This window comes from Rahnella woolbedingensis (assembly GCF_003602095.1).
GTDB classification, from domain to species: domain Bacteria; phylum Pseudomonadota; class Gammaproteobacteria; order Enterobacterales; family Enterobacteriaceae; genus Rahnella; species Rahnella woolbedingensis.
The window spans coordinates 1-57671 of record NZ_RAHH01000012.1 but is presented as its reverse complement, the minus strand read 5'-3'; the positions used below and the strand labels follow the sequence as shown (position 1 = coordinate 57671).

Below are 57671 nucleotides of genomic sequence, written 5' to 3'. Positions count from 1 at the left end.
TTTCATTGGCGATGGTGCATGCGGCGCCTGCATACCAAAGAACTTCACACCGACCGGTATGTGAGTAATGCCCGGACTCGGGATATCACGCAGGCCGGAAATCTGCATCTTGTCGCCCACCAGCGCTGCGCCATGTTCAGGCACCACCACCAGCATCACTTTACGACCGGATTTATCCAGCTGATCCATAAAGGTGTTCAGCTGATTCAGCAGCGTCTGGGCGCGGTTATGGTAGTCCGCTCCTTTATTACTGCCGACGTAACGGTTGCCGTCATGCAATGGGATCAGGTTGAAGAAGGTTGCGGTGCGCGCAGTACCGGCTTTTTCCTGATTTTCCAGCCAGCGGGAGAACAGCTGACCGTCGTTGAAAATCGGCGACCCGTCGAAAGAGGTCAGTTCATAACCCAGACCCGCCTGCGACATCAGCGGGGCTTTCATGTCAGCATCATCCCGCAGATTGCCGATGTAATTACCGAACTCACCGGTGTGATCCATCGCCAGCTGCGAGGTGAATCCAAGACGCGCCAGATCGTCAAACAGATAACATTGCTGACCGGCAGGCTGATACAAATCGTGGTGCGACGGCTGACCGCAGCTGGCGCGCAGCAGACGAATCGACGCCGGACCGCTGTAAGCGGTAGCTGAGTTGAAATTGCTGAACACATAGTCAAAGCGCGACCACAACGGGGAAGTCGACAGATTTACGGCGTCCAGATCTGACCAGGCCAGTGAACAGATGTTAATGACCAGCAGATCGAAAGGCTGAGCATCGGCAGGCAGGGCATCAGGAAACTTCGTCGCCTTGCGGCGTTCGTTTTGATAGAACTTGTCCAGATAAGCATTCAGATTGGCATTGGTCGGTGGCCCGCTGACAGTATTATCGGTCCCGGAAGGTGTCACTTCTGCCGGAGCGGCAGCCGTGTTTTGCGCCACAACTGGTGCCGGCGAGTGCGTTAACAGTGGCGTGATCAGGCCGCTGAAATTCACCCACAGCAGGGCAATCACCGTGAACGTGGTCAGACGCAGCCATTGTGAAATAAACAGATAGCCGACCAGCAGGGCGAAACCCACGGCGATCCACTGCCAGTTAATAAAGCGGTCGGCCAGTTCCAGCAGGTAGCTGACGCTGAAACCTGCAACGTCCGCCCCCTGATTCACAATAGAATGCCAGCCCGGCAGCCAGGTATCGTGATAAAGCAGCGCCAGCCCGAATGGCAGGGCAACCCATTGCCGCCAGCGATGCAGACGCAGGGAGCGCAGCGGGAATAACAGCACCGCCGCAAAAACCAGATTGCTCAGTGCGTCAAAATTCAGATAACCCTGTGAAAGCAGAACGAATTTCAGTAAGAAATAGTAGTTCCAGGCGCCGAGACCACGCCAGGATTGCCAGATCCGCAAACGCGGTGAAGAGGAGTGCGATTCGTTCATAATGAAGTTTTGGATTTCCCTGTAGCCGCTGAATTATCAGGCAAAGTAGCGGATCGTTTCCGGCTTTTATTGATGGTGCTCATCGTCATCGGTGTTAAATAACGCGGCGAAAGAAAACGCGTCGCAAAACGGTTTATCCAGCGCGGCAAACGGCTGCGCAGGGCATATCCCAGCGGGATAAAAATCACCGCCGCCAGAATAAAAATTTCGATAATGTCCTGAATGTCCATTTCTCTTACTCCTGCGTGTAAATAACGGGGGTATCGCTCACGGCAAGCGTCACAGGAACGGGCTGATGAACCGGTGCCCGTTTCAGCGGTTCAGTTTTATGCGGCACAAATGACTGCGCGGCTGACACCGGATTTGCCACCGGCGGTTTGGCGGCCAGGCGGCGGACTTCGGTCTGAATATCCAGCTCGTGACTCCAGAAGGTCTGACTGGTAAAGACTTCTTTGACCGGCAGATTAAACAGGAATGCCAGCACGTTTTCGACATCGCTGACCTGACAGTTTGACAGGAACAGATACAGATGACGCTCGGTCACGGTGAGAATATCGCCGTCACGGCGCAGCGAACAGAGTGACATCGCCTGCTGCGGACTGATCCCGGCGGCAGGGCGCAACGAGATTAAAATCCCGCGTGATTCTGTCGCCAGCGCGGCATGATTCCAGATATCGCGCATCACCTCGCAGAATACCGGCAGTGGCAGGTAACCCTTATGATGCGTTGGCAGGCGGCTGTCGAGCAACACGTCGATATCCTGTGGCACATGGCGGGTAAACGTCAGGTTTTGCAGATCGTCCAGCAAGGTCAGGAAATTGGAAAGACGCGCAGCGTGTGGCACGACCAGATTAGCACCACAAGCTTGCAGCAAACGCTGATCGACATAACGCAGGGAAGAATTCATTTCACGTACGACAATTTTCAGACCATTGCCGCGCTGAATACGTAAAAGATGGATCTGACGCGCCAGCACTTCCACTTCGTCATTCCCGCCCAGCGCAAAAATCACCGTGGCGGAACGGGCGTGCGTGCCTCTTTCAGTCAGCGCTTCATTACCATCGAACAGGAACCAGCGTTCGGAAAGTGCAGGCGCACCTTCAAGGACTGAACGCTCAGCCAGCAACATCCACTGGTCATCACCGGTTTGGGCAGATACCTGAGAAGGGGCGTCTTTCTGGATTTCCCAACCGTTCTCGCGAGGGGTGATGGGATAAAGCGTATTTGCCTCGGCACCCAGACTGTCATGCCACCATGAAATGCCCCACTGATTCGGTTCCACATCAGTTTTTAAATCGGCAAGGCCGTATATATTGCGATGATATAAATGTAAACGGGATTTAACCGCATTAATGCCAGCGCCGTAACAGATAATAAGGAGCGTGGCTCCTTTGCTATTTGCGCCTGTCCGGATTTCACTCAGCCAGCGGGAAAGTTGTTTATCATTTACTTCCTGACAACGTGTTGCAGGAAGTAATAAAATCATTAAGGAGGCAGCATAACCAGGCAAACGATTAATATCGGCGGGCAACCCAAGAAACGCGTTTTTCCCCTCGGCAAGCTGGTAATAAAACGTGTGCTTCGGGTGATTGCGCAAATGCGTCAGAAGAATATTGTCGTCGGCTAGTCTATTTTCATCTTCAGCGCAAATTAAATTGTGCTGCGGGAAAAACAAGCTAACAGGGACTTCTCCCCGCTGAGCTTCAAGGACTTGTCCGCTCAGACGATATGCCGCTTCCTGGCTGTCAGTGTTGACCCAGTAAAGTCCCTGAGCCTGCATCTGGGCTAAACCATTCCAGAATTGCTTCATGCCCAATGAAAAGGAGAGTGCCATATAGTTAATCTGCTTCTGTTCAGTTTTGATTAAAAGACGGTTTTGATTAAAAGTCTGCTGGGACACACTGGTAAATGTGAGTATAATAAATTCTATCATTGCTACATTAAATAATCATAATTCTTCACAATATTGTTTGATACTAAAATACCTAAGAGTGCAGGGCAATTTGTCAGCGAAAAAGTATCAACATTTGGATTGAAGCAGGGAGATAAAGGGTGAAAGCCGATATTTTAAACCTGGAAGGATCCGAACCCAGCGAAGATGATGACTTCTTTGCGTTAAGTCACCTTTTTTCTTTGTCAGAATTAAATTACGTTGATGTTGCACGTCGAGAAAAAATTCCGCAACTAATGTCCCGCTGGCCATTATTGGCCGAGTTGGCACAATACGGTGAACGCGGCGCGGAGAAAAAATAATATGGCTGTCATCACGTTACAAGGTTTTCGTGGCGGTACCGGCACCACCTCGGTGACTGCGGCGCTGGCCTGGGGGCTCGCGCAACTGAATGAAAAAGTTCTGGTGATCGACTTTTCACCGGAAAACATACTGCGGTTGCATTTTGGCATGCCTTTCGCTCAGACGCGTGGCTGGTGCTCAGCGCACAAAGCCGGAGAAGCCTGGCAAAAAACAGCAATGCGTTACCACTCCCATCTTGATTTTCTGCCTTACGGCCACGTTACTGGCGAAGATGTCAGTCAGGCTGACTTCGACTGGCCAAAAGCCATCACGCAGCTCAAAAATACCGGTGTTTATGACTGGATCCTGATTGATTCACCGGCGGCTGATCCTCTGCCTGCGCAGGCGTTAGCCGACAGCACGGTGGTGCTTTTGCACGCCGATACCCAGTCTCACATTCGTTTGCACCAGCACGCACTGGCGGCGAACGGTCGTTATCTGCTCAATCAGTTCATTCCCTCCAGCCAGTTACAGCAAGACATTCTGCTGTTGTGGCAAGAAACTTTGCCAGCCCTGATCCCGGTGATTTTACACCGTGATGAAGCGATGGCGGAATCGCTGGCGGCGAAGCAACCGGTCGGAGAATGGAAAGATAACAGCAAGATAGCCCGTGAAATGAATACGCTGGCGAACTGGTTCCTGCTTAATCTTCGCCAGCCTCACGCGGTGCGGAGTCCTGCAAAATGAACGGCCTGCTGAACGTGTTTCTTGTGCCTCCGGTGATGCAGGAATTGCAGCACCGTTACCGCCGGTACCGCCAGGCAAACTCCTCGCGTATTGCTTCCGGCATGATGATTTTTTGTGTCGCGGTGTGCTGGCTGGTGTTGCGGTTTGAATCACCCTCCTGGCAGCGTGTCGGGGCGCAGCGCACCCGCTGGTATCCGCAAATTTCACCCTCCCGTGCGCGTCTGGCGGATCCGCTGCGATACCTGGTTCAAAGCTTGTGGTTGCTGATTATTATCCCGGCCGGGAAAGCCCGCGGGGGCATCGTTTATACCCAGTGGCCGCAAAAGATGCGGGAAAAAGTCCACAACTGGCTGGGATCTCTGCCAAAACAGGTTAAGCAAAATTCGCTGGAAAATCGTATCACGCGTCGTATCGGCAAAATGAATCGCATAGGCAGACGCGTTCTGATGCTGATGGCGGGGCTGGTCGCGTTTACGCTGGCCATGTTCTGTATTTCTCAACCTTTTGGTTATCTCGCTCAGTTTATTTTCGTCGTACTGCTGTGGAGCATTGCGATGATTATCCGCCGTATTCCGGGGCGTTTCCCGGCGCTGATGATGATCGTTTTGTCGCTGACCATTTCCTGCCGCTATTTATGGTGGCGCTACACCTCAACGCTGAACTGGGAAGATCCGCTGAGCCTGATTTGCGGTTTATTATTGCTGGGGGCGGAAACCTATTCCTGGACCGTGCTGGTGCTGGGTTATATCCAGACTATCTGGCCGCTTAACCGTAAACCGGTGCCGATGCCTGAGGATATCTCGACCTGGCCGACGGTTGACCTGATGATCCCCACCTATAATGAAGATCTCAGCGTGGTGAAACCGACGTTGTACGCGGCGCTCGGGCTGGACTGGCCTCGTGAAAAACTCACCATTTACCTGCTCGATGACGGCAACCGTCAGGAATTCGCCGATTTTGCCCATGAAATTGGTATCAAATATATTGCGCGTGAAACGCATGAGAATGCTAAAGCCGGTAACATCAATAACGCGCTGAAACAGGCGAAAAGTGAGCTGGTAGCGATTTTTGACTGCGACCATGTGCCGACCCGTTCTTTCCTGCAACTGACCGTCGGCTGGTTCTTCAAAGATAAAAAACTCAGCATGATGCAGACCCCGCACCACTTTTTCTCACCGGATCCGTTCGAGCGTAATCTGGGACGTATGCGGCGCACGCCAAACGAAGGCGAATTGTTCTACGGTCTGGTGCAGGACGGTAACGACCTGTGGGATGCCAGCTTTTTCTGCGGGTCCTGCGCGGTGTTACGCCGTGATGTGCTCGATGAAATTGGCGGTATTGCGGTGGAAACCGTGACCGAAGATGCTCACACTTCGCTGCGTATGCACCGCCACGGCTACAGTTCAGCGTATATCCGTATTCCGCAGGCGGCGGGGCTGGCGACAGAAAGTCTTTCAGCTCACGTCAGCCAGCGTGTCCGCTGGGCGCGCGGAATGGTGCAGATATTCCGCCTTGATAATCCGCTGTTTGGTAAAGGATTAAAACTGGCGCAACGGTTATGTTACGCCAACGCCATGTTGCACTTTCTGGCGGGGATCCCGCGGCTTATCTTCCTGACCGCGCCGCTGGCGTTTTTGTTATTACACGCTTACATCATTTATGCCCCGGCGATTGCCATTGCGCTGTATGTTCTGCCGCACATGATCCACGCCAGCCTGACCAACTCCCGCGTGCAGGGGAAATACCGTCACTCCTTCTGGAACGAAATCTACGAAACCGTGCTGGCCTGGTATATCGCCAGGCCAACTACCGTGGCTTTATTTAATCCGCACGCGGGTAAATTCAATGTCACGGCGAAAGGTGGCCTGAACAAACACGCCTACGTCGACTGGAAAATCAGCCGCCCGTATCAGATCCTGATGCTGCTCAATCTGGCCGGTCTGTTCTTCGGGATTTACCGTATTATTTATGATAGTTCGGATGAAATCCTGACCGTACTGGTGAGTATGGCGTGGGTGATTTACAACATGATTATTCTCGGCGGAGCGATTGCGGTGGCGTTTGAATCGAAACAGGTGCGTCAGGCGCACCGCGTAGAAGCCAGAATGCCCGCATCGCTGTTAAAACCGGATGGTCACATTTATGTCTGTACAGTGCAGGACTACTCTGACAACGGCGTCGGGCTGGAAACCGAAAGTGCCAGCCAGTTTAAGGCTGGTGACAACGTCACGTTACTGTTGCACCGTGGGCAACAGGAATACACCTTCCCGATGCAAATCAGCCGTGTTTTTGGCGCCAGCATGGGTTTGCAACTGCTGCCTTTAACCACTCAGCAGCATATCGATTTCATCCAATGTACCTTTGCCCGTGCTGACAGCTGGGTATTACGTGAAGACAGTTTCCCTGAAGACAAACCAATGGAAAGCCTGCGTGAAGTACTGGGGCTCGGTATTCGCGGTTACCTGCGGATGCTGGACATCGCGCCGCAACGTTTGCGTCCGCTGGCCTCCCGCACCCAGTCGTTTGGCGGCTGGCTGCTTTCTTTTGCGCCGCGAAATCCACCGCTGTCCGTTCAGCCTGATGAACCCAACCTGATGATGACGAAATAATGAAAAGACTTCCTTTAACAATTTTGATGACATCCGCATTGATGTCATTGGCAGTGGGTTCAGCGGCTCCGGCCTTCAGTGCACCGGCCTCCATTTCACAGGCTCCGGCGGGTGCTGGAAATCCGCTGGCTCCGGCAGCGGTTGCACCGATTATGCCCGCACCTCAGGTGAGTCTGCCGGTGGTGGCGCCTGCGGTCAATCCGATGATTATTCCGGGCGCGCCGGTGCGCAATGTCACGCTGCCTTTTGCGGATGTGGCACCGACGCCGGGGGCGATAACCCTGCGCGGCATTCAGCCTAACGGCCAGATTGAATTTGGCATACGCAGCGACGAGGTGGTGACGCAGGCCACGCTGAATCTGGAATTCACACCGTCGCCGTCGCTTATTCCGGTACAGTCGCATCTGAAGGTATATCTCAACGACCAGCTGATGGGCGTTGAAGCGATCGACAAAGATCAGTTGGGTAAGAAAAATCACTTACAGATGGCGATTGATCCGCGCTATGTCACGGACTTCAACCGCATCCGCCTTGAATTTATCGGCCATTATCAGAATGTGTGTGAAAACCCGGCCAATACCACGCTGTGGCTGGAAATCAGCAAGGGCAGTTCGCTGAGTCTGCAAATCCAGAAATTACCGCTGGGCAACGATCTGGCGCATTTCCCGGTGCCGTTCTTTGATGCCCGTGACAGCCGTCCGTTGAATTTGCCGATGGTGTTTGCTGCTTCGCCCGATGCTACCCAGCAACAGGCGGCAGCTATTCTGGCTTCCTGGTTTGGTACCAAAGCGCAGTGGCGCGGTCAGGCGTTCCCGACGCTGTACAACCAGCTGCCGGACAGCCATGCGGTCGTATTCGCCACGAACGACAAGCGCCCGGATTTCCTGAAAAACATGCCGCCGGTGAAAGGGCCGGTGGTGCAGATGGTCAGCCGCCCGGACAATCCGTATGTCAAAATGCTGCTGATCTTAGGGCGTGACGATCAGGATTTGCTGACCGCAGTGAAAGGCATCGCGCAGGGGAATATCCTGTTCCGGGGCGAAACCATCGGGGTGGATAAGGTAGATCAAATTCAGCCACGCCTGCCGTATGACGCGCCAAACTGGGTACGCACCGATCGTCCGATGAACTTCGGCGAGCTCAAACAGTATGCCGAACAATTGCAATCGGACGGGATCCAACCGAACCCGATTACGCTCAATATCAATCTGCCACCGGATCTGTTCCTCATCAACAGCACCGGTATCGATATGCGCCTGAAATATCGCTACACCTCGCCGCAGCTGAAAAATACCTCGCGCCTGAGCATCAGTCTGAATAACCAGTTTGTGCAGGACCTGACCCTGAAGACTGGCCACGATCAGGGTTCACAGCTGTTGCGTCTTTCCCTGTTACAGGGGCTGCTGGATGGTAACAAAGACCTGAATATTCCGGCGCTGAAACTCGGTGCCGTCAACCAGATGCGCTTTGATTTTGATTACACCTCGTTGCTGGCCAGCGGCGTCGAGGGTCGCTGCGAAACCTACACCACGGTACCAAACCATGTGGTGATCGACGACAGTTCAACCATCGACTTCTCCGGCTACCGTCACTTTATGGCGATGCCGGATCTGCGTGCTTTCGCTAACGCCGGTTTCCCGTTCAGCCGCATGGCCGACTTGTCCCAGACTCTTGTGCTGGTTCAGCCACAACCGCAGCCGGTACAGCTGACGACCTTGCTTGACGCGATGGGCAATATTGGTGCTTTGACCGGTTATCCGGCGCTGGGTGTGAGCCTGACCGAAGACACCGCGAAAGCGAAATCAACCGATGCGGATTTACTGGTCATCGGCAATCTGCCGGATGGGCTGCGTGATGACAGCATGCGCGATGATAAAAAAGCCAATTTGCTGATCAACGCCGCGCGCGATGCCGTGAATACGCCAATCCGCCAGACGCCGTTGCCGGACAATATTGCACCTGCGAGCGATGCCCGCGTGGATTCCAGTTCGCAAATCACTGCTCAGGGTCCGATTGCTGCGGTAGTCGGCTTGCAGTCACCGTACTTTGAGCAGCGCAGCGTGGTGGCGCTGATGGCCAACAGCCCGCAGGGCTTCACCATGCTCAACGCGTCAATGCTGGACAGCAAACAGCGTGCGCTGGTCTTTGGATCCGTCAGCGTGGTGCGTGATTCCGGCGTGAGCAGCCTGAGAGTGGGTGACTCGTATTATGTCGGCCATCTGCCGTGGTGGGAGCGTGTGTGGAATGCCCTGGCAACCCATCCGGTACTGCTGGCCGCGATGGCGGTGATTGTGGTTATCCTGGCAGCGATTCTGTTGTGGACCGGCCTGCGTTCTCTGGCGCGTCGTCGTCTGTCTGATGATGATCAGGAATAAGCCCGTGAACACCCGCCCCAAATTGCATGTTCCTTTCAACCGGCTGGCCCTGACGTTAGGGCTGGCGCTGATGGCTGCGCCTGCGGTATCAGTGCCGGTGGTCTCTCCCGAACAGTGGCTGCTGGAGCAGGTGCGGATCGGGGAGGCCAGTCATCAGGATGATTTAGTGCGCCAGTCGCTGTTTCGTCTCGAACTGATGGATCCGCAAAACCCTAAGGTGCTTTCAGCCCGTTTACGTCTGCTGCTACGTGAAGGTGATCAGGCCAAGGCGCAGCAGCAACTGGAAAAAATCAAACAGGTCGCGCCTGGTTCTGACGATTACCGGCAGGCAGAACTCAGCCTGAAAATTGCTTCACCGGAGATGCAGCAAAAGCTGCAACAAACGCGACTGCTGGCGACAGCAGGGCGGCTGGATGAAGCCAAATCGCAGTACGATGAACTTTTTGGCGGCCAGCCTCCGACGCTGGATCTGGCCGTTGAATACTGGCAACTGGTCGCGCGAATGCCGGGACAGAAAGCCCGCGCTCAGGCACAGCTTCAGGCGCTGAATAATCAGTATCCGGGTGATGTGCAACTGCGTCTGCAACTGGCGCAGATGGCCTTTGAACAGGGCGACAATGCCAAAGCGGTTGAGCTGATTAAACAGGTTGCCTCCACCAACGAAGGGCGTTCGCCTGCCGCGGACTTATGGCTGGCGCGCATTAAAGACCAGCCGGCAGGCAACAGCAGCGTTGACGCGCTGCAACAGTTTATCGCCACCTTTGACACCGGTCCGCAGGTGATTGCGGCGCAGCAGGAACTCCAGCGTCAGCAGGGGTTACTGGCCGATCCGCGTTATCAGGCGCGCATCCGTGGTCTGGCGCAGATTGACAAAGGTGGTTCAACCGGCGCGATTGCTCCGCTTAAACAGGCTTTGCAGGCCACACCGAATGATGCCGAAGTGTTGGGCGCAATGGGGCTGGCCTATTCCCGTGCCGGCAACCGCCAGCAGGCGCTGACCCTGTTCCAGCGCGCTAAAGCGGCGGAAACTGACGGCTACAACGCCGGAAAATGGAACAGCCTGATCCAGACCAACAGCTACTGGCTGAAAATCGATCAGGGCGATAAAGCACTAAAAACCGGACAGCTGGCACAGGCCGAAGCGGCTTATCAGCAGGCGCAGCGCCTCGACCCGCACGATCCCTGGGCACCCGTCGGGCTGGGTGATGTAGCGGTAGCGCGTAAAAACGATCCGCTGGCAGAGCAGGCTTATCGCCGCGCGCTGATGTCTGAACGTGATAACAGCAGCGCACAGCGCGGGCTGGCGAACATTTATCAGCGACAATCGCCGCAAAAAGCCCTCGATTACATCAATTCTCTGACTGCGGCGTCGCGGGCAAAACTCAGCGACAAACAGCGCGGTTTGCAAGGTGACCTCCTGACCTCGCAGGCGGAAAAATATGTCTCTGAGCGAAACTGGAACCAGGCCGCGAACCGCTACGCCGAAGTGTTGAAACTCAATCCTGACGACGTTTGGGCGACCTATCACTACGCCGATGCGCTGCGGGAAGCGGGGGAACCGGTCAAAGCTGACGCTGTTTTCGCTCAGTTTTCGGCGAAGCATCCTTCCGACCCGCAACAGGTTTACGCTTATTCGCTGTATCTCTCCGGTTCGGATCGCGATGATGCGGCTTTGCGTCATCTGCACACGCTGCCGGAAGCCAAATGGGACGACAACATGCGCGAAATGGCGCAGCGCATCCAGCTGGATAAAACGCTTACTGCGATTGATACCTCGCTGGCGGCGGGGAATACCCCGCAGGCGAAACAGGAATTACAACAGGCTAATCTTCAGGGGCTGAGCCTGAATCAGCAGCGCCGTGTGGCAATGGCGTGGCAGGATGTCGGTGAAACCACCAAAGCCGCCTCGCTGTTACAGCCGCTGAAAGCCGCCGCGGCGTCACAACCTGCCGGGCAGGACAAAGCGCTGATTTATCGTAATGCCGCTAACGTTGAACAACAGCTCGGGCAGCCGGATGTGGCACGTCAGGATTACGAACAGGCGATGGTCGCCAGCGGGATCACTGATAAAGTGCCGCAGGACAACGACAGTTATACGCGACTGACGCGCAACAATGCCGGTGATGACTGGCTCAAACGTGGCATCCGTTCCGATGCGCATGATTTGTATCGCCAGCAGGATGTGAATTTCACCGTAGATACGGATTCCTGGACCTCAAGCGGAACGCCGGGTAAATCCGATCTTAGTGCAAACACCACCATGTTCCAGGCCGATATGCCGGTTTATCAGGGGCGCGGATTCCTGCGTGCCGACTTGGTGCGGATGGATGCCGGAACGTTTGACAATGAAAACGGCAACTATGAGGCAAGCTTCGGCACCTGTAGTGATCAGAGCTGCCGCAGCTACCGCAGCTACCGCAGCCAGACAGCGAATGGCCTCAGTCTGGGCGCAGGCTGGGAAAATGACAAATGGAAAGGGGATCTGGGTACCACGCCACTCGGTTTCCCGGTCGTCAACTGGGTCGGCGGACTGGCTTACAGCGGTGACTGGGACAATATTGGCTGGACGACAACCGTCTCACGCCGTCCGATTTCCAGCTCGTTACTTTCATTTGCCGGAGCAAAAGATCCGGGCACAGGGACTACCTGGGGGGGCGTTATCGCCACCGGTGGCAGCCTGGGTTTAAGTTACGATCAGGGGCAGGCAAACGGCGCCTGGGCTGATCTGAGTGCGCATAAGCTGACCGGTGAAAATGTCGAGGACAACACCCGCGAGCGCCTGATGGGCGGCTATTACTACAAGGTCATCAATGAGGATAACCGCCGGGCGACCGTCGGCCTGAGTTCGATGGTCTGGCATTACCAGAAAGATCTCAGCGGTTATACGCTGGGACAGGGCGGTTATTATAGTCCGCAGCAATATTTCTCGCTCTCTGTGCCGGTCAGTTATCGCCAGCGCACTGAGAACTGGTCATGGCAGCTGGGTGGCTCGGTATCCTGGTCCCGTTCTTCGACCAGCGATCAAAAGCGTTATCCGATTCAGAACCTGATCCCAGATTCATTACCGGATAAAAGTGCTATAGAAACCGGCAGCAGCGGTTCTGGCTTTGGTTACACCCTCCAGGCACTGGTGGAGCGCCGCATCAGTTACCACTGGACCGTCGGCGGAGGTATCGATATTCAGCAGGCAAAAGATTACACACCAAGCCATATCCTGCTTTACGTGAGGTATTCAATGAGCGGATGGCAGGGGGATCTGGATCTTCCGCCGCAGCCGTTAGCACCCTATGCGGACTTTAAGTAATGCCAGACGGGGCATTAGGGCGGTTTTTCGCTGGCGCGAGGCTTTTCTCGCTTGCAGAGAGAGGGAACGCTTGCAGCGAAGGCTTGATCGAGACAATTTCGGTTTCTTAATAACGGTTATCACTCGGCTTTTCTCGCCGAAACCGCCCAAAAGGGGCCATCACGGGCCCCTCTTGGATCTCCCACGTCTTAAACTACGCGCTATCGCGGGCATGACGGACATGTTCAGTAGCAACAGTGAGTGGTGCAAAATGTCATCGCTGCGCGATCCCCGAATTTCAGGTGTCGAGCCTCTGGTCTCGAACCATTCATTCGGTGCCATTTTTGAGCACGCCAAACAACTTTTCTAAAAGACAAAAGACAAAAGACATTTTTCCGTTGAATTTAAGATTATGCGGGCGGTTCAGAAAGCTTGCTGAATGAGAGGTTGCAGACCTGAGGCTGCAATCGTGAAATGAAGGCACCGCGCAGCGGCAAGATTTCCAGCCTGTCACTGCGATACCTGAAACATGATTTACAAGCGATAGCGCGCAGTTAAAAAAGCGCGGAGTCCAGAGGCCCGCGCGTTACCGGGTCTCTGGTCGGTGTGGGCCGACGCCCACGGTCTTGACCTGCAAGTGAAAGCGAGATTAAACAGCGCCCTGTTTATACCTGTCTTCCCCCCATCTCACCATTCCCTCCAGCAACCGCTTCAACAGCTCCTGTAATTGGGCCGCCTTATCAGGCGCAAAGGCGAACGGCTCAAGCTCTTCCATGTAATTCACCTGTGCCAGCTCGAGCTGAACGGCGTGAATATCCCTGTCCGGCTGGCCGTAAGCGCGGGTGATGTAGCCGCCTTTGAAGCGGCCATTGAGCACATGACTGAAACGGGTTTGCTGGTTACAGGTACGTTCGAGAATCTCACTCAGTGCCGGTGAGCAACTGGCGCCGCTGTTGGTGCCAAGATTCAAATCCGGAAGCTGACCGTCGAACAGGCGCGGGATCACCGAGGCAATGGAGTGCGCATCAAAAAGTAACGCATAGCCAAATTCCTGCTTCATCCGTGCCAGTTCGGCCTGGATTTTCTGATGATACGGTTGCCAGATTTGATCAAGATACAGCTGACGCTGGGCATCCGTCGGGGTCATTCCTGGTTTAAAGGTGTCGCGCCCGTCGAATAACGTATCGGGATACAGGCCGGTGGTTGCAGTGGTATACAACGGTTTATCGTCTGAAGGCCGGTTCAGGTCGATCACAAAACGCGAATACTGACCGACCAGAATGCTGGCACCGAGCGCTCGTGCAAAATCGTACAACTGTGGAATATGCCAGTCGGTATCGGAAAGTGGCGGGGCAGCATCACTCAGGCCGCTGGCCACTTCGGGTGTCAGATGCGTGCCGGCATGGGGAATGCTGATTAACAGGGGCGCGGTGCCGGAGATAAACTGGTAAGGCTCGGCGATAACAGTGTCGGTTGACGGGCTCATAAACGAAACTCTCCTCGGACTTCTCCACGAAAAACTACGGTGCAGGGCAGCTGACCGCCCAGCCAGTAAACCAGTTCAGCAGGACGCGACAGCGGCCAGTGAATGAAGTCTGCGACTTTTCCCGGTTCCAGCGTGCCATGCGTTTCCTGTAAACCCAGTGCACGCGCACCGTGACAGGTGATCCCCGCCAGTGCTTCTTCCGGCGTCAGGCGGAACAACGTGCAGCCCATGTTCAGCATCAGACGCAGGGAAAGCGCCGGAGAAGTGCCGGGATTGGCATCACTGGCCAGCGCCATTGGCACGTTATATTTGCGAAACTCATCAACAGGCGGGCATTGCGTCTCACGCAGTAAATAATAGGCACCGGGTAACAAAACAGCGACGGTACCACTGGCGGCCATTGCCTGTGCATCTTCTGCAGTGGCGTATTCCAGATGATCGGCTGATAACGCATGGTACCGCGCCGCCAGTGCGCTGCCATGCAGGGATGAGAGCTGTTCCGCGTGCAGCTTCACCGGTAACCCCAGGGCTTGTGCGGCAATAAAAACCCGCTCAACCTGCTCCGGGGAGAACGCCAGATGTTCACAAAAGGCATCCACCGCATCGGCTAAATTTTCACTGGCGACCACCGGCAACAGGGTATCGCAGACCATCGCAATATATTCATCCGTCCGGCCTTTAAATTCCGGCGGCAGGGCATGGGCGGCCAGACAGGTGGATTTCACTTCAACTTGCAACATCACCCCCAGACGGCGGATCACGCGCAGCATCTTCAGTTCACTTTCGATACTCAGTCCGTAACCGGATTTAATCTCAACGCAGGTCACGCCTTCGGCCAGCAGCGGCTGTAAGCGAAACAGCGCCTGTGCCAGCAGTTCGTCTTCAGTGGCCTCGCGGGTAGCATTGACGGTCGATAAAATTCCGCCACCGGCCGCCGCGATGTCAGCATAACTTACGCCATTCAGGCGCTGTTCAAATTCTTCGCTGCGGTCGCCGCCAAAAACCAGATGCGTATGGCAATCGACAAAGCCGGGCGTGATGATGCCACCCTCAAATTCATGCACTGCTGCACCGGGAAAATCCGGGCAGTCCGCCGCGCTGCCGGTCCAGACAATCTTGCTGCCGGTGACGGCAATCGCGCCGTCTTCAATCAGGTTGTAATGCCCGTCACGCATGGTCACCAGCGTGGCGCCACGCCAAACGCTGTGGCAGTCGGAAGGCGGTTCGGAGGAAATCTGTGGGGAAAGGGCTACCGGCATGACAGGCTCCAGGCTGAATTCATCTTGTATAGACAACTAAAGTCAACCTAACGCATAACCCGCAAACCGGCAAGGCAGCCAGCGATAGTTTTTTCTTATTACGAGACGTCTTCCAAAATTTGAACGAAGAGATAGCGGCTGTTCAAAGCCGCTATTAAGGTGTGCCGGGATCAGCCGTGGCTGGTGAAACGTCCGAATAACTGATAGCGGGAACCCGGATAAATCAGGCGCGCAGAAGTGACCACGCGGCTGCCGCTCCAGGTACGGCGGTGGATCAGGAGGCAAGGCTCATGCTCGTTCAGTTGCAACAATTCGCGCTGCTCATCGCTGGCGCTGACTGCTTCTACGCGATGTTCACCCGCCGTCAGCGGGGCAATTTCCATCAGGTAGGTATAAGGCGTCTGCTTGTTCAGCACCTGTTGCAGATAATCAGGCGCGGTTTCGGGATTCACAAACCGGTCTTCGATTTGCACCGGCACGCTGTTTTCGTAATGCACAATCTGCGAATAAAACAGCAGGGCGCCGGTAGCAATTCCCAGCTGAAGCGCCTGATCGGCACTTGCCAGACGAGCTTCGCACACCAGAATTTTGCTGTCGTGGCGATGCCCACGCTGCGCAATTTCATCGGCAATGTTATGCACTTCCAGCATCGGGGTGTAGGCCTTGGCTTCGGCAACAAAAGTGCCGACCCCCTGCATGCGGATCAAAAAGCCTTCGCTGGTCAGCTCCCTCAAGGCGCGGTTGATGGTCATACGGCTGACGCCAAGCTCGTTCACCAGTTCGCTTTCAGAAGGCACACGCTGGTGTGGTTTCCAGACACCGGCACGGATCTGACTGATGATCGCCTGTTTCACCCGCTGATAAATCGGTGCAGGCGTATCGCTCATCGCGCCCGCCAGTTCGGACAATGTCTGCTGGGACACGCCCTGTTGCGCGGCACCAGACTGCGAAAGGGGGGTGGGCTCCGACATGTCTTTTCTCTCACTCAACTTTTGCCTCACTTAATCAGTATCCGGGCATTTTGTGGAAGTGTTTCAGTCTGCCCGTTAGTTTCCCCCAGAGGAAATTAAACGGAAAGGGCGTGACGGAAAACTAATTTTATAAAAAAAGGATTGTTGCAAGTTTACAGCGCAATCAGGCATATGTATATGTATAGACAAGTCGCTTAAAAGTTTCGCAATTGTTTCTCAAAAATTGCGTTTATGTTTTTTCTTGCTGACCAGGAACGCTGTTATGCCTGCTTATTTTGCTACACGCGCCTTACTCGCCCACGGCTGGGCACACAATGTGCGCCTGGACGTGGATGTTACCGGAATTCTCTCTGCTGTGACGCCAGACAGTGACCCGCATGGCTGTTCGCGTCTTAACGGGCCGGTGGTACCGGGAATGCCAAATCTGCATTCCCATGCGTTTCAGCGGGTGATGGCCGGGCTTGCCGAAGTGGCAGGCAACCCGCAGGACAGTTTCTGGACATGGCGTGACCTGATGTATCGCATGGTACAGCGTCTGACCCCTGAGCAGGTGGGCGTGATCGCCCGTCTGTTGTACATCGAAATGCTCAAAGGCGGTTATACGCAGGTGGCTGAATTTCATTACCTGCACAACGCTATCAGCGGGCAGCCTTACGCCGATCGCGGTGAAATGACTGCGCACCTGAGCAATGCCGCCGCGCAGACGGGCATTGGCCTGACGATGCTGCCGGTGCTCTACAGTTACGCCGGATTTGGCGCTCAGCCCGCGCAGGCAGAGCAAAAACGGTTTATTCAGGATGCTGACAGCTACCTGCAACAGCAGGAGATTATTCGTAAACAGCTCACCGGTAATCCGCTGCAAAATCAGGGGCTGTGTTTCCACTCCCTGCGTGCCGTAACGCTTGAACAAATGCAGCAGGTGCTGGCAGCCGGTGACACAAAACTGCCGGTTCATATTCATATCGCTGAACAGCAAAAAGAAGTGAATGACTGTCTTGGCTGGAGCGGTCAGCGCCCGATCACCTGGCTTTATGACAATCTGGATATTGATGCGCGCTGGTGTCTGATCCACGCCACGCACGCCGACCGTTTTGAACTGGCAAGCATGGCAAACAGCGGTGCCGTTGCAGGGCTTTGTCCGACCACCGAAGCGAATCTTGGCGACGGGATTTTCCCAGGTGTGGATTATCTGACACACGCGGGTCGCTGGGGCATTGGTTCTGACAGCCACGTTTCGCTCAATGTTGTGGAAGAGCTGCGCTGGTTTGAATACGGCCAGCGTTTACGTGACCAGCGACGCAACCGCCTGACCACTTCTGCACAAAACTCGGTGGGCGATGTGTTGTATACGCAGGCATTGCAGGGGGGGGCGCAGGCCTGCGGCGCGGCCATCGGACAGCTTTCGGCAGGGTATCGCGCCGACTGGCTGGTGCTCGACGGTGACAGCCCTTATCTCGCCGCTGCAAAAGACAGTGAACTGCTTAACCGCTGGTTGTTTGCCGGTCATGCCGGACAAATCCGCGATGTGTATGTCGGTGGTGTTGCACGTATTGAGTACGGTCAGCATGCAGATCAGCAGGCTGCGGCGGCTGATTTCCTGAAGCTGTTGCATCAGCTGGCGGAGGACGCGGTATGACAGACCGCAGGCATTTCACCTTCGCCGGTCTGCCGGTCAGCCCGTGGCGCAACGGTGGCGGCGAAACCCGTGAAATCATCAGTTATCCGCCGGGCAAAAGTGATTTTGACTGGCGTATCAGTATCGCCACTATCGCACAGGACGGCCCGTTTTCAGCCTTTGGGAGCATTGACCGTTCTATCACTTTGCTCAGCGGCGAGGGTGTGCATTTGCAGGCATTGCCAGACATTGATCACACGCTTGATACCTGCGGTGTGCCTTTTAGCTTCAGCGGCGATATCGCGCTCAGCGCCCGTCTGCTGGGTGGCGTGACAACAGATTTTAACGTGATGACCCGTCGCACGGTGTGTGCTGCCCGTGTGATGACGACCGGAGAAACCCTGCGAATCAGCCCTGAAAAGGGGGGCGTCATTTATGTGATACGCGGTGAATGGCAGTTGCCGGATGGGACGGTGATCGGCGCGGGCGAGGGAATAGTGTGGTCTGACTGTGCGCCATATGACCCCGATTTTAGCGTGGCGGGCAAACACTCTGACGGCCTGCTGCTGTGGGCGGCTATCACGGAATAACACGACACAAACATTGCGCTAAAACAGAGCACAGGGCGCACTGAATTGATTCACCAGAAGGCAAAAAACGGAGCGTGACAGGCGAACAGTATGGGAAAACCGCCACTGCCGGAACTGGCATAAAGCTTGCTTTACTATCGTTGAATGACTTGTATAGACAAGACTATACAGAAACGTCATCAGTAGCGTAATTTGCCTGCGGCAGCTGACTGCCACAGGCATTCCCCGAGACAGGTACTTTGGCAGGAGTGGCAGATGAGCAAGATGATTTCCAGGGCTGTACTGAAACGTTCGTTGTCTTTGTTAGGGCTGGCGGTAGCGCTGGGCAGTGTGGCTGTCAGCGCGGCACAGGCGGCTGATACGCCGGTGGCTATCGGTATCTCAGGGTGGACCGGTTTTGCGCCGCTGACACTGGCAGATAAAGCCGGCATTTTTAAAAAGAACGGTCTTGAAGTCACGCTGAAAATGGTTCCGCAGCAGTCCCGTCATCTGGCGATTGCATCCGGTTCATTGCAGTGTGCGGCGACGACGGTGGAAACCTATCTGACCTGGAACGCCAGTGGCGTGCCCATCAAACAAATCGTCCAGCTCGATAAATCTTACGGTGCGGACGGTATCGCCGTGCGCAGCGGGATCAACAAAATCACCGACCTGAAAGGCAAGACCATAAGCGTCGATGCGCCGGGTACCTCTTCTTATTTCCTGCTGGCGTGGATACTGGATAAAAACGGCATGACGATGAAAGACGTCAAACTGGCGACATTAGGGCCGGATGCGGCGGCACATGCTTTCATCGCCGGACAGAACGATGCCGCCGTGACTTACGAACCTTATCTTTCCAACATCCGTCAGAGCCCGGATAAAGGCAAAATTCTGGCGACGACGCTGGAATACCCGATGGTGATGGACACGCTGGGGTGTACGCCAGACTGGCTGGATAAAAATCCCAAAGCCGCGCAAGCGCTGGTCAACAGCTACTTTGAAGCGTTGGATATGATCAAGAAGGAGCCGGACAAAGCTAACGAAATCATGGGGGCAGCGGTGAAAGAAACCGGCAAACAGTTTGCCGAAGAATCCAGTTATCTGCGCTGGCAGGACAAGGACGCTAACAAGAAATTCTTCAGCGGCGAAATCGTTACGTTTACCAACGAAGCCGCCCGTTTGCTGACTGAAATGAAAATTCTGCGTAAAACGCCGGATATCAACAGCTTGTATGACGCGAAATACGTGAAATAGCCATGAAGGACCGCGATATGAACAGTCCTGTCAGTCAGGTCACAGAACAACACGTAAACACCCGTTCAGTCTTGCGCGAGCCGGCACCCTTGCCGGCGAGCAAAAAAGTCTGGCATAACCCGATGATGGTGCCATTACGGCCGGTGGCCTCAGGGCGTCGCGGGTTCCTCGGGTTCTGTTTCTTTGTCCTGTTCTTTGCCGTATGGGCGCTGGTGACGTTTACCGGTCTGGTGTCGCCGACATTCCTGGCCAGTCCGGCCAGCATGTTGCAGGAAGGCATTTTACTGTTTACCGATTTCGATTTTACTACCGACATCGGCATGACCGTGATGCGTGTGCTGGGCGGCTTTATTCTGGCCTGCGCCATTGCTGTGCCGCTGGGCATTCTGATGGGCTCCTACAAACTGATCGAAGCCTTCTTTGAGCCGTTTGTATCGTTCTGTCGCTATCTGCCCGCATCGGCGTTTGTACCGCTGCTGATCCTGTGGGCCGGTATCGGGGAGATGCAAAAAATACTGGTGATTTTTATCGGTTCGTTCTTCCAGATAACGCTGATGGTGGCGGTCACTGTCGGCGCTGCGCGGCGTGACCTGGTGGAGGCGGCTTACACTCTGGGCGCCACCAACCAGAGCGTGGTACGCAGGGTGATTATTCCCGGTGCAGCGCCGGAAATCGCCGAACTGCTGCGTCTGGTGCTCGGGTGGGCGTGGACGTACGTGATTGTGGCGGAGCTTATCGGTTCATCGAGCGGTATCGGGCACATGATTGTTAACAGCCAGGCGCTGCTCAATACCGGGCAGATGATCTTCGGGATTATCGTGATTGGTTGCATCGGTTTGCTTTCTGATCTGTTGTTTAAAGCGGCCAACCGTCGCCTTTTTGTCTGGAGTTCACTGTGATGAGCCATCCGAAACTGAGTATCCGGCAGGTTGAACGTATTTTTACCGGCCCGAAAGGTGAGAAAACACAGGCGCTATTGCCGGTGGATTATCAGGTTAACGAAAACGACTTTATAACCATTCTCGGGCCTTCCGGCTGCGGAAAATCCACGCTTTTGCGCATTGTCGCAGGGCTGGATCAGCCGACGCGCGGGGAAGTGTGGCTCGATGGTGAACGGGTCGACGGGCCGGGTGCCGATCGCGGCATGGTTTTTCAGAGCTATACGCTGTTTCCGTGGCTGACCGTCGAACAGAACATTCGTTTTGGTTTGCAGGAACGCGGCGTCAGCAAAGCGGCGCAAAAAGAGCGCAGCGACTATTTTATTAATAAAGTCGGCCTGCGCGGTTTTGAGCAGCACTTTCCGCGCCAGCTTTCAGGCGGAATGCAGCAGCGTACCGCCATCGCACGTGCGCTGGCTAATGACCCGAAAATCCTGCTGATGGATGAACCTTTTGGTGCGCTGGATAACCAGACCCGCGTGATGATGCAGGAATTGTTGCTGTCGATTTGGGAATCCTCCCGCAAGACCGTGCTGTTCGTGACGCACGATATTGACGAGGCGATCTTCATGGCCAATAAAGTGGCCATTTTCAGTGCGCGTCCGGGGCGGATCAAAACGGAGGTTGCCGTTGATTTCCCGCATCCGCGTGATTACACCCTGAAAACGTCGCCGGAATTTATGGCGCTGAAAGCCCGGGTGACAGAAGAAATTCGTACCGAAACTTTGCAGACGATGGATCACTGATTTCATCCCTGCGGGCAGATTTTAACGGTTAAGTGTTAAGCAATGCATAAGCACCCGGCGGGCAGAGTCCTTAGACGGGTTTACTTCCAGTTTCACTTGTCTATACAGGAATAGATTATGGCTTCTTCATCCACTGAATTTACCCTTTGCCGCCTGCAACCGGGTCATGTAGACCTGCCGATGCTGCGCAAGATTTATCAGGGCAATGTCCGCCTTGAACTGGCTGAGGAGGCGCGTGCTGGTGTGCTGGCATCGCAGGAAACGGTCACCCGCATCGTTGAGTCCGGCAAAGTGGTATATGGCATTAACACCGGTTTCGGCAAGCTGGCGCAGACCCGTATTCCGGCAGAACGTCTGGCGGAACTGCAACGTAATCTGGTGCTGTCGCACAGCGTGGGTATCGGCAAGGATCTGGCGGATAACGTGGTACGTCTGGTGATGGCGACCAAAGTGCTGAGCCTGTCACGCGGCCATTCCGGTATCCGCATTGAAGTCATTGATGCGCTGATTACGCTGTTTAACGCCGGTGTTTATCCGTGTATCCCTGAAAAAGGTTCTGTCGGCGCTTCCGGTGATTTAGCCCCGCTGGCGCATCTTTCCCTGATGCTGATTGGTGAAGGCCAGGTGACGGCGAAGGGTGAGAAAATGTCAGCCATCGAGGGACTGGCCACCGCCGGTTTGAAGCCTTTCGAACTGGGGCCGAAAGAAGGGCTGGCGCTGCTCAACGGCACACAGGTCTCAACTTCGCTGGCGTTGTCCGGTCTGTTCGAAGCCGAGCGTGTCTTCTCCGCCGGGCTGGTGGCAGGCGCGCTGTCGCTGGAAGCTATCAAGGGTTCGGTGAAACCCCTGGATGCTCGCATTCATGAAGCCCGCGGACAGGCCGGGCAAATCGCCGTGGCGGCGGCGCTAACCGACATTCTCAATGGTAGTGACATTGTCACGTCTCATGCCGATTGCGGGCGTGTTCAGGATCCTTATTCCATCCGCTGCGTTCCGCAGGTGATGGGGGCCTGCCTTGATAACCTGCACCATGCCGCGCGCATTCTGCGTATCGAAGCTAATGCGGCTTCCGATAACCCGCTGGTCTTCTCTGAAAACGGCGATGTGATTTCCGGCGGTAACTTCCACGCTGAGCCGGTGGCGTTTGCCGCTGACATCATCGCGCTGGCTGTTGCCGAAATCGGTGCGATTTCAGAACGCCGCATGGCGCTGCTGCTCGATACCGGCCTTTCCGGTCTGCCACCTTTCCTGGTCAACGACGGCGGGGTGAACTCCGGCTTTATGATTGCGCAGGTCACGGCTGCCGCGCTGGCCTCTGAAAACAAATCCCTGGCACATCCGGGCAGCGTCGACAGCCTGCCGACCTCTGCTAATCAGGAAGATCACGTTTCGATGGCGACCTACGCCGCGCGCCGTCTGGGCGACATGTGTTTTAACACCAGCGTCGTGGTGGGCATCGAAGCGATGGCCGCGGCTCAGGGCATCGACTTCCACCGTCCGCTGCAAAGCTCCTCCACGCTGGAGAATGAGATGAGCGCCATCCGCGAAAACGTGGCGTTCCTGGAGAAGGACCGCCTGATGGCGCCGGACGTGGAAATGATGCGTCTGTGGGCTTCCCGTGAACACTGGCCGGCCGCGATAGAAGCGCTGCTGCCAAGCTTTGCCTGAATCTGATCCCGAATCTGAATTAAAGAGGAAACGACAATGAACGCTCCACAAAAAACGGCTGTAGCCCGTGTTGTCCGCGCTCCGCAGGGCACGGAACTGAGTTGCCAGAACTGGCTGATTGAAGCGGCTTACCGCATGATCCAGAACAATCTCGATCCGGATGTCGCTGAGCGCCCGGAAGATCTGGTGGTCTACGGCGGGATTGGCAAGGCGGCGCGTAACTGGCCAGCCTTCGAAGGTATTCTTGAAAGCCTGCGTAAACTGCGCGAAGACGAAACGCTGCTGGTGCAGTCCGGCAAACCGGTGGGCATTTTTCGTACCCATACTGACGCACCGCGCGTGCTGATCGCTAACTCTAACCTGGTACCTCACTGGGCTAACTGGGATCACTTCCACGAACTCGATAAAGCCGGACTGATGATGTACGGCCAGATGACCGCCGGTTCCTGGATTTACATCGGTGCCCAGGGCATCGTACAGGGCACTTACGAAACCTTCGCCGAAGCCGGTCGCCAGCATTACGACAGCAACCTGCGTGGCAAATGGATCCTCACTGCCGGGCTGGGCGGAATGGGCGGGGCGCAGCCGCTGGCAGGCGTGCTGGCCGGTGCCTGCGTTCTGGCAATTGAATGTCAGGAATCGCGCATCGATTTCCGTTTGCGCACCCGTTATCTCGATTACAAAGCGCACAGCATTGATGAAGCGCTGACGATGATCGAAACAGCCTGCGCCGAGAAGAAAGCGATTTCTGTCGGGCTGCTGGGCAATGCCGCTGAAATCATGCCGCAGCTGGTGGCGCGCGCCAAAGAAGGGGGTTTGCGCCCGGATATCGTCACCGACCAGACCTCAGCCCATGATCCGCTTAACGGCTATCTGCCGGAAGGCTGGAGCCTGGAAAAATGGCAGGAGGCGCGAAAATCAGATCCGCAATCGGTGGTGAAAGCGGCGCGTGCGTCGATGGCCAAACATGTGCAGGCGATGCTGGATTTCCACGCCATGGGTATTCCGACCGTGGATTACGGTAACAACATTCGTCAGGTCGCTAAAGACGAAGGCGTGACCAATGCCTTCGATTTTCCGGGCTTTGTTCCTGCCTACATTCGTCCGCTTTTTTGCGAAGGTAAAGGCCCGTTCCGCTGGGTGGCGCTTTCCGGTGATCCTGAAGATATCTATAAAACCGACGCCAAACTGAAAGAGCTGTTCCCGGATAACGCCAATCTCATCAACTGGCTGGACATGGCGCGCGAGCGCATCGCTTTCCAGGGCTTACCGGCGCGTATCTGCTGGCTGGGACTGGGCGAGCGGCACATTGCCGGTCTGGCGTTCAATGAAATGGTACGCACAGGCGAGCTGAAAGCACCGGTGGTGATTGGCCGTGACCATCTGGATACCGGTTCCGTGGCCTCGCCAAACCGTGAAACCGAAGCCATGAAAGACGGCTCCGATGCAGTTTCCGACTGGCCGCTGCTGAATGCTTTGCTTAACACCGCCGGTGGCGCCACCTGGGTCAGCCTGCATCACGGCGGCGGCGTAGGCATGGGCTTCTCGCAACATGCGGGTATGGTCATTGTGGCCGACGGGACTAAAGAAGCGGCTGCCCGTCTTGAACGCGTGCTGTGGAATGACCCGGCAACCGGCGTGATGCGTCATGCGGATGCCGGTTATGAGCAGGCGCAGGAGTGCGCGCAACGCAATCATCTGAATTTACCGATGCTCTGAAAGTCGTGATGTTAAGTGATTAATTCATCATGGGATTAAGCGGTAAAAACCTTACGGGCAGTGGCGCAGGCCGTTGCCCGTTTTGTTTCTAAATCATTCGAAAAATGCTGCAAAAAGTGGCGAAAAACTCCGCTGATTTACGGCATACTCAAAAGCTTATTAACTGCGTGAGGTGAGTAATGGCTTCAGATTTAGCAGTGCCTGATACGACGATTGATAACCAGCAACAGCTTTTGAAAAATCTGGCAAGACCGGCCACGCGCTCGCTGGGCGCTTACAATGCCGGGCTGTCGGCGGAGGCCGTGCAGCAAAAATATGGCGCTGCCCGTATCGCCAAACTGGCCAGTAACGAGAATCCGCTGGGTGCCAGCCCGCAGGTGGTGGCGGCATTAGAAGCTGATGCCCGTTTCAGTGCGATCTACTCTGATGCCTCAAGTGCGGCGCTGTGTGATGCGCTGGCGCTCGATTCCGGCGTCGCGGCAAGCAATATCATTATCGGCAACGGCTCCGAAGACATTCTGCATATGCTGGCGCTGGCGTTTCTCAGCCCCGGCGATCGCGTGGTGACGCTGATCCCATCCTTTGGCCTGCACGAAATTTTCCCCCGGATGATGGGCGCGGACGTCACGATGGTAGGCGTCAATGCCTATCAGCAATTTGATACACAAGCCTGGGAAGCGGCGCTTTCCACACCGGCCAAAATGGTGATTTTCAGCAATCCTTCCAATCCGGTGGGCTGCATGCTTAACCGCGAAGGGTTCGCCCGCATTATCGAGGCCGCGCCGCAGGACTGTGTGCTGGTAATTGATGAAGCCTATTTTGAGTATTGTGAAACCGACGCGGATTACCCTGACAGCCTGCGGGTGCTGGCGGAGCAGTCACGCCCGTGGATTGTGTTACGCACGTTCTCGAAAGCTTATGGTCTGGCAGGGCTGCGGGTCGGATACGGTCTGGCCTGTCATGCGGAACTGGTCAGTCTGCTTGACCGCGTACGTACGCCTTTCAATATCAACCGTTCGGCGCAGGTGGCAGCGGTCGCGGCATTGCAGGATAAACAGCACGTTCGTGACAGCATTGCGCAGGTGACATCCGAGCGTGAAAAGGTCAGGGCAGAGCTTTCCGCTCTCGGTTTTCACGTCGCGCCATCTTATGCCAATTTCCTGTTCTTCGACTGCGGGCAGCCTGCCTCCGGGCTGGCTGAACAGTTGCTGACGTATGGCGTGATCATCAAACCCTGGCGTGAGCCGGGTTATGAACAGTGGATCCGCGTGTCCATCGGCAATGAGCAGGATAACCGGCAGTTTATCGACAGCCTGAAACGCATCCTGGCGGAGGACGCGGCGTGAAGCGTATTGCGCTCAATATTGATGATTTACGCCATCAGGCGAAATGCGCATTGCCCCGTTTTGCTTTCAGCTACGTGGAAGGTGGCGCTGATGACGAACAGACGCTGGAAGATAACCGCGAGGTATTCAACCGCTGGCGGTTTATTCCGCCGGTGCTCAATGATTCCAGTCAGCGTGATCTCTCGGTCACGCTGTGCGGGCAGCGTCTGGCGGCACCTTTGCTGATTGCACCGACCGGCTACAACGGCATGCTGCGTTTTGGTGCGGATGCCATGCTGGCGCGGACGGCAAAACGTGCGGGTATCGGATATATCCAGAGCACGGTATCGACGGCTTCCATCGAAGAGATTGCCGCTGAACAGCTGCCGCAACACTGGTTCCAGCTGTATGTCCTGAAAGACAGCACGGTCACCACCGGTTTGCTGGATCGGGCGAAAGCCGCGGGCTGCACCACGCTGGTGGTTTCCGTCGATGCGGTGCATTTTGGCAACCGCGAAAAAGATAAACGCAATTACCGCCGTCCGATGAAATTATCGCTCGCCAGCATGATAGACGTGGCGCTGCATCCGGGCTGGGTATGGCGCACGTTAAAACCTGCGGGAATGCCCGGTTTCGGCAATCTCAAACCCTATGTTCCGGTAGATAAACAGCGCGGAGCGGGCGGGGCGAGTTACTTCTCGCAGCAGATGGATACCCGGCTGAACTGGGAAACGCTGAGCTGGATCCGCAGCCAGTGGCAGGGGGCGCTGCTGATTAAAGGCATTCTGGCGCCGGAAGATGCGCAGCGGGCTTTTGCAACCGGTGCCGACGGCATTGTGTTGTCCAATCACGGCGGGCGTCAGCTGGAGGGTTCTGTCAGTGCGATGGAGGTCTTAGCGGAAACCCGTCAGCTGTGCGGCCCGCAGGCTACAATCCTGATCGACAGTGGTTTTCGTCGTGGCACGGATGTGGTGAAAGCACTGGCGCTGGGGGCGAACGCCGTTCTGCTGGGGCGGCCAATGCTCTATGGCGTTGCCGCCGCCGGTGAAGCAGGCGCACAACGCGCCCTGGAGATCATCTTGCAGGAAGTCGACCGCACGATAGCGCAGCTCGGCTGCACGTCTGTCGGCCAGCTGGGGCCGCATCTGTTGCGTGCGCAGCGCTAAGCATTCAGTCATTTTTTCAGATAAACGCATCCGGAGAATCAGCTATGCAGGCACAGAACATTATTTTCCCGGCGCAAATTCTGCGCGGCCCCGGCGTTATTTCAAAGCTTGGTGATATTTGCGCTTTACTGGGCACGCGTGCGCTGGTGATTGGCGGTCATCGCGGCCTGAGCGCGACGGGGGATAAAATCCGTCATCAGCTGGAAGCCTCTGCGGTAGATCTGGTGGGCAGCGAATGGTTTGGTGGCGAAAGCAGTGAGGCCAATATCCGCCGTCTGGCGAAAATCGTGAAAGAGAAAAGGGCAGATATCATTATTGGCGTCGGTGGCGGAAAATCGCTGGATACCTGCAAAGCCGTCGGGGTGGAAACCAGCGTGCCGGTTGTCACAGTACCGACTATCGCCGCGACCTGTGCGGCAGTGACGCCGCTGACTATCCGCTATCACGACGACGGCCATTTCCGCGATTTGTTCCCGCTGCCACAGGCACCGGCGGCTGTTATTATCGACAGCGAGATCCTTGCCGCCGCACCGTTACGCTGGCTGGCCGCCGGGCTCGGCGATACGCTGGCGAAATGGTATGAGTTTCGCGCCATCAGCGGGCATCACGGTCAGCTTAGCGGCGTTGCGCGCTCTTCCAGCGCTAACAGCCGGATTTGCTATGACCTGATTGAGTCTTATGGTTCTGCGGCCTGTGACGCCGTCCGCGCCGGTAAACCGAATGCTGAACTGGATCAGGTTCTCGACGCCATCTTTATGTTTGCCGGTCTGACTTCGCTGATGAGCAGCGGGGCGCACGCCGCCGCGTCTCATGCCATTTACGAAGGTTTTACCGTCTGCGACAAAACCCGCGCGTTCGGCCACGGCCTGCTGGTCGGTTTCGGCAATCTGTGCCTGCTGGCGCTGGAAAACCGCAGCGATGAAGAACTCCTCGAAGCGATCACACTGGCAAAAGCCTGCGCCGTGCCGTTGCGGTTGAGTGAGATAGCAGATCTCAATGAGGATGAGCTGGAAAGTATTGTGCAGGCATCATTACATGCGCCGGATATGGCGAATATGCCGGGGAGGGTGACGGCAGAGGCATTGTATGCGGCGATTTCGCGGGTGGAGGACATGGGGGAACGGGGGTAATGCCATTTGGAAATGGCGGAAACTTTCCTTTCAACTTCAACTTCAACTTCAACTTCAACTTCAAGGTCGTGGGCGTCGGCCCACACCGACTTGGGGGGCGGCCTATCGCCGCCACCCCCCAAGACCCCCCGGGCTCTTTCACTGCATGCTCCGCTCGCTGGCTATGTTTCAGCCACCATTGCGACAGGCTGGAAATCTTGCCGTTTCGCGGTGCCTTCATTTCGGGATTGCAGCCTAAGGTCTGCAACCTCTCACTCAGCAAGCTTTCTGAACCGCCCGCAGCTTTTTAAAAGATAAAGAAAGTAAGGTTGTGAAGTATTACCCGGAGGCCGGTTCCAAAATTTCGCCGGAGGAGAGGCGCAAAACCGCGCGTCTTTTTGCGCGGGTTGAAGCCCGAACGAAGGGCACCGCGCAGCGGCGGCATTTTGCGGCTGTCACAACGGCTGATGAAACATAGCCAGCGAGCGAAGCGTGCAGTTAAAAAAACGCAGGATTCCAAAGGGTTTCGTTTAAAACCCTTTGGGCCAGTGTGGGCGGCGAGCCCACGGTGTTGACCTCAAGGCCAGTGTGGGCGGCGAAGGCCACCTTGAGTGGCCATTCCCGTCAGCGTGCAACGCAAATCGTCTGACATCATACGAGCCCCCCAAGCCACCCGCTGAACTCATCCCTGTCTTCCACCGGTTCACTCCCCAGCATTACCGCCATCGCCAGCCCGAGGGCGGAACTGGTCGGCGTATGACCGCTGAAACCTCCGGCGCGCAGATCGAGGACCAGCGTCGGACAGCAGAACATCGCGAGGCGGAAAATTCGCTGCCAGTGGGGCGGCAGCCATCCACGGCGAGCGAGCTGGGCCAGTAACGGCTGCCAGTATTCCTCGCCTTTATAACGCAAAAATGCCGCACGCAGCGGGGTTAACTGCCAGTTGTGATCAACGAAAAGCGTATCACCACGGCGCATGACGGTCACTTTGTACAGTTCGCCGCAGCGCGACGGCTCGTACAGCCACAGCGGGTGGGCGAAGATGTTGTGGAATGTCGCTTTGATCTCCGCCAGCAGTGCGGGAATATTGCGCCCGGCGAACGCGGGGTCAAAACTCACCAGTTGCGGGATTTCCTCATGGGTGTCGTACCAGACGTTGGCATTGTGCGCGTCACCGTGGGCGGTGATCACCCCGTGACCGGCCAGCGCCGCCGGGGCCAGACGAATGCCCGCCTCGGCGAATAATTGCCGCAGACTGTGCTGATACGCCACGCCGTTGATCACCCAGCGCAGGTTACTCAGCGTTTGCCATTCCAGTTCCTCGTCTTCCAGCCGGAAGGTTTTATCGACATAAAACCGGGCTACACGGCCACCGAAACCGGCGGTGATTTCCGGATTATCCGGTGATATCAGGCGATGGTGAAACAGCTGATGGATGGGTTCAGCGGCAACCGCGCTCACCGTTGCGGCTTTCAGCGTCGGCAGAGTGTGCGTCAGAATATCCCGGTCGGCGCGCCGCTGAGCCTCTTCAATTTCTTCTTCCTGATCCCAGGCCTGCTGTTGTTCGATGTCGCGACAAATATCCGCCATCCGGCGGTCGTGGCGCAGGGTGTACATCAGGATCTGACGTCCCGGCTCGCCGCAAGCGTAGACCGGCACGTCTACGCGAAATCCGCTTTCACGCAGCAGTTCAGCGTTGTAGTACTCCTCGATGGTTTTGTCTTCGCCTTCTTCATTGTGATATTTGAAGAACAGGGCGCGGCCATCGTCGAGGGTGACCGTGCCGTTCAGCGAATTGAGGCTGTACTGGTCGCGGTTGATGGTCAGCTGACCGGCCGCCACGCCGGTCACTTCGCTGATGAGCTGACGTAATGCGTCAGCCGCCTGCTGCCATTCCCCGGCCTGCACTAACTGGCGCGCCCGCGCAGCCAGCGGTTCACTGCCCGTCATATTGCTCATCGTTATTGGCCTTTTTTGTTGAGGATCTCAGTGCGTAATGGCGATACCGCCAGTGCGTGTCCTGGGAATCCTTCGTAGAGGGCAAATGCGTGCGCCTTGTCGGCCAGCGGCTGATAGCCTTCACGGGTGACATAACCGACCGAGATGCGTTTCATATAGTCGAACACCGAAAGCGGCCCGACTGTTTTAGCGGCACCGTTGGTCGGCAGGACCGCGTTCGGGCCCAGCACGAAGTTGCCGAGGGTGATTGGCGTGTAATTGCCTAACAGAATTTCTCCGGCATTGCGGATTTTGCCCATCACCGCCATCGGCTCTTCGGCCAGAATTTCCAGATGTTCCGGGGCGTACTGATTAACGAATTCCACGGCGGCATCAAAGTCGGCGGTCAGAACCACGCCGCCGTGCGTTCCGCACAGGACTGCCTGCGAGAAACCGGCCCGTTTTTCACCGATCTGTGCCCAATAGCCGGGCAGTGCGGCGATGGCTTCTTCAGCCACGCGACGGCTGCTGGTGACCAGATAAGCTGAGGAATCCGGACCATGCTCTGATTCGATGATCAGATCCAGCGCCGCCAGCGCGCCGTCCACGCTGTCATCGGCGAGGATCAGGCTTTCGCTGGGGCCCGCCGGAATACCGGGGTCGATACGACCAGAAAGCTGACGCTTTGCGGCCACTACCCACGGGCTGCCGGGGCCCACAATTTTCAGGCATTTCGGCACGGTTTCAGTGCCAAACGCCACCGCCGCCACGCCCTGTGCGCCACCGCATTTATACACTTCGGTGATGCCGACCAGACGCGCGGCCACCAGCGTTGCGTCATCCACTTTGCCGTCGGGGCCGGGCGGCGTGATCACAATGGCGCGTTTGACCCCCGCAACCACGGCAGGAAGGGTGGTCATCAGCAATACGCTCGGGAAAGAGCCTTTACCGCGCGGTACGTAACAGGCCACAGAATCGATGGGCACATGGCGGTCACCGGCGTAAGCGCCTGGGCGGATTTCTTTCATCCACATGTCTTCCGGTTTCTGCGCTTCGTGAAACGCCCGGACGTTTTCGACCGCAAAGCGGATCGATTCCACCACCTGCTGATCCAGCCGCTCGAACGCGGTGGCGAATTCGGCGTCTTCCGCCATGATGCTCATTTCCGGCGTGGTGACACCGTCAAATTCCTGCGCGAAACGCAGCAGGGCGGCGTCGCCCTCGGTGCGTACCGCTTCAATAATCGGCGCGACGCGTTCGGTGAAAAATGACAGATCGGCTTCGGTGCGATTGAACAGCTCCGGTGGCAGTTCCGATGCGTCAGTCAGATCATGAAAAGTCACGGCTTGAAAAGATTCAGACATGGTAAATCTCCGGTTATCAGGCCAGCGCAGCGCGGGTGTGTCCGCTGCGGATTGTATGCAGAACCTGGCGTTGCAGGTCAGTAAATTCAGGGCTGGCGATCAGTTCCTCGCGGCGCGGACGCGGCAGCGGCACGTCGAAAGTGGTCTGGATCGTGCCGGGCCCCATCACCACGATGCGGTCAGAAAGATAAACCGCTTCTTCGATATCGTGCGTGACGAACATCACTGTCAGCCGGTGCTGTTCCCAGATGCCGGTCAGCAGTTCCTGCATCTGGTGGCGGGTCATGGCGTCGAGCGCGCCGAAAGGTTCGTCCATCAGCAGGATTTTCGGACGATAGGACAGGGCGCGGGCAATGGCGACGCGCTGTTTCATCCCGCCGGAAAGTTCTGACGGCCAGGCGTCGGCAAACTGCGTCAGCTGCACCAGTTCGAGATGCTGATCGGCTTTTTCACGGCAATCTGCGCGGCTGAAACCGGCGGCTTTGAGCGCAAACTCAATATTCTGACGGGCAGTCAGCCACGGCAACAGGGTGTAAGACTGAAACACCACGCCACGGTCGATGCCCGCGCCGCGAATGGTTTTGCCATCCACCTGCACATCGCCGCTGTCGTAATCTTCCAGACCGGCAGCAATCGACAGTAATGTGCTTTTGCCACAGCCGGAGGTGCCCACGACGGAAACGAATTCGTTATCGGCCAGCGTCAGGCTGATATCGTGCAGCACTTCACGCGTCTGTTTGCCCACCTGAAAGCTTTTATGCAGACGGGAGATGGTTAATACCGACATCAGGATCGCCTCTTGTTATAGCGGAACAGGACGCGCTCGAGAGCACGCATGATCTGATCGCTGATTAAGCCCAGAATGCCCAGCAGCAGGATGTAACCGATGATGGTATCGGTCTGGAAGAACCGTTGTGAGACCACAATGCGGTAACCGAGACCGGACGTTGACGCCACCAGTTCGGCCAGGACCAGCCAGGTCCACGCCCAGCCGAGGCTGATGCGCAGTGCGTCCCAGATCCCCGGCAATGCGCCCGGTAAAACGATACGAAAGAGAATTTTGCGATCCGGCATACCCAGCGTGCGGCCCAGCCCGACGAAATCCCCCGGCACACGTTTCACGGCATCAATCACCATTAACACCTGCTGGAAGAAGGTGCCGATCCAGATAATCAGGAATTTCTGTACGTCGTCGGTGCCGGTCCACAAAATGGTCAGCGGCACGAACGCCACCACCGGCATATAGCGGATGAAATCCACCAGCGGTTCGGTCAGCGCTTTGAAAAACCCGTAACAGCCTGCCAGCACGCCAATCACAATCGACATCACCGAGGAAATGGCGAAAGCAATACTGATGCGGTACAGGCTGCTTTTGACGTCGCTCCACAACGTCCCGTCCTGCGCCAGACTGACCATTTTCAGCCAGACATCGGTCAGTTTCGGCAGAAAGATTGGCGCAATAGCGCCGCTGCCGGTCGCCAGTCCCCAGGCCAGAAACAAGATAACGAACAACGCGACCGCAATGCCGACGAACACTTTGCGCGTCGGCAGACGGCCAATCACCATCAGATTGAGCGGTTTACGACGCGAACTCATGGCAGGCTGTTCACGAAGCTGGCATCAATGACCTCAGCGGCAGTGACGGGTTTCGGGATAAGTCCGGCAGCGGTGGCGGCTTTCAGCACATGGGCAAACGTCTGGTCAGAGAAAGAATGACTGAGTACCTGTTTGTTTTCGGCCAGCGAGTAGTATTTCACGCCGTCAAAAGCGGATTCCAGATCGGCTGGCGTGGCGCCGACTGCTTTGGCGATAAGGGCGCGGTCGGCGACGGTATTGGCCTGATAGTGGGTGAGTGCGGCGTCCCAGCTTTTGATCAGCGCCGCGATTTGGCCTGGTTTTTCTTTGAGCACGGAATCACGTACCACCAGCACGTCGCCTATCAGGCCGGGATCAGAAGAGCCGCTGTAAAGCATTTTCAGCGTCGGATCCTGTTTCTTGGCGGCAGAAATGTAGGGCTCGTAAGTCACCGCCGCCGTCACGCGTTTGGCAATCAGCGCGCTGCCAGCGGAATCAGCAGGCATCGGCACCGGCGTGATATCGCTCCATTTCAGGCCAGCGGCATTCACGGCGCTGTGCAGCAAAATGTCGCTGGTGGTGCCTTCTTCAAAGGCCACCTGCTTGCCTTGCAGATCTTTAAGCGTGGTGATGTCTTTGCCGACCAGCAGGGCGTCGGCGGTTTCACTTTGATCGAGCAGCAACACGACTTTAATGGGTAATCCGGCAGAAACCATCGCCATAGCGGTATGCGTCGCAATATTCGCGCCGTCTATCTGACCGCTGGCCAGCGCGGCGTTGATATCTTTATCTTCGGCGAAGTTAATGATGTCGACCTTTTCCAGCCCCTGCTGTTTGAAAATGCCCTGACTTTGTGCCACATGCCACTGGCCATAACCGAGCCAGGGTTCGATGCCCATTTTGAAAGTGCCCGCTTCGGGTGCAGCGGCAGAAGCGCTCAGGCTGAAACTGCCCAGTGCGCCGAGACAACAGGCCAGAGCCAGTTTGTGTTTGATCAAGCCCGTAAAGGTCTGAGAAGGTGACATAATTTCCTCGCTTGGTGTGGGAAGAGAAAAAGACGGCTAATAAAAATCCTAATGTGCAACCCTGTATAGACAAGCTGTTGAAGCAATTACCACGCCACAGTTGAAATCGCGGAAGGAATTCAGGCAGGGCCTTGATGTTATACATTTTTAGATATTTGATGAGAAGAACGTTAACGAACTTATAATTAAAAGTGATGACCTGCACCACAATATGACTTTCCCTGCTCTGCAAAGGTGCTGCTGCGGGCAGATTCAGAAAATTCGGGTGACCGGAAACAGAAATTTTCGGCTGCGGCCATCCGCAATGGTGAAATGTCTTGTCCGGCTTTATAAGCTGGTGTCAAATCAGGTTATTCGTGCCCGGACGGGCAGACCGTAAACAAAGGAAATTCCAATGACTGATCCCCTTCGCGTTGGCCTGGTGGGTTATGGCTTCGCCAGTAAAACCTTTCATTCTCCGCTGATCGACGGCACGCCCGGTCTGGAACTGGCCGTAGTTTCCAGCAGTGATGCCGGTAAAGTCCACGCCGATTGGCCGAACGTCGCGGTCGTGGATTCGCCTGAAAAGCTGTTTGCGGATGCCTCCATCGATCTGGTGGTGATCCCGACGCCCAATACCACGCATTTTCCGCTGGCGAAGCTGGCGCTGGAAGCCGGTAAGCACGTGATCGTGGATAAGCCTTTTACGGTGACGCTGAGCGAGGCCCGCGAGCTGGATGCGCTGGCGCGTGAAAAAGGCAAAGTGCTGTCGGTGTTCCATAACCGCCGCTGGGATTCTGATTTTCTTACGGTCAAAACGCTGATTGATGAAGGAACGCTGGGCGATATCGTCTATTTCGAATCCCATTACGATCGCTACAAACCGCAGGTGCAGCAGCGCTGGCGCGAAAGCGATGCGCCGGGCAGCGGTATCTGGTTCGATTTAGGCTCGCATCTGCTGGATCAGGCTTTACAGTTATTCGGACTGCCCGAAACGCTGCAGGCCGATCTGGCCGTGCTGCGCCCCGGTGGGAAAGCGGTGGATTATTTTAACGCCGTGCTGACCTATCCCCGCCGCCGCGTGGTGCTGCACAGTACCGTCTACGCAGTGGCAGAAACCGCCCGTTTTATCGTGCAGGGCGAAAAGGGCAGTTACGTGAAATTCGGGCTGGATCCGCAGGAAGACAGACTGAAAGCGGGCGAACGTCTGCCGCAGGCTGACTGGGGTTATGACCGGCGTGACGGCGTGATTACGCTAAGTCACAACGAGGTGCTGGCCGAGAAGTCGTTGATGACTGTTCCGGGCAATTATCCGGCCTATTATGCTGGTGTGCGCGATGCCATTCACGGCGCGGGTGAAAATCCTGTTCCGGCAGCGGACGCCATCCGCGTGATGGAAATGATCGAACTGGGGATGCAATCCTCAGAACAACAGGCGACGCTGAAAGTCATCAAGAACTAACAAGTCGTCTGCGTTTATGAAGTGTCGCTGCGGTGACACTCTTATTTTCTTTTGTTATTCACTTTGCAAGGAAGGTTCATGTCCTGGTTACAACGTCTGAAAATCGATAAATTTTTGCTGATCCTGGTTTGTGTGGTGCTGGTTGCCTCGTTTTTCCCTTGTGAGGGGATTTATAAAACCATCTTCAGCTATCTGACCACCGCTGCCATCGCATTGCTGTTCTTTATGCACGGCGCGAAGCTGTCGCGTGAAGCGATTATGGCGGGTATCAGCCACTGGCGCCTGCATGTGGTGGTATTTCTCAGCACCTTTGCGCTGTTCCCGCTGCTCGGTCTGGGGATGAAATGGCTGGTGCCGGTCGGTATTCTGACGCCGACGCTGTATTACGGTTTTCTGTATCTTTGCGCACTGCCTGCGACCGTGCAGTCGGCGATTGCCTATACGTCCGTGGCGGGCGGGAATATTCCGGCGGCGATTTGCAGCGCGTCGGCGTCCAGTATTCTCGGCGTGTTCCTGTCGCCGGTGCTGGTGGGGCTGCTGATGCATACACAGGGCGGCACCAACGATACCCTGCACGCGATTGGTTCTATCGTTTTACAGCTGATGGTGCCGTTTATCATCGGGCATCTGTGCCGTCCGCTGATCGGTGCGTGGGTACAGCGTCACAAAAAAATCGTCAATATTACTGACCGTTCTTCGATACTGCTGGTGGTTTATGTGGCATTTAGCGCCGCCGTGGTTGAAGGGATCTGGCATCAGATCGACGGATGGTCACTGCTGGCGATCCTCGGTTGCTCAATCGTGCTGCTGACCATTGTGCTGATTATTAACACTTACGTGGCGCGGCTGTTTGGTTTCAATACCAAAGATGAAATCACCATTGTGTTTTGTGGCTCAAAGAAGAGTCTGGCGAACGGTATTCCGATGGCGAACGTGTTGTTCCCGGCATCGGCCGTCGGGGCGATGGTGTTACCGCTGATGATTTTCCACCAGATCCAGCTGATGGTCTGCGCGGTGCTGGCTTCACGCTATGCCAAACGGGTGGCGCGTGAAGAAGCGGAAGCGGTGGTGAAGAAAGAAGAAGTCAAAACGGTTTAACGGACTGAATGAAAAAGAAAAGGGCGGGAGATAATCTCCGCCCTTTTTTATAGCGAAAGAAAGGGTTACGCAGACACTTTATCGCGAATAGCCTGCTTTTCCGTTTCGGTCAGGAACGCCATCGTCAGGCCGTTCTTCTGTGCCTGGCGGATTTCTTCCTGAGTCAGTCCCGCAGCTGGTGCGGCAACGTTATATTCATTAGCAATTTCGATACCCTGAACCGCCGGATCATCGGTATTGATAGAAGCCAGTACGCCGTGGCGCAGGAAGACGGCCAGCGGGTGGTGTTCGAAAGCGCCGACGGTGCTGGTCTGAATGTTGGAGGTCAGGCAGGATTCGATACCAATCTGATGCTTCGCCAGGAAATCCATCAGTTGCGGATCCTGCGCGGCTTTCACGCCGTGGCCGATACGTTCTGCGCCCAGTTCACGGATTGCCTGCCAGATGCTTTCCGGACCCGCCGCTTCACCGGCATGTACGGTAATGCGCCAGCCCGCGTCACGCGCACGGTTGAAGTGGCTGAGAAACAAACTGCCGGGGAAACCGAGTTCATCACCGGCCAGATCCAGCGCGGTAATGCCGTCGCGGTGCGCCAGTAAACCTTCCAGTTCCTGCAGACAGGCGTCTTCACCAAAGGTACGGCTCAGAATACCAATCAGACGCACATCGATATCATGATGTTGCTGACCTTCACGGATCCCTTCAATCACTGCTTCCACGACACCCGCGACCGGCAGTTTGTGGTTCATCGCCATGTAGTAAGGGGAGAAACGCAGTTCGGTGTAATGCAGACCGGCACGCGCGGCATCTTCGACGTTTTCTTTCGCAATACGGCGGCAGGCATCCAGGTCGCCCAGCACTTTTACCCCCCAGTCCAGTTTTTGCAGAAAACTCACCAGATCAGGTTCGGTATGCATCACCTGCACGTGCGGGCGCAGGGCTTCGAGTTCATTGGCAGGCAGGGTCAGATTAAACTGGCGGCCTAAATCGAGAATGGTTTGAGCGCGGATGTTGCCATCAAGGTGGCGGTGAATGTCGGTCAGGGGAAGGCGTGTGTCGATCATGATGTGCACTCATTATTTTTGAAATGTGCGGGGCATTATAACGGGAGAATCACCATGAATGAAATGTTGTTGCGCAACTTAGCTCCTCCCCATTCGCAGGGGGAGGGAGCCGTACGGTTATTACTGTAAGTTTTGTATTGCGCGGATCAAAGCCTGCACACCCGTTTCCACCTTCGATCTCGGGCATCCGACGTTCAGGCGCAGGAAGCCGTTACCTTCTTCGCCGTAGGTATAACCCGGCATGATCGCGACTTTTTGATGTTCGATCAGCTCATTTTGCAGCTGTTTGTCATCCAGACCCAGCGGACGTAAATCAATCCATGCCAGATAGGTGGATTGCGGCGGTTGCCAGTTCAGCTGCGGAAAAGCGGCATTCAGCTGGTCGGCGACGTAGCGCAGGTTGGCTTGCAGATAATCTCTCAACGCATCCAGCCAGGGTTCGCCGTGGTGATACGCCGCCACATGGGCGTGAACGGCCAGCACCGCCGGAGACGATAAGCCGTCGCAGGCTTTCAGCTGATGCAGGTAAGCTTCACGCTGCGCCTTGTGGCTGATCAGCCCGTAAGCGCCGGTCAGCGCAGGGATGTTGAAACTTTTCGAGCCGGACGTCAGTAACGCCCATTCGCCGCGCGCCACTTCATTCCATGGCGTGTGCTGATTTTCACCCCAGACCATATCCATGTGGATTTCGTCACTGATTACGCGCACGTTGTGGCGTTCACACAGCTGTGCAATCAGCGTCAGTTCTTCACGCGTCCAGACTTTACCGGTCGGATTGTGCGGGCTGCACAGCAACAGCAAAGAACAGCCGGGTTGCGCCAGCAGGCTTTCCAGATGCTCTGCGTTGAGTGACCAGTCATTAGCGTTTTTGGTCAGCGGACAGGCCAGCATCTGGCGCTGATTGCCGTCCACCACTTTGAAGAATGCGTCGTAGGCAGGCGTAAATGTCACTATGCCGTCACCTGGCTGGCTCCACTGGCGGATCAGTTGCGCAACCATGTAAATCACCGACGGGCCATACACCACCATCTCACTGTCAATCTGGCTGTTAAAACGTTGCTGATACCAGTGCGCGACAGCGCCGAGGAAATCGTCATGATGCCAGCGGCTGTAACCGAGAACACCGTGTTGCAGGCGCTTTTGCAGTTCACTGAGAATGCAGGGCGCAGCGGGGAAATCCATGTCGGAGATAGTGAAGGGCAGTAAATCTGCGCTGCCAAAACGGTCGGCGACATAATCCCACTGGGTACACCAGGTGCCGTGGCGGTCGGTGACGGTATCGAAATCAAAAGAAGCTGAGGACATACATTTCACTCCCTGAATAAAGCAGAAAAGGGCGACATAAGTCGCCCTGTTAATCAGAATGTTACGCGATGACCGGTTCCGGTGCACTGTTACTGGCCGCGGTGCGGATCAGGTAATCCAGCTCATCTTTGACCGACTGCACCTGAGGGCCGATAACCACTTGCAGGTTGTGCTCGTTAAGATGCACGACACCAATCGCACGGTTAGCTTTCAGCGTAGCATCGTCAACCAGCGACATATCCGCAACTGAAAGACGCAGGCGGGTGATGCAGTTATCCAGTGACACGATGTTACCGGCACCGCCCAGCGCGCTCAGAATAACCGGCACGTTGTAGCCCGATTTGCTGGAAGACGGCACGGCTGCGGCAGCAGGCATATTCTCAGATTCACGACCCGGCGTTTTAATGTTAAAGCGCATGATGGAGAAGCGGAAGATAGCGTAGTAAGCCGCGAACCAGATAGCTGCCACCAGCGGCACCAGATACCACTTGGTCGCGGTACCGTGCAGAATACCGAAGACCACGAAATCGATGATGTTGCCGTCAGTATTACCGATGGTCACACCCAGAACCGACATGATGGTGAAGCCCAGACCGGTCAGCAGTGCGTGGATAACATACAGAACCGGTGCCACGAACAGGAACAGGAATTCGATCGGTTCAGTTGTACCGCCAACCACACAAGCCACAACGCCGGAAATCAGCAGGCCTTTAATTTTATGACGGTTTTCTGGTTTCGCACAGTGGTACATCGCCAGTGCCGCACCCGGCAAACCGCCGAGGAAGGCTGGCATTTTACCCTGAGACAGGAACTGCGTTGCGCTTTCAGAGAAACCGTGAGTCGTCGGACAGGAAAGCTGCGCCTGGAAGATAGTCAGTGCGCCGCTCACTTCGCGACCGCAGACATCCAGCGTGCCGCCTGCTTCGGTGAAGCGGATCAGGGCAACCAGAATGTGGTGCAGACCAAAAGGTAACAGCAGTCGTTCGCCGGAACCGAAGATCATCGGACCAAACACGCCCGCGTCCTGGATCAGACGGCCAAGACCATTGATCCCTGCGGCAAAGAAAGGCCAGATCAACGGGATAATCAAACCGACCAGACCCAGCACCACGGTCGTCACGATGGGAACGAAGCGGGTACCGCCGAAGAACGCCAGCGCATCCGGCAGACGGATGGTGTTGTAACGTTCATGCAGGATGTAAACGATGATACCGACGATGACTGCGCCCAGAATACCGGTGTCGATAGACTGTATACCCAGGATCATCTGAATGTTGTTGGCTTTCAGAATCGCCGGATCCACTGTCGGCAGGGTGCCGTTAGCTGTCAGGAAGAAGTTGATGGCCAGGTTTAGCACCGCGAAACCGACAAAGCCGGAGAACGCTGCGACACCTTTGTTTTCACGCGCCATACCCAGCGGGATAGCGATGGCAAACATCACCGGCAGGAAGCTGAACGCGAAGGAACCGACTTTGCTCATCCAGATGAAAATCAGCTGGAGAATGGGATTACCCAATGCCGGCAACAATGTAATAACGTCGTGGCTGCTTAACGAACTGCCGATGCCCAGCATGATGCCGCAGAACGACAGCAGGGCGACCGGCAACATGAAGGTTTTCCCTAAACTTTGGAAAAACTCCCAAAGTGTGATTTTTTGTTTTTTAGTGGCAGGCATACCCGCTCCCTGAGTTGTTTTATTAGGCTGTGTGTTGATGGCGGCTAAGATAAAACGTTTTACCTAAATAATACGTGTTGCACTTCACAATATTCGATCATGACTGCACTGCATGGGTAAAACGGAGGTTAAACGTTTTACTCATTAAGTCGAATTAGGTATAACTGTCTGACCACGCTAATTTTTCCTGTGATTGAATTCAGGGGGAATAAAGCGGACGGGAAAGGATCCCGTTTCATGGAGTTTGAAATGAACGACAACGTCTGATGAATCATAAAAAAATAACCATTATCGATGTAGCGCAGCATGCCGGTGTTTCGGTCACTACCGTTTCACTGGTGCTCAGCGGCAAAGGGCGCATCTCTCAGACCACGGCAGAGCGGGTGAACCGCGCCGTGGATGAACTGGGTTTTGTGCGTAACCGCCAGGCCAGTACGCTGCGCGGCGGTGAGTCCGGTGTCGTCGGGCTGATTGTGCGCGATATCTGCGAGCCGTTTTATGCCGAAATGACCGCCGGTCTGAGTGAGATGTTTGAAGCTCAGGGCAAGGTGTTGTTCCTGCTGCAAAGCGGTTCAACCGGCAAAGGGCTGATGCGCTGCTTCGAAACCTTACTCACGCACGGCGTGGACGGTATTGTGATCGCCGGTGGGGTGAATTCTGTTGCGGGCCTGAAAGAAAGAGCCGAAGAGCAGGGCGTGCCGCTGGTGTGCGCCGCGCGTTCCGGCGGTATCGAAGGTCTCGACGTTGTGCGTCCTGATAACATGCTGGCCGCCAAAATGGCCACAGAATATCTGATCAAACACGGCCATAAACAAATTGCCTATCTTGGGGGCGAGAGCCATTCCTTAACCCGCGCCGAGCGTCTCGGTGGCTTTTGCGCCACCTTATTACAATACGGCCTGCCATTTCGCAGTGAATGGATTATCGAGTGTGATTATCAGCAAAAAAGCGCTGCCGATGCGGCTGAAACTTTACTGTCGCACTATCCGAAAATCAGTGCGATTGTTTGTCACAAAGCTTCTGTCGCGCTGGGCGCTTATTTTGGCGTGTTACGCACCGGTGCTCAAGTCGGCGGCGGGGCGGTAGACAGTTTTTATCAGCAGAAAATCGCCCTGATCGGCATGGAAGATGCGCCGGAATCGGAACTGACCGAACCGCCGCTGACGTCCATTGCTAACTCAGCGCGCGAAATTGGTCATGCCACCGCGAGACGGTTGCTGTTAAGGATTGGCGGGCAGAATCTGGAAGCACAAAATATCATTGTGCCTCCGGCGCTGGTGGAAAGAGAATCCGCTTAGCAGGGGGAAGATTTATGGACTTCCACCAAATCTAATCCTTCTGCTATCGCTGCGGCAAACGCATCGATGGCCGGGATCTGACTGGCCGGTACATTCGGATAGATAAGCCACAGCTGGCTGCGCGGCGCGAAATCCTTCAGCGCATACAATTCCAGCTGATCGCGCAGCGCATGATGTTCAACCAGGGCGCGGGGCATCAGTCCCAGCCCGCGGCCTTCGGCGATCAGCGATAACTGCAATGTCGTTCCAAACGCTTCGAGATTAATCAGCAGCGGCAATCCCTGTTCTGTCAGCGCCCGTTGTAACGCGGCGCGAAAACCACACCCTTGCGGATTCAGGATCCATCCGCGCTGATAGCAATCTTCCAGCCTTTGCGGCAACGCCTGCGGATCCTTTGGCCCGACGACCACCAGATCCACCGCGCCCAGCGGTTGGTTTTCTACACCTTCCGGAAACTGTTTGCTCAGCGGGAACAGCACGACGGCGGCCTCAAGCTCCTGGCTCTGCACGCGCAATAACAGTTCCTCACCCCAGCCGCTCGATAAACGCGGCTGAATCTCCGGAAACTGTGACGACAGTTTTTTCAGCGCGGGCAGCAGACTGCTTTCACTCAGGCTTTGTGGCACGGCAAGGCGCAGCAGGCCGGACGGCGGGCTGTCGGCGGCGACCAGATCGGTCAGGGCATCCACTTCACGCAAAATATGTCGACATTGCTGATACACCCGGTTGCCCATCAGCGTAGGTTTCAGCGGTTTGGTCTGGCGGTTGAGAAGCGCAATGCCCAGTGATTCTTCGAAATTCTGTACGCGGCGGGTGATCGCCGGTTGCGTCAGTCCCAGCTCATCGGCCGCGAGGCGGGTGGATTGCAGGCGTATCACTGCCACAAAGGCAGTCAGGTCTTCAATTTTCATCGGCACTTTCATCGGCACTCTGTGTCAGAAAACAGTCATTGTCCATTTCTGCAGGATAAAACAATTTTCAGCGGGAAGCTGGATCCGGATGCACATTTTTATGTGTGATTTGCATATTAGCTTATCCATAAAATGAATTTTGGTTGTGTTTCGCCGGTGCTAGCCTGTGGTGATAACGGTGTTGATATGACGCTGATGAGCCAACGTGAAGAGGAAAGCGATGACAACATTACAGGTAGCGCCGCTGCGACAATTCCTGGCGGATTTCACGCGGCTGGTGCAGGAACCGCACGGGCAGACAGAAATTTTGGCGCAGGGAAGTCATCTGCTGGGCGAACTTATCCGCCATGATGGCTGGCTGCCCGAGGCGTTTGCTCAACCGCATCCTGAGCATTATCAGCAATATCTGTTGTATGCCGATCCGCTTTCGCGATTTTCTGTCGTCAGCTTTGTCTGGGGGCCGGGGCAAAAAACGCCCATTCATGACCACCGTGTCTGGGGGCTGATTGGCATGCTGCGGGGCGCAGAAGTCAGTCAGAACTATGCTCACCATCCAGACGGCACACTGCAACCGGAAGGCAAACCCGTCACGCTGCAACCGGGAGACGTCGAGAAAATCGCGCCGGATGTGCTGGATATCCATCAGGTGAGCAATGTTTACAGCGACCGTATTTCGGTCAGTATTCACGTTTACGGCGACAATATCGGGGCGGTCTCGCGGGCGGTGTATCTGCCAGACGGGACTGAGAAAACCTTTATTTCCGGTTATTCCGCTTCATATCTTCCCAATATCTGGGATCTGTCCAAAGAGAAAACTCATGACTGATTTGCATTCGTGGCCATTGCGCCATTTTTCGAAGCTGCATGATGCCCTGCGCGAAGGGCAGGAAGTGGCACTGGTTGATGTGCGTGAGGAAGCGGCATTTGCCACCGGACATCCGCTGTTTGCCGCCAATCTTTCCCTGTCGAAGCTGGAACTGGATGTGCTGGATCGTATTCCTGAACGCCGCACGGCCATTACTTTGTACGATAACGGCGAGTTTTACGATGAGGCCCGCGGCGAGCGTAAAGCCGTGCGTGCGGCAGAATTTCTGAAATCACTGGGTTATCAGAATATCGCTTTGCTGGCCGGTGATCTTGCTGGCTGGCGCGAAGCAGGCGGCGAAATTTTTATTGATGTGAACGCGCCGGGTAAAGCCTTTGGTGAATGGGTGGAACACCATTACCACACGCCGTCACTGAGTGCTGAGCAGGTGCTGGCGCTGCAACAGCAGGGCGCAAATATCGCTGTACTGGATGTTCGCCGTTTTGACGAGTTTCAGACCATGAGTATTCCGGGCGGAGTCAGCGTTCCCGGCGGCGAACTCGCGCTGCGTATTCGCGATGTGGTGCCCGATGAGAAAACCCATATTGTCATCAACTGCGCCGGACGCACCCGTAGCATTATTGGCACGCAGTCGCTGATCAATGCGGGGGTGACTCAGCCGGTGACTGCTTTACGTAACGGAACCATTGGCTGGACGCTGGCGGGTCAGACCCTGGCCAATAATCAGCTGGCGCATTTCCCGCAACTGAGCGAAAGCGCCAGGGAATTTGCCCTGGAAGGTTCGCAGGCGCTGGCGATTCGGGCTGGTGTCCGCTCGGTGACGTTGTCACAAATTCATGACTGGCAGAGCGATGATTCACGCACGCTGTATCTGTTTGATGTGCGCACTGCCGAGGAATTCCGTGCCGGTCATCTGGCCGGATCACGCCATGTTCCGGGTGGTCAACTGGTTCAGGAAACCGATCACACGGCGTCAGTGCGCGGTGCCCGCATCGTGCTGGTGGATAATGACGGCGTACGTGCGCGGATGGCGGCCTCGTGGCTGGCGCAAATGAACTGGGAGGTGTACGTCGCCGACGTGCAGCCAGAAAATCTGACTGAGCAGGGCGACTGGCAGGCGCGGGTGGCGCCTGCTCCGGCGGTAGAGTCCGTTAAACCGGAGCAACTGCTGAACTGGCTGAGCGACGAAAATACCGGTGTTCTTGATCTCACCACCAGCGCAAACTTCCTCAACCGGCGCATTCCCGGTGCTGTCTGGACGACACGCGCTAACATCCCGCAGATTATCGCCGCACAGCCTGATAAACAGCGCTGGGTGATCACCTGCACCAGCGGATTACTGGCACGTTACGCTGTCACTGAAGTGGCTGCGCTGACGGGTAAAGAGGTTTATTTGCTGGAAAAGGGAACGGTAGGCTGGATTGCGGCAGGTTTGCCTCTCGAGCGCGGCGAATCAGAGTATCTTGACAATGCGCAGGATCGCTATAAGCGTCCGTATGAAGGGACTCATGTCAGCCCGCAGGCCATGCAGGATTATCTCGACTGGGAATATGGTTTAGTGGCGCAGCTGGAGAAGGACGGGACACACGGTTTTACGTTATTAGCGGGTCAGGCTTAACGCTGTGGCCTCTGCGTGAGGAACGCAGAGGCTCTGTTAATGCTTAACGACGGCCACGCGGATGGGTGCGGGCTGTCCAGTCATAGGTTGCGGAGGTACTTGGAACGGCTTTATTACGACGTTTTTCAGCACGGGCTTTAGCGGCCACTTTTTCTTTTTCTGCCATCAATGTATCGATGTAATCATCTTTGATTCGGTTATTTTCCGAATTCGTCAGTTCACGGCCCTGTGCTTTGCGGGCTTTATCCAGCAGAGTTTTCAGCTCACGCTGCTCGCTTTCCGTCATATCTTGTTGAGTCAGTCTTTTCATGGTTACTGCATCCTGTGAGGAAAGTGGCTACCAGTGTAGTCGAATTACGCTCCGGCGTCGCTGCGGGCGCTGACTTTATCTCTGCTGCTGTTCTGTTGCCGTTTTGTCATCGTCCCGCTCCTGTGCATTGCGACATTAATCGATAATCATTATCATCTCAACCTTTGCTATTGATCGACCTTTTGTTGATCCCGTCGTTATAGATTCAGGGGTGTTATGCGTAAATTCAGTACGTCACTGTGGGTTTCCTGCCTGTTATTCGTGGGGCAAGGCATGGCTGGTCTGGCGCAGGCCAGAACGGTCACGGATATACTCACAGGACGGTGGAAGTGCCGGATAATCCGCAGCGTATCGTGTTGGGTGAGAGCCGGATGCTTTACACGCTGGCACTGATTCAGGACGGCAATCCGGTGCAGCACGTGGTGGGGTGGCCGGGAGACATGGCGCAGCTCGATGCGCAAAGCTGGGCGCTGTATGTGAAAGCCTTTCCGCAAATTGCCGATATTCCACTGCTCGGCCAGAACAACTTCACGCAGATCAATGCCGAGAAGGTGATTGCGCTTAAGCCGGATCTGGTGATCCTGCCGGTGTATGCTAAAAAACAAACTGACCGTGACCAGATGGAAATCGCCCTGACAAATGCGCAGATCCCGGTGATCTACGTCGATCTGCGGGTAGATCAACTGCATAACACCATTCCCGGTGTGAAGTTACTGGGCGATGTGCTGAATAATCCGCAAAAGGCGGCGCGGTTTATCGCCTTTTATCAGCAGCATATGGACAGGATCCGCGAGCGTACTGCTGCTTATCAGGGGAAGCGGACGACTGTCATGTTGCAGTTACATCTCGGCAGGCGCGAAGGCTGTTGTACGACCGTTTCTCACGGCAATCTGGCAGATTTACTGGCGTTCGCTGGCGGAGACAACATTGCCAAAGGCGCATTTGCAGGCGTTTACGGTGACCTGAATGCTGAGAAAGTGATCGTGGCGGATCCTGATGTGTATATCACCACTGGCATGGCGGGCCCTGAAGGTAAAAGGGTGTCTAATCTGATGCTGGGGCCGCAGGTGACGCAACAGCAGGCAGAGCAGAGTTTCCGTGAGGTCATGGATAAGCAGCCGGTGTTATCCACGCTGAAAGCCGTGCGGGAAGGGCGTGCTTACAGCGTCTGGCATAACTTCTACCTGAGCCCTTATCATATGGTGGATGTGGAAGTGTTTGCGAAAACGATGTATCCGCAGTTATTCGCTGATGTGGACCCACAACAGACGATGAAAGATCTTTATGCTCAGTTCCTGCCGATCCCTTTCAGCGGCACTTACTGGGCGACGTTGCCCGCTAAAACAGCAAAATAACGCCATTCAAAATAAACCGGCACAATACCGGCACAACGCTGTGCCGGTATTGTCTTAGAAACCAAAATTTTAGAAACGAAGGTCTTAGAAATCAAGAGCCTTAGAAATCCACCGCTGCCGACAACACCACATTGCGCGGTTCGCCTTCAATCACACGTAAGTTGCCTGCGCTGGAAGAGTAATACTCTTTGTCGAACAGGTTGTTCACGTTCAGTTTGATCTGAGTATGTTTGCCCAGCAGCTGATTATCCCAGGCGACAAAAGCATCCGCCACGGTGTAATCAGGCATGGTGAAGCTGTTCTCCGGATCGCCCGCACGGCTGCCCACATAACGCGCGCCGCCACCCACTCGGAAATCCCCCGGTAAAATCTGCCAGCGCATCGTATGGCTCAGATACAGACTGCCCATATTGGTCGGCGCATTCACCAGACGGTTGCCAACGTTGGATTTGTTGACATTATCTTCGGTGATTTCGGTTTTGTCGTAGCTGTAGTTAGCCGTGATATTCCAGTCCTGAACAATTTCTCCGTTCAGTTCCAGTTCCGCACCGGCAGAGCGGGCTTTCGGAATGTTGCGGGTCACGCCATTGATATAGACCGACATATCTTCTTCATCAATACGATATACCGCAAGCGTCGCGTCCAGACGCGGCGAAATCTGCCATTTGCTGCCCACTTCATAGGTGGTGCCCAGCTCAGGCTTTGCCACATTCCCGTCATCGTCGGTATCTGTGGAAGGGGTGAAAGATTTGCTGTAGTTGGCGTAAAACGACAGGTCATCGGTCATTTTATAAACCACGCCGACCTGTGGCAGGAACTTGTTATCGGTATCGTCCAGACTTTGCGTCGGCGTCACAAATCCCGACGTTTGTTTCTGGTTGTAGTGCTGATATCGGCCACCGACCACGCCGATCCATTTATCCGTCAGATGGATACTGTCTTTCAGATAAACCGATTTGTTATAGAGCGTGTTACGCAGATTGCTGTTGCTGTCTGAATAGGTACTGCTGTTGGTGATGGGTTCAACGCCATACACCGGATCGTACATATTGAACGTGCTGAAGGTTTTTCCGCGATAGGAATACTGCTTATAGGTTTCGTTTTTCTCGTAATCGACGCCAATCAGCAGGTCATTCATCATGCCGAAAATGTCCTGATTACCGATCCAATCCCATGACGTATAACGGGTCTGATGGTTAAATCCGCGGTTGGCATCGGCCCGGCGGGTAACGGCACCGGTTTCGGTATTCACGGCGGTGGCGCGAACTTCATTGCTGTCGTAACGACGTTGCTGCCAGGCGTAAGTCAGACGGGTTTTCCAGTCATCGCTGACCTGATATTCCCACGTAGAATTAAGCCGTTTGGTTTTGCCCCAGGCATGGTTGGCCAGTTCATCCAGACGGCGGTTATAGGGAATATCCACCGGTTTGCCGTTGATAAACGCCGTACCTCGGTCGTAAGGAATGTCGTACTTATATTCCTGATAGCTGATATTGAAACTGGCCTTATCGCCATACCAGCTCAGAGAAGGCGCCAGCAGGGTATGTGAGTTACTGCCGAAATTGCGCCAGTAATCTTCGTACTGACGTTCTGCAATCATGCGAAATGCAAAACCGTTGCCAAGCGGGCCGGTGACATCCAGAGTACCCGCGCCGCCGCCAAATCCGCCCGTACGACCGCTGACCCGGGTATTCCATTCATACTGCGGTTTTTTGCTGATCATGTTGATCACGCCGCCCGGATTTTGGATCCCATACAGCAGGGAAGCCGATCCTTTCAGCACTTCAATATGATCGATGGTCGAGTCAAAGCCCAGCCCCTGATTACTGCGCACGCCGTCAATCAGAACTGAGCCGTCACTGTTCGCGCCAAACCCGCGTTTAACAAAGCCGTCCTCCGTACCGCCCAGCGTATTGCCCTGAGTGACGCCACTGACAAACTTCATCGCGTCATCCAGGGAAGTGACGTCGTAATCCTGGATCATGGATTGCGTAACCACGCTGACCGATTGCGGCGTTTCATTGAGCGGAGTATCGCTTTTGCTGGCCGTTGAACTTTGCGTCGCGCCGTAATCGGTCGTATCCAGGCTGTCTGTCTGCCCGTTAACGATAATCGATTCTTCAGACGTTGGCGTGGCAGCCAGAAGGGGGGTGCAGTGGAGGATAGCGAGTGCGAGAACGGATTTTTTCAATCCGCAGACAGTCCTGCGTGGGGCTGTATTAGAAGACATGTGAACATTTCCCTGAGAAAAAAAGCAACAAATGCAAATGATAACGGTTTGCATTTTAATTCGCATTTTTACAAAGAGAAATAAAATCAGATCTTTTATTACTTACAAATAGGTCACCCTCCCCGAAGACAGGGAGGGAAACACTTATTCGACGGTGGAATACTTCACATAATGGTTGGAACAGTTGAAGTGCGCGACATAACTCAGCGTACCATTCGGGCCTTTAGCGCTGAAGGGGATGTTGTAAGTCCCTTTGTCTTCTTTCACGTCATCGCTGATAAAGTTCAGAACCGGCACGGACGTCCCCATGTTGTCTTTATCATTACCCCAGTTCGGGATGCGGTTTTCCATATAGTCACGGGTCACGGTATCAATGGCGTTATCTTTGGTTAACTGAGCACATGCGCCTTCAGTTGAACGCTGCATCCACCACGGATAAACGTAGACGGAACCCAGCATCAAAACCATCAATACAAAAATGACTGAAATGATCCCGATTAAAACGACTTTACTCATAATGCTTGCTACTCCTGAATATTATCAGTCAAATCATAAGCTGCCCGGATAAATCACGGCCACGCCCAGGCACGAAAGCGCGTATGTTACGCCACTTAGTCGGCATAGGTTAAGTAATATCAGCCTTTCTGTTGCATTCGCTTACAGAAGCCACTATCGCGGTAAAGTCCTGTGGTGTTAGCCTTTTTACATTATTGATTGTTTACGCAAGGAGTAAGGCATGAGTCAGCAAACCTGTCAGCAACAACCCGTCGTCGCAGTGCTGGGACTGGGCGCAATGGGGCATGCATTTGCCGCAAATCTGATTAAAAAAGGATTCACCACTCGCGTGTGGAACCGTACGGCTTCCCGTGGTGATGATTTAGTGGCTGCTGGCGCTTTGCGTGGACTGACTCCGCGTGAAGCCGTACAGGGCGCGGATGTGGTGATCACCATGCTGTCTGACGCGGCAACCTCACTGGAGGTTTATCAGGGGGATAATGGTTTGCTTGCCGGTCTGAAACAGGGCGGGATTATCGCGCAGATGGGGACGCTCGGCGTGGAAGGCACCGAATCTCTGATTGCCTTGATTAAGGCGCAACGGCCGGATGTCGTGTTCTTTGATGCACCGGTTTCCGGCACGAAAGCGCCGGCAGAACAGGCGCAGATTGTGGTGCTTGCCAGCGGCGATCGCGAAAAGGGTGCTGCGGTGGAGCCGGTTTTTGCTGCTATTTCTAAAGCCACCAAATGGCTGGGCGAAGCCGGGCGTGCCTCAAAAATGAAGCTGGTCGTCAATGCCTGGCTGATTGCCATGATGGAAGGGATTGCAGAAAGCACGCAGCTGGCAGAAGAGCTGGGATTCACTACCGATGATCTGTGGAATGTGCTGGAAGGAGGGCCGCTGGCCGCGCCTTATATCAAAGGTAAAATGGAGATGTTCAAAAGCGGTGATTATACCCCGCAGATGCAACTGACCTGGGCGCTGAAGGATATCAATCTGGCGATTGATGCGGGCAGCAAGCTTGAGTTACCGGTGATGAAACGCATCAGTCAGACCTGGCAAAGTGCCGTTGATGGCGGTTACGGCGATCAGGATCTGGCGGTGGTTTACCGCTATCTGGGCAGCAAATCGTCTCAGTAAACCCTCAACTGGCTCACGGAAGAGCCGGTTATTCCTGTGCTTTTTCGTGTTTTTTCAAAACCTCGCAATATAAACCAGATCATCTGGCTATTGGTCATCCGTTCGGACGTTGTAATAGCGTTGAGTTATGGAAGCAAAACGCCACTTACAGTGCGGCGATATTGGCTGTGATACAGGCGAGAACGCCGCGTGCGATATCAACGTTTTCCGGCGCAATGCCTTCCATCACGCGGATAAGAATATCATCGGTCATACTGCGAACCTGATTGGCGAGTTCGGTGCCGGCTTCGGTCAGCTTAATGTCTTTTGAACGGCGATCTGTTTCACCGGGGCAACGTTCCAGCAGACCCAGTTCTGCCAGGCTGTCGAACAGGCGGATAGCGGTCGGGTGTTCCACTTCCAGCAGCGTGGTGAGTTCACCTTGTGGCAGGCGGCCATTGGCGGCTTCCAGATGTAATAACACCTGGCCACGGGCCAGAGTCAGGCCAATGGTTTTGAAGCGGGCATCACAATATGTGCGCAACTGGCGACCAATATGGATGGTTTCCGGTAAAAAACGAACGGTGGGAGAGGTTGCTTCCGGGCGGCGGCGTAATGTGGTCACTGGTTCCTCACTGTCGGAGCGTAAGCAAGTTTTTAGTCGCGTCAGAGTAGCATGATGGGCAACATTTACCAGAAAAGGGAGGCGGTTGTTAACATTTTGAGACAAGTGGAAGCAGGATCTAAGCAAAGTATTTAGAAACTATTTATGCTGTCAGAAAGGCCTTTCTCATCACTACTTTTATCCCTCTGACGGAGAATAACGATGCAACCTGTCATCAACATGATCACTTTGGGCGTTAAAGATTTAGCCGTCGCCACCGAGTTTTATCAGCACGGGCTTGGCTTCCCGAAAGTGGCTATCGATTCTGACGGCGTCAGCTTCTTCGAATTAGCCGGTGCCTGGTTATCATTATTCCCCTGGGAGGAGCTGGCAAAGGATGCGCAGGTCAGCGCAGACGGGCAAGGATTTCGGGGGATGGCACTGGCGCAAACCGTCCCCAGTGAAGCTAAAGTGGATGCCGTATTAGCGCAGGCGGTGAAAGCGGGCGGCAAACTGATTAAGCCCGGGCAAAAAGTATTCTGGGGCGGATATTCAGGCTATTTCGCCGATCCGGACGGACATCTATGGGAAATTGCGTATAACCCGTTTATGCAGATTGGCCCGCAGGAAGAATGAATCCTCGTTTTCCCGGCGCTGAGCAGTGCCGGGAAGTTCTTCGGCGAATTGCGATCCTGCTTCCAGATTTTTAATTTTGTGATTTTTTTGCCACACATCTTAGTTTTTTGGCCTTCACGCAAAGGTACAAGGGCATCTCTCTCCTTAGACTCATCCTCAACGGGTTATTCACAGTTGAGGAAAAACGATGCGCAATTCACGACCGCTTAACGCGGCCTTATTCGGGATAGGGTTGAATACCTACTGGCCACAATTCACCGGACTGGAAGCGCGGCTGACCGGTTATCTTGATGAGATCGAGAAGAAGCTGGCTTCGCCGCAAGTCATCATTCATAACGGCGGGCTGGTCGACAGCGTGGAAAAAAGTGACACGCTGGCCAGCGAGCTGAAACAGATTTCCCCTGACGTTATTGTTATCGCTATCAGTACTTATGCACTGAGCTCAACGGTGCTGCCGCTGGTGCAGCAATTTCAGGTTCCGGTGCTGATCCTGGCACTTCAGCCTGAACGTAATCTTCCGTATCAAATTATCCGCGAGATGACCGATCGCGGAGCGCGCACCGGCGAATGGCTGGCACATTGTCAGGCATGCAGCGCACCGGAGCTGGCTAATGTGTTTAACCGCGCGGGTATTACTTACGAAATGATAGTCGGCGCACTCAATAATGATCCGTATGTCTGGCAGCAAACACAGCAATGGCTGACTGCGATGACTGTGAAAAATCAGCTGAGTAAAAGCACTGTGGGTGTGCTGGGGCATTATTACAACGGTATGGTGGATGTGTATTCCAACATGACCAATCTTTCGGCCAGATTGGGCGTCCGCTTTAAACCGCTTGAGATGTGCGAGCTGAACAGTTTGCGTGAGCAGGTCAGCGACAGACAACGGGAAGCAAAACAGCAGGAAGTCGGGGAAAGTCTCCGCATTGATGCCAGTTGCGATAAAACCGAGCTGGAAAGGGCAGTGACAACCGCCGTCGCGCTTGATCAGCTGGTCGGCAATAACGGACTGGATGCTCTGGCCTATTACTATGAAGGTGCGCCGGGCAATGCTTATGAGAATATTGTGACGTCGGTGATCCTCGGTAATACGCTGCTGACAGGGCGGAATATTCCTGTTGCCGGGGAGTATGAAATCAAGAATGTTATTGCGATGAAAATCATGTCGTTGCTCGGGGCGGGCGGATCATTCTCAGAGCCCTACGGCATTGATTTTGATGATGACGTTGTGCTGTGGGGCCATGACGGACCGGCTCATCCTGTGATGGCGGAAGGTGACGTACGGCTGGTTCCTTTGCCTGTTTATCACGGCAAACCGGGCAAAGGAATTTCAATTCAGATGAGTGTCCGCAAAGGGCCGGTAACCTTCCTTTCAGTTATCGAAGACGTTAATAATCAGGTGATTTTACAATACGCTGAAGGGGAGTCGGTCGAAGGCGAAATCCTGGATATCGGTAATACCAACAGCCGTTACCGTTTTGCATTGTCTGCGCGGGAATTTACCAAAAACTGGTCGTGTGCAGGACCCGCGCATCATTGTGCGATAGGAATCGGACATCAGGGGGAGATTATTGAAAAACTGGCAACAGTACTGGGAGTGGTAGCACGGCGGATCTGTTGAAAAATCAGCAGGAACAGTATTATTAGTTACAACATACAGTAATGTTCTTTAATAATGGTGACAGTCTGTAAGCCATATAAAAACACCGCCATACGGCGGTGTCTGTTATTGGTCTCGCAGGAACTAAAGGGATTATAAACCACGTTTTTCCATCAACAGGGCCAGGTCGACCAGGCGATTTGAAAAACCCCATTCGTTGTCATACCAGGCCAGAATCTTCACCAGTTTGCCGCCAATCACCAGCGTTGAAAGCCCGTCGACAATAGAAGAGCGCGGGTCGCCGCGATAATCACTGGAAACCAGAGGTTCTTCGCTGTAACCGAGGATCCCTTTCAGAGGACCGGATTCAGACGCCTTACGGAAAGCGGCATTGATTTCCTCAACGGTGGCTTCACGTTTCAAATTCACTGTTAAGTCAACGATAGAAACCACGGGGACCGGCACACGCAATGAATAGCCCGTCATACGACCATCCAGTTCCGGGATGACTTTGCCGATAGCTTTTGCCGCGCCGCTGGAATAGGGAACAATCGAAACAGCCGCCGCGCGTGCTCCGCGTAAATCTTTTTCCGGCTGGTCATGCAGCGCCTGACTGTTGGTATAGGCATGCGTGGTATTCATCAGTCCATGTTCAATGCCGAATGTCTGATGCAAAACCTGCGCTGCAGGAGCCAGACCGTTGGTGGTGCAGCTGCCGTTACTGACGACTTTATGTTTTACCGGATCATACTGGCCATCATTTACACCCATCACAATAGTGATGTCGTCGTTTTTGGCCGGAGCAGAAATGATGACGCGTTTAGCACCGCCTTTGGTGATATGAACTTCCGCTTTTTCTTTTTCAGTGAATAAACCGGTGGCTTCGATGACGATGTCAACGCCCACACTGCTCCAGGGAATAGCGGCGGGGTCTCTTTCAGAGAACACGCGGATAGTCTTGCCATCGACCTGTAACTGACCTTCGCCAGCTTTTACATCTGCCTGTAATGTGCCGGAGAGAGAATCATATTTGAGAAGATGGGCCAGTGTTTTGCTGTCAGTCAGGTCGTTAATAGCGACAACCTGAAAATCATCGCGGCCGATTGCAGCGCGCAAAACGTTACGTCCAATCCTGCCGAATCCGTTAATACCAACTTTGACCATGATGAACTCCTTAGTTATCTGACTTGCGGTTAATATAGTCCGGAGGAGGGTTGGCGTAAATGACAACAATAGATCTATTTACGCCAACATGCGTGAGCAAAAGCGTTCTCTGTATTCTGTGGGTGTCAGTTGCAAATTTCTTTCAAAAACACGACGTAAATTAAGGCCGCCACCGAACCCTGTGATCACTGCAATCTGCCCGATGTCCTGGGTTGTTTGTTCCAGAAGCTGTCTGGCAGCATTGAGGCGAACTTCTTCGACATATTTCGCCGGCGTGATACCCGTTTCGCGTGTGAAAACCCGGGTAAAATTACGCGGGCTCATTGCCACTCGCCCGGCCAAACCTTCAACGGATAAATCGGCGTTAAGATTTTCCGGCAGCCAGGCCTGAAGTTCACGAATAGGGCCTTCGCTGGCCTGATTCAAAAGATAGCGACTATACTGAGACTGTCCACCCGGACGGCGGAGAAACATCACCAGATTCTGCGCGACGTTTTTGGCAACGCTGAAACCGTGGTCATCTTCGACCAGTGCCAGAGTGAGATCAAAGCCGGAACTGACACCGCCCGATGTCCAGATCTCTCCATCCTGAACATACATCGGCCCGCGCTCGACTTTGACCAGCGGAAACTTCGCCTGCAAAGTATCAAGCAACCGCCAGTGTGTGGTGGCATGGCGACCATTGAGCAGCCCGGCGTGAGCCAGCAGCATGGCACCGCCGCAGATAGACACCACGCGCCGCGCATGGGGTGCGGCTTGTTGCAGCCAGCTGACAACGCTCGAACCTTCTTCCTCAGTCAGCCCTTTGCCAGTGACCATTATTGTGTCCCGGGGCAGCGTAGGGTCGAGATCGCAAAGCCGGTGATCGGCCAGCAGATTCAGGCCTGAAACACCATGAACTACGCGGTGCGGTTGCGTGGTTGCCACCGTCACCTGATAAGGTGAATTTGAGGCAGCATCCGGCAACAGCTGATTGGCCTGCATAAGGATATCGGCGATGCCCGCCGCTTCAAATAACATGCCCCCGTCAGGGACGATAATCAGAATTGCCGTCATGGCGTTAAAAATACCTTTCATACATAATGAGCCAGAATTAAAGTGTATCAGATAAGCCTGGGCCCTGGCAGTAATTAGCAAGAAAAGGGCGCAGATGCCAAATTTTTAATGCCGGTCACAAGTTTTGGGGTAAAAAAAAACAGATTTATGCATGATCCTGAGGGATGATAACGGTATCTTATCAGCGCTGAGACTCACTTATTTAAACCGTGGAAATTCATGATTTCTCTACAAAAAAAACCTTTCAGACTCAGTATGATTATCATGCTGATGATTTTGGCTGGCTGCTCGAGTAAGCCCAAGTATAAGAAATACGATTCGCATGCCTACGATGATGAAATTGAGGATGCCGCTGACCAGTATAAAGTCGACCGTAAACTCGTTAAGGCTATCATTCAGGTCGAATCTGGTTTTAATCCAAAAGCTGTAAGTCCTTCAAACGCCATTGGTTTGATGCAACTTAAAGCCTCAACCAGCGGTTGCGATGCATATCGTTATAAAGGTAAACGCGGATGTCCTGATGATGACGATTTGCTGGATCCGGAAACCAACATTGACCTGGGAACGGCATACATCAGCGCATTGCAGCGTCAGCAACTCAACTGGATCAATGATCCGCTGACACGTCGATATGCAACCGAAGTGGCATATGCCAATGGTGCCGGGGCATTGCTGCGAACTTTCTCTGCGAACCGGCAGACCGCGATTCAGATGATTAATCAGCTGTCGCCAGAGGCCTTTAACTGGCATGTCCGCCAGTACCATCCGGCGCCGCAGGCTCCGAGATATATGGCCAAAGTCGAGAAGGCGTATGCCGGTTTATAGCTTTGAGGTGCTGAAAAATGGATGCGCTACGTAAAATCTGCAGCATTATGGTACTGCTGTAATTTCAGAATTCACCTAGCGCGATCAGTTCAGAATGCGATTTTTCAGCCCAAAAGGTGGATATCATGGTGACGAATCTCTTTAGCCATTTTCCTATCAGTGCGCAGGACGGAAAGGAAGAAACATTCGAGTTATTGCTGACGCGGCCAGATATCCGTATTGAGAGGATTATTTCAACCGGTCAGGCGAGTCCGCCTGGTTTCTGGTACAGTCAGCCGCGAAGTGAATGGGTCACAGTGCTCCAGGGTTCGGCGGGTTTGAAATTTGAAAACGAAACAGAAGTGCGCGTGATAAATTCGGGAGACTTCGTGAATATACCGGCGTTGTGCAGGCATCGTGTCGAATGGACAAGTGCTGACGAACCAACAGTCTGGTTAGCCATTCATTATGGTGAAGAGACGCAAATGGGAGAAGGAGAGGTGTGAATAAAGGAATAACGGGATTGGATGCGTAACCTGATATCTTATTTAACATAATATACATTATGCGCACTGCGTATGTCAGCGCAAAGCGATAATGTCGTGTTCTAGCAAAGTTAAAATGTCGTACTCCGGTTAGCCTGTTCTTATTCAGGC

Annotated in this window: 46 protein-coding genes and 1 pseudogene (1 of these 47 running past the window's edge); 26 read left to right on the top strand and 21 right to left on the bottom strand. The window is 54.8% G+C overall.

The features are described 5' to 3' along the window. The 3 genes in view from bcsG to bcsE are tightly spaced (at most 5 nt apart) and all read right to left on the bottom strand, a layout consistent with a single transcriptional unit that may run on beyond the window. Nucleotides 1-1428: the 5' portion of a cellulose biosynthesis protein BcsG gene (bcsG, locus tag D6C13_RS11875; protein WP_120132951.1), read on the bottom strand. It extends 219 nt beyond the left edge of the window; only the first 1428 of its 1647 coding nucleotides appear in the window; its start codon is at nt 1426-1428; its stop codon lies off the left edge, out of view. Then, complete coding sequence (gene bcsF / locus D6C13_RS11870; RefSeq protein ID WP_120132950.1) at nt 1425-1658, bottom strand: cellulose biosynthesis protein BcsF; 234 nt, start codon at nt 1656-1658, stop codon at nt 1425-1427. Before bcsF ends, bcsG begins: the two co-directional genes overlap by 4 nt. Before the next feature lie 5 nt (nt 1659-1663). Next, nucleotides 1664-3262, bottom strand: a complete 1599-nt coding sequence (gene bcsE, locus D6C13_RS11865; RefSeq protein WP_120133041.1) for a cellulose biosynthesis protein BcsE — start codon at nt 3260-3262, stop codon at nt 1664-1666. Nucleotides 3263-3480: 218 nt separating this feature from the next. Between bcsE and bcsR the strand changes: the two genes are divergently transcribed. The 5 genes from bcsR to D6C13_RS11840 all read left to right on the top strand — a co-directional run bounded on the left by bcsR (nt 3481) and on the right by D6C13_RS11840 (nt 12696). After that, a complete protein-coding gene (gene bcsR / locus D6C13_RS11860; RefSeq protein WP_120132949.1) occupies nt 3481-3681 on the top strand; it encodes a cellulose biosynthesis protein BcsR in 201 nt (66 codons plus the stop codon). Nucleotide 3682: 1 nt separating this feature from the next. Further along, the gene (bcsQ, locus tag D6C13_RS11855; protein ID WP_120132948.1) at nt 3683-4408 is read left to right on the top strand and encodes a cellulose biosynthesis protein BcsQ; all 726 of its coding nucleotides are present in this window, start codon (nt 3683-3685) and stop codon (nt 4406-4408) included. Continuing rightward, entirely contained in the window at nt 4405-7017 is a 2613-nt protein-coding gene (bcsA, locus tag D6C13_RS11850) for a UDP-forming cellulose synthase catalytic subunit (RefSeq protein WP_120132947.1), read from the top strand. The genes bcsQ and bcsA overlap by 4 nt, the downstream gene beginning before the upstream one ends. Further along, nucleotides 7017-9392 (top strand): cellulose biosynthesis cyclic di-GMP-binding regulatory protein BcsB, encoded by a 2376-nt coding sequence (bcsB, locus tag D6C13_RS11845; RefSeq protein ID WP_120132946.1) that lies wholly within the window; start codon nt 7017-7019, stop codon nt 9390-9392. Before bcsA ends, bcsB begins: the two co-directional genes overlap by 1 nt. A gap of 70 nt (nt 9393-9462) precedes the next feature. Beyond that, on the top strand, nt 9463-12696 hold the full coding sequence (locus D6C13_RS11840) for a cellulose synthase subunit BcsC-related outer membrane protein (RefSeq protein WP_208642891.1): 3234 nt from the start codon (nt 9463-9465) through the stop codon (nt 12694-12696). Between the two features lie 628 nt (nt 12697-13324). On the opposite strand, the gene hutG is transcribed toward D6C13_RS11840, so the two are convergent. The 3 genes from hutG to hutC all read right to left on the bottom strand — a co-directional run bounded on the left by hutG (nt 13325) and on the right by hutC (nt 16391). Next, nucleotides 13325-14161, bottom strand: a complete 837-nt coding sequence (gene hutG, locus D6C13_RS11830; RefSeq protein ID WP_120132944.1) for an N-formylglutamate deformylase — start codon at nt 14159-14161, stop codon at nt 13325-13327. Next, the gene (hutI, locus tag D6C13_RS11825; protein ID WP_120132943.1) at nt 14158-15420 is read right to left on the bottom strand and encodes an imidazolonepropionase; all 1263 of its coding nucleotides are present in this window, start codon (nt 15418-15420) and stop codon (nt 14158-14160) included. The genes hutG and hutI overlap by 4 nt, the downstream gene beginning before the upstream one ends. 170 nt (nt 15421-15590) lie before the next feature. After that, the gene (hutC, locus tag D6C13_RS11820; protein ID WP_120132942.1) at nt 15591-16391 is read right to left on the bottom strand and encodes a histidine utilization repressor; all 801 of its coding nucleotides are present in this window, start codon (nt 16389-16391) and stop codon (nt 15591-15593) included. Between the two features lie 262 nt (nt 16392-16653). Here hutC and D6C13_RS11815 point away from each other — a divergent pair, with 262 nt between their 5' ends. The 10 genes from D6C13_RS11815 (at nt 16654) to D6C13_RS11770 (ending at nt 28524) form a co-directional block, all read left to right on the top strand. Next, nucleotides 16654-18027, top strand: a complete 1374-nt coding sequence (locus D6C13_RS11815; RefSeq protein WP_120132941.1) for a formimidoylglutamate deiminase — start codon at nt 16654-16656, stop codon at nt 18025-18027. Then, on the top strand, nt 18024-18596 hold the full coding sequence (locus D6C13_RS11810; protein WP_120132940.1) for a HutD/Ves family protein: 573 nt from the start codon (nt 18024-18026) through the stop codon (nt 18594-18596). Before D6C13_RS11815 ends, D6C13_RS11810 begins: the two co-directional genes overlap by 4 nt. A gap of 255 nt (nt 18597-18851) precedes the next feature. Further along, nucleotides 18852-19832, top strand: coding sequence for an ABC transporter substrate-binding protein (locus D6C13_RS11805; RefSeq protein ID WP_120132939.1), 981 nt, complete (start codon nt 18852-18854; stop codon nt 19830-19832). A gap of 17 nt (nt 19833-19849) precedes the next feature. After that, nucleotides 19850-20731 carry an ABC transporter permease gene (locus D6C13_RS11800; RefSeq protein ID WP_120133039.1) on the top strand — a complete coding sequence of 294 codons (882 nt, stop codon included), beginning with the start codon at nt 19850-19852 and terminating at the stop codon, nt 20729-20731. Next, complete coding sequence (locus D6C13_RS11795; RefSeq protein ID WP_120132938.1) at nt 20731-21516, top strand: ABC transporter ATP-binding protein; 786 nt, start codon at nt 20731-20733, stop codon at nt 21514-21516. Before D6C13_RS11800 ends, D6C13_RS11795 begins: the two co-directional genes overlap by 1 nt. Before the next feature lie 117 nt (nt 21517-21633). Then, nucleotides 21634-23184, top strand: coding sequence for a histidine ammonia-lyase (gene hutH / locus D6C13_RS11790; RefSeq protein ID WP_120132937.1), 1551 nt, complete (start codon nt 21634-21636; stop codon nt 23182-23184). 36 nt (nt 23185-23220) lie between these two features. Continuing rightward, nucleotides 23221-24903, top strand: a complete 1683-nt coding sequence (gene hutU / locus D6C13_RS11785; protein ID WP_120132936.1) for a urocanate hydratase — start codon at nt 23221-23223, stop codon at nt 24901-24903. A gap of 179 nt (nt 24904-25082) precedes the next feature. Then, nucleotides 25083-26249 carry a histidinol-phosphate transaminase gene (hisC, locus tag D6C13_RS11780; protein ID WP_120132935.1) on the top strand — a complete coding sequence of 389 codons (1167 nt, stop codon included), beginning with the start codon at nt 25083-25085 and terminating at the stop codon, nt 26247-26249. After that, a complete protein-coding gene (locus D6C13_RS11775; protein WP_120132934.1) occupies nt 26246-27394 on the top strand; it encodes an alpha-hydroxy acid oxidase in 1149 nt (382 codons plus the stop codon). The genes hisC and D6C13_RS11775 overlap by 4 nt, the downstream gene beginning before the upstream one ends. A 44-nt stretch (nt 27395-27438) precedes the next feature. After that, nucleotides 27439-28524 carry an iron-containing alcohol dehydrogenase family protein gene (locus tag D6C13_RS11770; RefSeq protein ID WP_120132933.1) on the top strand — a complete coding sequence of 362 codons (1086 nt, stop codon included), beginning with the start codon at nt 27439-27441 and terminating at the stop codon, nt 28522-28524. Nucleotides 28525-29154: 630 nt separating this feature from the next. Here D6C13_RS11770 and D6C13_RS11765 read toward each other — a convergent pair. Genes D6C13_RS11765 through D6C13_RS11745 form a run of 5 tightly spaced genes read right to left on the bottom strand, consistent with a single transcriptional unit; the run spans nt 29155 to nt 34405 of the window. Further along, on the bottom strand, nt 29155-30462 hold the full coding sequence (locus D6C13_RS11765; protein ID WP_120132932.1) for a hypothetical protein: 1308 nt from the start codon (nt 30460-30462) through the stop codon (nt 29155-29157). A 2-nt stretch (nt 30463-30464) separates the two neighbouring features. Then, complete coding sequence (gene hisD, locus D6C13_RS11760; protein ID WP_120132931.1) at nt 30465-31805, bottom strand: histidinol dehydrogenase; 1341 nt, start codon at nt 31803-31805, stop codon at nt 30465-30467. Between the two features lie 16 nt (nt 31806-31821). After that, complete coding sequence (locus D6C13_RS11755) at nt 31822-32592, bottom strand: ABC transporter ATP-binding protein (protein WP_120132930.1); 771 nt, start codon at nt 32590-32592, stop codon at nt 31822-31824. Further along, entirely contained in the window at nt 32592-33401 is an 810-nt protein-coding gene (locus D6C13_RS11750; RefSeq protein ID WP_120132929.1) for an ABC transporter permease, read from the bottom strand. Before D6C13_RS11750 ends, D6C13_RS11755 begins: the two co-directional genes overlap by 1 nt. After that, a complete protein-coding gene (locus tag D6C13_RS11745) occupies nt 33398-34405 on the bottom strand; it encodes an ABC transporter substrate-binding protein (protein ID WP_120132928.1) in 1008 nt (335 codons plus the stop codon). Before D6C13_RS11745 ends, D6C13_RS11750 begins: the two co-directional genes overlap by 4 nt. Before the next feature lie 394 nt (nt 34406-34799). Between D6C13_RS11745 and D6C13_RS11740 the strand changes: the two genes are divergently transcribed. Next, a complete protein-coding gene (locus D6C13_RS11740; RefSeq protein ID WP_120132927.1) occupies nt 34800-35846 on the top strand; it encodes an oxidoreductase in 1047 nt (348 codons plus the stop codon). 78 nt (nt 35847-35924) lie between these two features. Continuing rightward, nucleotides 35925-36944 (top strand): bile acid:sodium symporter family protein, encoded by a 1020-nt coding sequence (locus D6C13_RS11735; protein WP_120132926.1) that lies wholly within the window; start codon nt 35925-35927, stop codon nt 36942-36944. A gap of 65 nt (nt 36945-37009) precedes the next feature. On the opposite strand, the gene add is transcribed toward D6C13_RS11735, so the two are convergent. The 3 genes from add to malX all read right to left on the bottom strand — a co-directional run bounded on the left by add (nt 37010) and on the right by malX (nt 40988). After that, nucleotides 37010-38008: an adenosine deaminase gene (gene add / locus D6C13_RS11730; RefSeq protein WP_120132925.1), complete on the bottom strand. Its 999-nt coding sequence runs from the start codon at nt 38006-38008 to the stop codon at nt 37010-37012. 120 nt (nt 38009-38128) lie between these two features. Further along, nucleotides 38129-39313 carry a MalY/PatB family protein gene (locus D6C13_RS11725; protein WP_120132924.1) on the bottom strand — a complete coding sequence of 395 codons (1185 nt, stop codon included), beginning with the start codon at nt 39311-39313 and terminating at the stop codon, nt 38129-38131. A 61-nt stretch (nt 39314-39374) separates the two neighbouring features. Continuing rightward, nucleotides 39375-40988: a maltose/glucose-specific PTS transporter subunit IIBC gene (malX, locus tag D6C13_RS11720; RefSeq protein ID WP_120132923.1), complete on the bottom strand. Its 1614-nt coding sequence runs from the start codon at nt 40986-40988 to the stop codon at nt 39375-39377. Between the two features lie 266 nt (nt 40989-41254). On the opposite strand from malX, the gene malI reads away from it, so the two are divergent. Continuing rightward, nucleotides 41255-42286: a Mal regulon transcriptional regulator MalI gene (malI, locus tag D6C13_RS11715; RefSeq protein WP_120132922.1), complete on the top strand. Its 1032-nt coding sequence runs from the start codon at nt 41255-41257 to the stop codon at nt 42284-42286. On the opposite strand, the gene D6C13_RS11710 is transcribed toward malI, so the two are convergent. Beyond that, nucleotides 42283-43197 carry a LysR family transcriptional regulator gene (locus tag D6C13_RS11710; RefSeq protein ID WP_120133038.1) on the bottom strand — a complete coding sequence of 305 codons (915 nt, stop codon included), beginning with the start codon at nt 43195-43197 and terminating at the stop codon, nt 42283-42285. The genes malI and D6C13_RS11710 overlap by 4 nt on opposite strands. 220 nt (nt 43198-43417) lie before the next feature. Here D6C13_RS11710 and D6C13_RS11705 point away from each other — a divergent pair, with 220 nt between their 5' ends. Both D6C13_RS11705 and D6C13_RS11700 read left to right on the top strand, forming a co-directional pair. Next, nucleotides 43418-44023, top strand: a complete 606-nt coding sequence (locus D6C13_RS11705) for a cysteine dioxygenase family protein (protein WP_120132921.1) — start codon at nt 43418-43420, stop codon at nt 44021-44023. Next, a complete protein-coding gene (locus D6C13_RS11700) occupies nt 44016-45641 on the top strand; it encodes a rhodanese-like domain-containing protein (RefSeq protein ID WP_120132920.1) in 1626 nt (541 codons plus the stop codon). The genes D6C13_RS11705 and D6C13_RS11700 overlap by 8 nt, the downstream gene beginning before the upstream one ends. Before the next feature lie 43 nt (nt 45642-45684). Here the strand turns inward: D6C13_RS11700 and D6C13_RS11695 are convergent, their stop codons facing one another. Next, entirely contained in the window at nt 45685-45951 is a 267-nt protein-coding gene (locus D6C13_RS11695; RefSeq protein ID WP_015697358.1) for a YjbD family protein, read from the bottom strand. Between the two features lie 273 nt (nt 45952-46224). Between D6C13_RS11695 and D6C13_RS11690 the strand changes: the two are divergent. Beyond that, nucleotides 46225-47306 (top strand): annotated as a pseudogene (locus D6C13_RS11690) (ABC transporter substrate-binding protein). A 100-nt stretch (nt 47307-47406) separates the two neighbouring features. On the opposite strand, the gene D6C13_RS11685 reads toward D6C13_RS11690, so the two are convergent. Together D6C13_RS11685 and D6C13_RS11680 are read right to left on the bottom strand one after the other, a co-directional pair. After that, nucleotides 47407-49536, bottom strand: coding sequence for a TonB-dependent siderophore receptor (locus D6C13_RS11685; RefSeq protein ID WP_120132919.1), 2130 nt, complete (start codon nt 49534-49536; stop codon nt 47407-47409). Between the two features lie 144 nt (nt 49537-49680). Then, on the bottom strand, nt 49681-50052 hold the full coding sequence (locus tag D6C13_RS11680) for a YebF family protein (RefSeq protein ID WP_120132918.1): 372 nt from the start codon (nt 50050-50052) through the stop codon (nt 49681-49683). A 220-nt stretch (nt 50053-50272) separates the two neighbouring features. Here D6C13_RS11680 and D6C13_RS11675 point away from each other — a divergent pair, with 220 nt between their 5' ends. After that, complete coding sequence (locus D6C13_RS11675; RefSeq protein ID WP_120132917.1) at nt 50273-51172, top strand: NAD(P)-dependent oxidoreductase; 900 nt, start codon at nt 50273-50275, stop codon at nt 51170-51172. 145 nt (nt 51173-51317) lie between these two features. Here D6C13_RS11675 and D6C13_RS11670 read toward each other — a convergent pair whose 3' ends face one another. Further along, a complete protein-coding gene (locus D6C13_RS11670) occupies nt 51318-51776 on the bottom strand; it encodes a MarR family winged helix-turn-helix transcriptional regulator (RefSeq protein ID WP_120132916.1) in 459 nt (152 codons plus the stop codon). 201 nt (nt 51777-51977) lie between these two features. Here D6C13_RS11670 and D6C13_RS11665 point away from each other — a divergent pair, with 201 nt between their 5' ends. Then, nucleotides 51978-52391 (top strand): VOC family protein, encoded by a 414-nt coding sequence (locus tag D6C13_RS11665; RefSeq protein ID WP_120132915.1) that lies wholly within the window; start codon nt 51978-51980, stop codon nt 52389-52391. Nucleotides 52392-52578: 187 nt separating this feature from the next. Continuing rightward, nucleotides 52579-54012 carry an L-fucose/L-arabinose isomerase family protein gene (locus D6C13_RS11660; RefSeq protein ID WP_120132914.1) on the top strand — a complete coding sequence of 478 codons (1434 nt, stop codon included), beginning with the start codon at nt 52579-52581 and terminating at the stop codon, nt 54010-54012. A gap of 132 nt (nt 54013-54144) precedes the next feature. Here D6C13_RS11660 and gap read toward each other — a convergent pair whose 3' ends face one another. Further along, nucleotides 54145-55155, bottom strand: coding sequence for a type I glyceraldehyde-3-phosphate dehydrogenase (gene gap / locus D6C13_RS11655; protein ID WP_120132913.1), 1011 nt, complete (start codon nt 55153-55155; stop codon nt 54145-54147). Nucleotides 55156-55233: 78 nt separating this feature from the next. After that, a complete protein-coding gene (locus D6C13_RS11650; RefSeq protein ID WP_120133037.1) occupies nt 55234-56211 on the bottom strand; it encodes a GlxA family transcriptional regulator in 978 nt (325 codons plus the stop codon). Between the two features lie 219 nt (nt 56212-56430). On the opposite strand from D6C13_RS11650, the gene D6C13_RS11645 reads away from it, so the two are divergent. Beyond that, on the top strand, nt 56431-57036 hold the full coding sequence (locus D6C13_RS11645; protein ID WP_120132912.1) for a transglycosylase SLT domain-containing protein: 606 nt from the start codon (nt 56431-56433) through the stop codon (nt 57034-57036). Nucleotides 57037-57161: 125 nt separating this feature from the next. Further along, entirely contained in the window at nt 57162-57521 is a 360-nt protein-coding gene (locus D6C13_RS11640; RefSeq protein ID WP_120132911.1) for a cupin domain-containing protein, read from the top strand. The last annotated feature ends 150 nt before the right edge of the window (nt 57522-57671 follow it).

Excerpts from the sequence above, each read along its gene's own strand:
- bcsF (WP_120132950.1), bottom strand. The coding sequence starts at position 1,658 with ATGGACATTCAGGACATTATCGAAATTTTTATTCTGGCGGCGGTGATT.
- bcsE (WP_120133041.1), bottom strand. The coding sequence starts at position 3,262 with ATGGCACTCTCCTTTTCATTGGGCATGAAGCAATTCTGGAATGGTTTA.
- bcsQ (WP_120132948.1), top strand. The coding sequence starts at position 3,683 with ATGGCTGTCATCACGTTACAAGGTTTTCGTGGCGGTACCGGCACCACC.
- bcsA (WP_120132947.1), top strand. The coding sequence starts at position 4,405 with ATGAACGGCCTGCTGAACGTGTTTCTTGTGCCTCCGGTGATGCAGGAA.
- bcsB (WP_120132946.1), top strand. The coding sequence starts at position 7,017 with ATGAAAAGACTTCCTTTAACAATTTTGATGACATCCGCATTGATGTCA.
- D6C13_RS11840 (WP_208642891.1), top strand. The coding sequence starts at position 9,463 with ATGGCTGCGCCTGCGGTATCAGTGCCGGTGGTCTCTCCCGAACAGTGG.
- hutG (WP_120132944.1), bottom strand. The coding sequence starts at position 14,161 with ATGAGCCCGTCAACCGACACTGTTATCGCCGAGCCTTACCAGTTTATC.
- hutI (WP_120132943.1), bottom strand. The coding sequence starts at position 15,420 with ATGCCGGTAGCCCTTTCCCCACAGATTTCCTCCGAACCGCCTTCCGAC.
- hutC (WP_120132942.1), bottom strand. The coding sequence starts at position 16,391 with ATGTCGGAGCCCACCCCCCTTTCGCAGTCTGGTGCCGCGCAACAGGGC.
- D6C13_RS11815 (WP_120132941.1), top strand. The coding sequence starts at position 16,654 with ATGCCTGCTTATTTTGCTACACGCGCCTTACTCGCCCACGGCTGGGCA.
- D6C13_RS11810 (WP_120132940.1), top strand. The coding sequence starts at position 18,024 with ATGACAGACCGCAGGCATTTCACCTTCGCCGGTCTGCCGGTCAGCCCG.
- D6C13_RS11805 (WP_120132939.1), top strand. The coding sequence starts at position 18,852 with ATGAGCAAGATGATTTCCAGGGCTGTACTGAAACGTTCGTTGTCTTTG.
- D6C13_RS11800 (WP_120133039.1), top strand. The coding sequence starts at position 19,850 with ATGAACAGTCCTGTCAGTCAGGTCACAGAACAACACGTAAACACCCGT.
- D6C13_RS11795 (WP_120132938.1), top strand. The coding sequence starts at position 20,731 with ATGAGCCATCCGAAACTGAGTATCCGGCAGGTTGAACGTATTTTTACC.
- hutH (WP_120132937.1), top strand. The coding sequence starts at position 21,634 with ATGGCTTCTTCATCCACTGAATTTACCCTTTGCCGCCTGCAACCGGGT.
- hutU (WP_120132936.1), top strand. The coding sequence starts at position 23,221 with ATGAACGCTCCACAAAAAACGGCTGTAGCCCGTGTTGTCCGCGCTCCG.
- hisC (WP_120132935.1), top strand. The coding sequence starts at position 25,083 with ATGGCTTCAGATTTAGCAGTGCCTGATACGACGATTGATAACCAGCAA.
- D6C13_RS11770 (WP_120132933.1), top strand. The coding sequence starts at position 27,439 with ATGCAGGCACAGAACATTATTTTCCCGGCGCAAATTCTGCGCGGCCCC.
- D6C13_RS11765 (WP_120132932.1), bottom strand. The coding sequence starts at position 30,462 with ATGAGCAATATGACGGGCAGTGAACCGCTGGCTGCGCGGGCGCGCCAG.
- hisD (WP_120132931.1), bottom strand. The coding sequence starts at position 31,805 with ATGTCTGAATCTTTTCAAGCCGTGACTTTTCATGATCTGACTGACGCA.
- D6C13_RS11755 (WP_120132930.1), bottom strand. The coding sequence starts at position 32,592 with ATGTCGGTATTAACCATCTCCCGTCTGCATAAAAGCTTTCAGGTGGGC.
- D6C13_RS11750 (WP_120132929.1), bottom strand. The coding sequence starts at position 33,401 with ATGAGTTCGCGTCGTAAACCGCTCAATCTGATGGTGATTGGCCGTCTG.
- D6C13_RS11745 (WP_120132928.1), bottom strand. The coding sequence starts at position 34,405 with ATGTCACCTTCTCAGACCTTTACGGGCTTGATCAAACACAAACTGGCT.
- D6C13_RS11740 (WP_120132927.1), top strand. The coding sequence starts at position 34,800 with ATGACTGATCCCCTTCGCGTTGGCCTGGTGGGTTATGGCTTCGCCAGT.
- D6C13_RS11735 (WP_120132926.1), top strand. The coding sequence starts at position 35,925 with ATGTCCTGGTTACAACGTCTGAAAATCGATAAATTTTTGCTGATCCTG.
- add (WP_120132925.1), bottom strand. The coding sequence starts at position 38,008 with ATGATCGACACACGCCTTCCCCTGACCGACATTCACCGCCACCTTGAT.
- D6C13_RS11725 (WP_120132924.1), bottom strand. The coding sequence starts at position 39,313 with ATGTCCTCAGCTTCTTTTGATTTCGATACCGTCACCGACCGCCACGGC.
- malX (WP_120132923.1), bottom strand. The coding sequence starts at position 40,988 with ATGCCTGCCACTAAAAAACAAAAAATCACACTTTGGGAGTTTTTCCAA.
- malI (WP_120132922.1), top strand. The coding sequence starts at position 41,255 with ATGAATCATAAAAAAATAACCATTATCGATGTAGCGCAGCATGCCGGT.
- D6C13_RS11710 (WP_120133038.1), bottom strand. The coding sequence starts at position 43,197 with ATGAAAATTGAAGACCTGACTGCCTTTGTGGCAGTGATACGCCTGCAA.
- D6C13_RS11705 (WP_120132921.1), top strand. The coding sequence starts at position 43,418 with ATGACAACATTACAGGTAGCGCCGCTGCGACAATTCCTGGCGGATTTC.
- D6C13_RS11700 (WP_120132920.1), top strand. The coding sequence starts at position 44,016 with ATGACTGATTTGCATTCGTGGCCATTGCGCCATTTTTCGAAGCTGCAT.
- D6C13_RS11695 (WP_015697358.1), bottom strand. The coding sequence starts at position 45,951 with ATGAAAAGACTGACTCAACAAGATATGACGGAAAGCGAGCAGCGTGAG.
- D6C13_RS11685 (WP_120132919.1), bottom strand. The coding sequence starts at position 49,536 with ATGTCTTCTAATACAGCCCCACGCAGGACTGTCTGCGGATTGAAAAAA.
- D6C13_RS11680 (WP_120132918.1), bottom strand. The coding sequence starts at position 50,052 with ATGAGTAAAGTCGTTTTAATCGGGATCATTTCAGTCATTTTTGTATTG.
- D6C13_RS11675 (WP_120132917.1), top strand. The coding sequence starts at position 50,273 with ATGAGTCAGCAAACCTGTCAGCAACAACCCGTCGTCGCAGTGCTGGGA.
- D6C13_RS11665 (WP_120132915.1), top strand. The coding sequence starts at position 51,978 with ATGCAACCTGTCATCAACATGATCACTTTGGGCGTTAAAGATTTAGCC.
- D6C13_RS11660 (WP_120132914.1), top strand. The coding sequence starts at position 52,579 with ATGCGCAATTCACGACCGCTTAACGCGGCCTTATTCGGGATAGGGTTG.
- gap (WP_120132913.1), bottom strand. The coding sequence starts at position 55,155 with ATGGTCAAAGTTGGTATTAACGGATTCGGCAGGATTGGACGTAACGTT.
- D6C13_RS11650 (WP_120133037.1), bottom strand. The coding sequence starts at position 56,211 with ATGACGGCAATTCTGATTATCGTCCCTGACGGGGGCATGTTATTTGAA.
- D6C13_RS11645 (WP_120132912.1), top strand. The coding sequence starts at position 56,431 with ATGATTTCTCTACAAAAAAAACCTTTCAGACTCAGTATGATTATCATG.
- D6C13_RS11640 (WP_120132911.1), top strand. The coding sequence starts at position 57,162 with ATGGTGACGAATCTCTTTAGCCATTTTCCTATCAGTGCGCAGGACGGA.